General features: G+C 71.2%; 60 protein-coding genes, 1 tRNA gene and 1 riboswitch (2 of these 62 running past the window's edge). Of the genes, 29 read left to right on the top strand and 32 right to left on the bottom strand.

Features of this window, described 5'->3' with window-relative positions:
* From EDF55_RS18055 to EDF55_RS18040, 4 genes are all read left to right on the top strand, one after another.
* On the top strand, positions 1–971 hold the final stretch of the coding sequence (locus tag EDF55_RS18055; protein WP_123656362.1) for a glycoside hydrolase family 38 C-terminal domain-containing protein. The gene continues 2161 nt to the left of window position 1, outside the view; 971 of the gene's 3132 nt are visible here — the last part of the coding sequence; the start codon falls outside the window, past its left edge; its stop codon occupies positions 969–971.
* A 657-nt stretch (positions 972–1628) separates the two neighbouring features.
* Entirely contained in the window at positions 1629–2303 is a 675-nt protein-coding gene (locus tag EDF55_RS18050) for a hypothetical protein (RefSeq protein ID WP_148079035.1), read from the top strand.
* A gap of 45 nt (positions 2304–2348) precedes the next feature.
* Complete coding sequence (locus EDF55_RS18045) at positions 2349–3098, top strand: histidine phosphatase family protein (RefSeq protein WP_123656360.1); 750 nt, start codon at positions 2349–2351, stop codon at positions 3096–3098.
* Complete coding sequence (locus tag EDF55_RS18040; RefSeq protein ID WP_123656359.1) at positions 3088–3954, top strand: NAD(P)H-hydrate dehydratase; 867 nt, start codon at positions 3088–3090, stop codon at positions 3952–3954. The genes EDF55_RS18045 and EDF55_RS18040 overlap by 11 nt, the downstream gene beginning before the upstream one ends.
* A 212-nt stretch (positions 3955–4166) precedes the next feature.
* Here EDF55_RS18040 and EDF55_RS18035 read toward each other — a convergent pair whose 3' ends face one another.
* On the bottom strand, positions 4167–4601 hold the full coding sequence (locus tag EDF55_RS18035; RefSeq protein ID WP_123656358.1) for a YdeI/OmpD-associated family protein: 435 nt from the start codon (positions 4599–4601) through the stop codon (positions 4167–4169).
* 213 nt (positions 4602–4814) lie between these two features.
* Here EDF55_RS18035 and EDF55_RS18030 point away from each other — a divergent pair, with 213 nt between their 5' ends.
* From EDF55_RS18030 to EDF55_RS18015, 4 genes are read left to right on the top strand one after another with little or no spacing between them, the layout of a single operon-like run.
* Complete coding sequence (locus tag EDF55_RS18030) at positions 4815–5960, top strand: ABC transporter substrate-binding protein (protein WP_123656384.1); 1146 nt, start codon at positions 4815–4817, stop codon at positions 5958–5960.
* 5 nt (positions 5961–5965) lie between these two features.
* Entirely contained in the window at positions 5966–7000 is a 1035-nt protein-coding gene (locus EDF55_RS18025; protein WP_123656357.1) for an ABC transporter permease subunit, read from the top strand.
* Positions 6997–7866 carry an ABC transporter permease gene (locus tag EDF55_RS18020; protein WP_123656356.1) on the top strand — a complete coding sequence of 290 codons (870 nt, stop codon included), beginning with the start codon at positions 6997–6999 and terminating at the stop codon, positions 7864–7866. The genes EDF55_RS18025 and EDF55_RS18020 overlap by 4 nt, the downstream gene beginning before the upstream one ends.
* On the top strand, positions 7863–8888 hold the full coding sequence (locus tag EDF55_RS18015; RefSeq protein WP_123656355.1) for an ABC transporter ATP-binding protein: 1026 nt from the start codon (positions 7863–7865) through the stop codon (positions 8886–8888). Before EDF55_RS18020 ends, EDF55_RS18015 begins: the two co-directional genes overlap by 4 nt.
* Positions 8889–8982: 94 nt before the next feature.
* On the opposite strand, the gene EDF55_RS18010 is transcribed toward EDF55_RS18015, so the two are convergent.
* The gene (locus EDF55_RS18010; RefSeq protein ID WP_123656354.1) at positions 8983–9462 is read right to left on the bottom strand and encodes an NUDIX domain-containing protein; all 480 of its coding nucleotides are present in this window, start codon (positions 9460–9462) and stop codon (positions 8983–8985) included.
* Positions 9463–9498: 36 nt separating this feature from the next.
* Here EDF55_RS18010 and EDF55_RS18005 point away from each other — a divergent pair, with 36 nt between their 5' ends.
* Together EDF55_RS18005 and nagB are read left to right on the top strand one after the other, a co-directional pair.
* Positions 9499–10140, top strand: coding sequence for a hypothetical protein (locus EDF55_RS18005; RefSeq protein ID WP_123656353.1), 642 nt, complete (start codon positions 9499–9501; stop codon positions 10138–10140).
* 10 nt (positions 10141–10150) lie between these two features.
* Positions 10151–10936, top strand: coding sequence for a glucosamine-6-phosphate deaminase (gene nagB, locus EDF55_RS18000; protein WP_123656352.1), 786 nt, complete (start codon positions 10151–10153; stop codon positions 10934–10936).
* Positions 10937–10945: 9 nt separating this feature from the next.
* On the opposite strand, the gene EDF55_RS17995 is transcribed toward nagB, so the two are convergent.
* Complete coding sequence (locus tag EDF55_RS17995) at positions 10946–12127, bottom strand: MalY/PatB family protein (RefSeq protein ID WP_123656351.1); 1182 nt, start codon at positions 12125–12127, stop codon at positions 10946–10948.
* Positions 12128–12131: 4 nt separating this feature from the next.
* Entirely contained in the window at positions 12132–12707 is a 576-nt protein-coding gene (locus EDF55_RS17990) for a TetR/AcrR family transcriptional regulator (RefSeq protein ID WP_123656350.1), read from the bottom strand.
* A 64-nt stretch (positions 12708–12771) separates the two neighbouring features.
* Here EDF55_RS17990 and EDF55_RS17985 point away from each other — a divergent pair, with 64 nt between their 5' ends.
* Positions 12772–13668 carry an SDR family NAD(P)-dependent oxidoreductase gene (locus EDF55_RS17985; RefSeq protein ID WP_185017524.1) on the top strand — a complete coding sequence of 299 codons (897 nt, stop codon included), beginning with the start codon at positions 12772–12774 and terminating at the stop codon, positions 13666–13668.
* A gap of 54 nt (positions 13669–13722) precedes the next feature.
* Positions 13723–14742 (top strand): TerC family protein, encoded by a 1020-nt coding sequence (locus tag EDF55_RS17980; protein WP_123656348.1) that lies wholly within the window; start codon positions 13723–13725, stop codon positions 14740–14742.
* 69 nt (positions 14743–14811) lie between these two features.
* Here EDF55_RS17980 and EDF55_RS17975 read toward each other — a convergent pair whose 3' ends face one another.
* The 10 genes from EDF55_RS17975 to clpS form a co-directional block, all read right to left on the bottom strand.
* Entirely contained in the window at positions 14812–15321 is a 510-nt protein-coding gene (locus EDF55_RS17975; RefSeq protein WP_123656347.1) for a GyrI-like domain-containing protein, read from the bottom strand.
* Between the two features lie 26 nt (positions 15322–15347).
* The gene (locus tag EDF55_RS17970; protein ID WP_123656346.1) at positions 15348–16178 is read right to left on the bottom strand and encodes a class II glutamine amidotransferase; all 831 of its coding nucleotides are present in this window, start codon (positions 16176–16178) and stop codon (positions 15348–15350) included.
* Positions 16179–16245: 67 nt separating this feature from the next.
* The gene (gene nagA, locus EDF55_RS17965) at positions 16246–17412 is read right to left on the bottom strand and encodes an N-acetylglucosamine-6-phosphate deacetylase (protein ID WP_123656345.1); all 1167 of its coding nucleotides are present in this window, start codon (positions 17410–17412) and stop codon (positions 16246–16248) included.
* Positions 17409–17816: a YrdB family protein gene (locus EDF55_RS17960; RefSeq protein ID WP_123656344.1), complete on the bottom strand. Its 408-nt coding sequence runs from the start codon at positions 17814–17816 to the stop codon at positions 17409–17411. The genes nagA and EDF55_RS17960 overlap by 4 nt, the downstream gene beginning before the upstream one ends.
* Before the next feature lie 8 nt (positions 17817–17824).
* Positions 17825–18703: a formyltetrahydrofolate deformylase gene (purU, locus tag EDF55_RS17955; protein ID WP_123656343.1), complete on the bottom strand. Its 879-nt coding sequence runs from the start codon at positions 18701–18703 to the stop codon at positions 17825–17827.
* A 284-nt stretch (positions 18704–18987) separates the two neighbouring features.
* Positions 18988–20301, bottom strand: a complete 1314-nt coding sequence (locus EDF55_RS17950; protein ID WP_260236102.1) for an MFS transporter — start codon at positions 20299–20301, stop codon at positions 18988–18990.
* Between the two features lie 135 nt (positions 20302–20436).
* Positions 20437–20880 (bottom strand): MarR family winged helix-turn-helix transcriptional regulator, encoded by a 444-nt coding sequence (locus tag EDF55_RS17945; protein ID WP_123656341.1) that lies wholly within the window; start codon positions 20878–20880, stop codon positions 20437–20439.
* 52 nt (positions 20881–20932) lie between these two features.
* The gene (locus EDF55_RS17940; RefSeq protein WP_185017522.1) at positions 20933–21871 is read right to left on the bottom strand and encodes a GNAT family N-acetyltransferase; all 939 of its coding nucleotides are present in this window, start codon (positions 21869–21871) and stop codon (positions 20933–20935) included.
* On the bottom strand, positions 21868–22344 hold the full coding sequence (locus EDF55_RS17935; RefSeq protein WP_123656339.1) for a DUF2017 family protein: 477 nt from the start codon (positions 22342–22344) through the stop codon (positions 21868–21870). The genes EDF55_RS17940 and EDF55_RS17935 overlap by 4 nt, the downstream gene beginning before the upstream one ends.
* The gene (clpS, locus tag EDF55_RS17930; RefSeq protein WP_123656338.1) at positions 22341–22628 is read right to left on the bottom strand and encodes an ATP-dependent Clp protease adapter ClpS; all 288 of its coding nucleotides are present in this window, start codon (positions 22626–22628) and stop codon (positions 22341–22343) included. The genes EDF55_RS17935 and clpS overlap by 4 nt, the downstream gene beginning before the upstream one ends.
* Positions 22629–22667: 39 nt before the next feature.
* Positions 22668–22751: riboswitch (ZMP/ZTP riboswitch) on the top strand.
* A 29-nt stretch (positions 22752–22780) separates the two neighbouring features.
* On the opposite strand from clpS, the gene glyA reads away from it, so the two are divergent.
* Together glyA and EDF55_RS17920 are read left to right on the top strand one after the other, a co-directional pair.
* Positions 22781–24142, top strand: a complete 1362-nt coding sequence (glyA, locus tag EDF55_RS17925; protein ID WP_260233321.1) for a serine hydroxymethyltransferase — start codon at positions 22781–22783, stop codon at positions 24140–24142.
* A complete protein-coding gene (locus EDF55_RS17920) occupies positions 24139–25062 on the top strand; it encodes a bifunctional 5,10-methylenetetrahydrofolate dehydrogenase/5,10-methenyltetrahydrofolate cyclohydrolase (protein ID WP_123656337.1) in 924 nt (307 codons plus the stop codon). Before glyA ends, EDF55_RS17920 begins: the two co-directional genes overlap by 4 nt.
* A 621-nt stretch (positions 25063–25683) precedes the next feature.
* On the opposite strand, the gene galK is transcribed toward EDF55_RS17920, so the two are convergent.
* A complete protein-coding gene (gene galK, locus EDF55_RS17910) occupies positions 25684–26820 on the bottom strand; it encodes a galactokinase (RefSeq protein WP_123656336.1) in 1137 nt (378 codons plus the stop codon).
* A complete protein-coding gene (gene galT, locus EDF55_RS17905; RefSeq protein ID WP_123656335.1) occupies positions 26817–27914 on the bottom strand; it encodes a galactose-1-phosphate uridylyltransferase in 1098 nt (365 codons plus the stop codon). Before galT ends, galK begins: the two co-directional genes overlap by 4 nt.
* A gap of 64 nt (positions 27915–27978) precedes the next feature.
* On the opposite strand from galT, the gene EDF55_RS17900 reads away from it, so the two are divergent.
* Positions 27979–28818, top strand: coding sequence for a DeoR/GlpR family DNA-binding transcription regulator (locus EDF55_RS17900; RefSeq protein WP_185017520.1), 840 nt, complete (start codon positions 27979–27981; stop codon positions 28816–28818).
* Positions 28815–29747 carry an aldose 1-epimerase family protein gene (locus EDF55_RS17895; RefSeq protein WP_123656334.1) on the top strand — a complete coding sequence of 311 codons (933 nt, stop codon included), beginning with the start codon at positions 28815–28817 and terminating at the stop codon, positions 29745–29747. The genes EDF55_RS17900 and EDF55_RS17895 overlap by 4 nt, the downstream gene beginning before the upstream one ends.
* A 12-nt stretch (positions 29748–29759) precedes the next feature.
* Here EDF55_RS17895 and EDF55_RS17890 read toward each other — a convergent pair whose 3' ends face one another.
* From EDF55_RS17890 to EDF55_RS18955, 3 genes are all read right to left on the bottom strand, one after another.
* Positions 29760–30080 carry a hypothetical protein gene (locus EDF55_RS17890; protein WP_123656333.1) on the bottom strand — a complete coding sequence of 107 codons (321 nt, stop codon included), beginning with the start codon at positions 30078–30080 and terminating at the stop codon, positions 29760–29762.
* Between the two features lie 181 nt (positions 30081–30261).
* Positions 30262–30334 (bottom strand) — tRNA-Lys (locus EDF55_RS17885).
* Positions 30335–30388: 54 nt separating this feature from the next.
* Positions 30389–30550, bottom strand: a complete 162-nt coding sequence (locus tag EDF55_RS18955; RefSeq protein ID WP_165931368.1) for a hypothetical protein — start codon at positions 30548–30550, stop codon at positions 30389–30391.
* Between the two features lie 126 nt (positions 30551–30676).
* On the opposite strand from EDF55_RS18955, the gene EDF55_RS17880 reads away from it, so the two are divergent.
* The 3 genes from EDF55_RS17880 (at position 30677) to EDF55_RS17870 (ending at position 33302) form a co-directional block, all read left to right on the top strand.
* Positions 30677–31306, top strand: a complete 630-nt coding sequence (locus tag EDF55_RS17880) for a DNA-directed RNA polymerase subunit beta (protein WP_123656332.1) — start codon at positions 30677–30679, stop codon at positions 31304–31306.
* 506 nt (positions 31307–31812) lie between these two features.
* Positions 31813–32412, top strand: a complete 600-nt coding sequence (locus EDF55_RS17875; protein WP_123656331.1) for a sigma-70 family RNA polymerase sigma factor — start codon at positions 31813–31815, stop codon at positions 32410–32412.
* Positions 32409–33302, top strand: a complete 894-nt coding sequence (locus EDF55_RS17870) for an anti-sigma factor domain-containing protein (RefSeq protein ID WP_123656330.1) — start codon at positions 32409–32411, stop codon at positions 33300–33302. Before EDF55_RS17875 ends, EDF55_RS17870 begins: the two co-directional genes overlap by 4 nt.
* A gap of 215 nt (positions 33303–33517) precedes the next feature.
* Here the strand turns inward: EDF55_RS17870 and pstB are convergent, their stop codons facing one another.
* From pstB to EDF55_RS17830, 8 genes are all read right to left on the bottom strand, one after another.
* The gene (pstB, locus tag EDF55_RS17865) at positions 33518–34297 is read right to left on the bottom strand and encodes a phosphate ABC transporter ATP-binding protein PstB (protein WP_123656329.1); all 780 of its coding nucleotides are present in this window, start codon (positions 34295–34297) and stop codon (positions 33518–33520) included.
* 31 nt (positions 34298–34328) lie between these two features.
* Complete coding sequence (pstA, locus tag EDF55_RS17860; RefSeq protein ID WP_123656328.1) at positions 34329–35408, bottom strand: phosphate ABC transporter permease PstA; 1080 nt, start codon at positions 35406–35408, stop codon at positions 34329–34331.
* A gap of 14 nt (positions 35409–35422) precedes the next feature.
* Positions 35423–36373: a phosphate ABC transporter permease subunit PstC gene (pstC, locus tag EDF55_RS17855; RefSeq protein WP_123656327.1), complete on the bottom strand. Its 951-nt coding sequence runs from the start codon at positions 36371–36373 to the stop codon at positions 35423–35425.
* Positions 36374–36459: 86 nt separating this feature from the next.
* Complete coding sequence (locus tag EDF55_RS17850) at positions 36460–37569, bottom strand: phosphate ABC transporter substrate-binding protein PstS (RefSeq protein ID WP_123656326.1); 1110 nt, start codon at positions 37567–37569, stop codon at positions 36460–36462.
* A gap of 255 nt (positions 37570–37824) precedes the next feature.
* Positions 37825–38820: an NUDIX domain-containing protein gene (locus EDF55_RS17845; protein ID WP_260236101.1), complete on the bottom strand. Its 996-nt coding sequence runs from the start codon at positions 38818–38820 to the stop codon at positions 37825–37827.
* Positions 38817–40982, bottom strand: coding sequence for an RNA degradosome polyphosphate kinase (locus EDF55_RS17840; RefSeq protein WP_123656324.1), 2166 nt, complete (start codon positions 40980–40982; stop codon positions 38817–38819). Before EDF55_RS17840 ends, EDF55_RS17845 begins: the two co-directional genes overlap by 4 nt.
* 68 nt (positions 40983–41050) lie before the next feature.
* Positions 41051–41860: a mycothiol synthase gene (gene mshD / locus EDF55_RS17835; RefSeq protein WP_123656323.1), complete on the bottom strand. Its 810-nt coding sequence runs from the start codon at positions 41858–41860 to the stop codon at positions 41051–41053.
* On the bottom strand, positions 41861–42544 hold the full coding sequence (locus tag EDF55_RS17830) for a response regulator transcription factor (RefSeq protein ID WP_123656322.1): 684 nt from the start codon (positions 42542–42544) through the stop codon (positions 41861–41863).
* Between the two features lie 82 nt (positions 42545–42626).
* Between EDF55_RS17830 and EDF55_RS17825 the strand changes: the two genes are divergently transcribed.
* From EDF55_RS17825 to EDF55_RS17815, 3 genes are all read left to right on the top strand, one after another.
* Complete coding sequence (locus EDF55_RS17825) at positions 42627–42908, top strand: hypothetical protein (RefSeq protein ID WP_123656321.1); 282 nt, start codon at positions 42627–42629, stop codon at positions 42906–42908.
* 137 nt (positions 42909–43045) lie between these two features.
* Complete coding sequence (locus tag EDF55_RS17820; RefSeq protein ID WP_123656320.1) at positions 43046–43654, top strand: FABP family protein; 609 nt, start codon at positions 43046–43048, stop codon at positions 43652–43654.
* On the top strand, positions 43654–44718 hold the full coding sequence (locus EDF55_RS17815) for a folate-binding protein YgfZ (protein ID WP_123656319.1): 1065 nt from the start codon (positions 43654–43656) through the stop codon (positions 44716–44718). Before EDF55_RS17820 ends, EDF55_RS17815 begins: the two co-directional genes overlap by 1 nt.
* Before the next feature lie 14 nt (positions 44719–44732).
* On the opposite strand, the gene EDF55_RS17810 is transcribed toward EDF55_RS17815, so the two are convergent.
* Complete coding sequence (locus tag EDF55_RS17810; protein ID WP_123656318.1) at positions 44733–45506, bottom strand: class I SAM-dependent methyltransferase; 774 nt, start codon at positions 45504–45506, stop codon at positions 44733–44735.
* A 43-nt stretch (positions 45507–45549) separates the two neighbouring features.
* Between EDF55_RS17810 and EDF55_RS17805 the strand changes: the two genes are divergently transcribed.
* Entirely contained in the window at positions 45550–46296 is a 747-nt protein-coding gene (locus tag EDF55_RS17805; RefSeq protein WP_123656317.1) for a phosphoglyceromutase, read from the top strand.
* Between the two features lie 64 nt (positions 46297–46360).
* Here EDF55_RS17805 and EDF55_RS17800 read toward each other — a convergent pair whose 3' ends face one another.
* Positions 46361–46900, bottom strand: coding sequence for an AAA family ATPase (locus EDF55_RS17800; RefSeq protein WP_123656316.1), 540 nt, complete (start codon positions 46898–46900; stop codon positions 46361–46363).
* 66 nt (positions 46901–46966) lie between these two features.
* Positions 46967–47626: a phosphate signaling complex protein PhoU gene (gene phoU / locus EDF55_RS17795; RefSeq protein WP_123656315.1), complete on the bottom strand. Its 660-nt coding sequence runs from the start codon at positions 47624–47626 to the stop codon at positions 46967–46969.
* A 156-nt stretch (positions 47627–47782) separates the two neighbouring features.
* Between phoU and EDF55_RS17790 the strand changes: the two genes are divergently transcribed.
* The gene (locus EDF55_RS17790) at positions 47783–48949 is read left to right on the top strand and encodes a cell wall metabolism sensor histidine kinase WalK (protein WP_123656314.1); all 1167 of its coding nucleotides are present in this window, start codon (positions 47783–47785) and stop codon (positions 48947–48949) included.
* Complete coding sequence (locus tag EDF55_RS17785) at positions 48946–49626, top strand: response regulator transcription factor (RefSeq protein ID WP_123656313.1); 681 nt, start codon at positions 48946–48948, stop codon at positions 49624–49626. The genes EDF55_RS17790 and EDF55_RS17785 overlap by 4 nt, the downstream gene beginning before the upstream one ends.
* 95 nt (positions 49627–49721) lie before the next feature.
* On the opposite strand, the gene EDF55_RS18950 is transcribed toward EDF55_RS17785, so the two are convergent.
* Positions 49722–50333: a hypothetical protein gene (locus tag EDF55_RS18950; protein ID WP_165931369.1), complete on the bottom strand. Its 612-nt coding sequence runs from the start codon at positions 50331–50333 to the stop codon at positions 49722–49724.
* A gap of 146 nt (positions 50334–50479) precedes the next feature.
* Here EDF55_RS18950 and EDF55_RS17780 point away from each other — a divergent pair, with 146 nt between their 5' ends.
* Genes EDF55_RS17780 through rlmB form a run of 4 tightly spaced genes read left to right on the top strand, consistent with a single transcriptional unit; the run spans position 50480 to position 54666 of the window.
* Positions 50480–50962, top strand: a complete 483-nt coding sequence (locus EDF55_RS17780; RefSeq protein ID WP_017888066.1) for a CarD family transcriptional regulator — start codon at positions 50480–50482, stop codon at positions 50960–50962.
* A gap of 22 nt (positions 50963–50984) precedes the next feature.
* Positions 50985–52190, top strand: a complete 1206-nt coding sequence (gene ispD / locus EDF55_RS17775; protein WP_123656312.1) for a 2-C-methyl-D-erythritol 4-phosphate cytidylyltransferase — start codon at positions 50985–50987, stop codon at positions 52188–52190.
* A gap of 33 nt (positions 52191–52223) precedes the next feature.
* A complete protein-coding gene (gene cysS / locus EDF55_RS17770; RefSeq protein ID WP_123656311.1) occupies positions 52224–53633 on the top strand; it encodes a cysteine--tRNA ligase in 1410 nt (469 codons plus the stop codon).
* Positions 53634–53655: 22 nt separating this feature from the next.
* Positions 53656–54666 carry a 23S rRNA (guanosine(2251)-2'-O)-methyltransferase RlmB gene (gene rlmB, locus EDF55_RS17765; RefSeq protein WP_123656310.1) on the top strand — a complete coding sequence of 337 codons (1011 nt, stop codon included), beginning with the start codon at positions 53656–53658 and terminating at the stop codon, positions 54664–54666.
* Positions 54667–54765: 99 nt separating this feature from the next.
* On the opposite strand, the gene EDF55_RS17760 is transcribed toward rlmB, so the two are convergent.
* Positions 54766–54796: the end of a DUF4032 domain-containing protein gene (locus EDF55_RS17760; protein ID WP_123656309.1), read on the bottom strand. 1280 nt of this gene lie beyond the right edge of the window; only the last 31 of its 1311 coding nucleotides appear in the window; the start codon falls outside the window, past its right edge; the stop codon is at positions 54766–54768.

The following is a 54796-nucleotide window of genomic DNA, read 5'->3' as shown; positions in this document are numbered from 1 at the left end:
TGTCGTTCGTGGAGCAGGCCTCCGGCCGCGACGCGATCGCGCCCGGCGCCGCTGCCGCCGAGTACACCGTCTTCCGGGACACCCCGAACCAGTGGGAGGCGTGGGACATCGACCGCGCCTACCAGCGGAACGGGAACCCGCTGTCGGCGACCTCGGTGACGATCGAGGGTTCTGCGCTCGTCGTCGTCCGTCCGGTCGGATCCTCGACCGTCACGACGCGCTACTCCGCCGTCGAGGGGGAGCCGGAACTCGTCGTCGAGACCGAGGTGGACTGGCACGAACAGCAGAAGCTGCTCAAGCTGGCGTTCCCACTCGACCTCAAGGCCGACCAGGCCTCGAGCGAGATCCAGTTCGGCCACATCGACCGGCCCACCCACCAGAACACCTCGTGGGACTTCGCCCGCTTCGAGACCTCGGCGCACCGCTGGGTGCACGTCGCCGAACCCGGGTTCGGTGTCGCCGTCGCGAACGACTCCACGTACGGCCACGACATCACCCGGTCGACACGCGCCGACGGCGGGACGACGACGCTCGTCCGCGAGTCGCTGCTCCGCGGGCCGACGTTCCCGGACCCGCACGCCGACCAGGGGCACCACGTGTTCCGGACGGTGCTGCGCGTCGGTGCGTCCGTGCTCGACGCGGCCGACTCCGGGTACCGGCTGAACCTGCCGGTGCGCACGGTGGCCGGGTCGACCGAGGTCGCGCCGCTGGTGATCGTCTCGTCGCCGCAGGTGTTCGTCGAGGCCGTGAAGCTCGCCGAGGACCGCTCGGGTGAGGTCGTCGTGCGCCTCTACGAGGGACTCGGCGGTCGCGCGAGCGACGTCGGCGTCGACTTCGGGTTCGACGTGGCGTCGGTCGCGCAGGTGGACCTGCTCGAGCGGCCGCTCGGCGCGTCGTGGGACGCGGGGGAACCCGTCGTCCTGACGCTCCGGCCGTTCGAGATCGTCACGCTGCGGGTGCGGCGGGCATAGACCGCGACGCCGGGCGGGCACGGGTGCGCTCGTCCGGCGTCGTGTTGCGCGGGGTGGCAGCTCCGCGTGCCGCGGTGCGGTGTCGCCTGCAGTGGGTGCGGCGCCGCAGCGATCGCGCGAGGTGGGCTGGGCAGGGTGGGGCTGGGCAGGGTGGCTGGCCCGGGCTCGGTGGGTCGTTTCGCGCGTAGGGGGTCGAATCGCGCGTAGGTGGTCGGAAGTTCTGACCGCCTACGCGCGATTCGTCTTTCCAACACAGGCGGGATGGGAACGAACGGGTAGTCCTCCACAGGGCGCCGGGCTGGAGGCTCGTCCCCAGACATGCTGTTCGGTCGCCGTCCGCGTGGTCGGGTCGGCACGCTCGGAGACATGGAAACGCCACTCCCGATCCACAGAGCGACGCCCGCTCGAGAAGCCGGTCGCACCGGCTCCGCCATGCGTCGCCGGACCACACACCCCGGTCCCGACCGACTCGTCCGGGTCGGACCGAACGCCTTCGTCCGCGCTGTCGACTGGGATGCGGCCGGACCACGTACGCGGTACGTCACCCGCGTGTGGGCGAGACTCGCACGCCTGGGCGAACCGGCGGTCGCGTCCCATGCGTCCGCGGCGGCGCTGCACGGGCTGTCGTCGCTGTGCGGCTGGCCGGAGCAGGTCCACGTGACCGTGCCGAAGTCGCGGTACCGCAGCTCGAGCAACGGCCTTGTCCTGCACACCAGACCGTTGGGCGCCGAAGACGTCGCCCGGGACGGCCCACTCGCTGCGACGAGCATCCCGCGAACGGTGATCGACGTCGCGCTCACCGGGGACGTCCGGGCAGGAGTGGTGCTGGCTGATTCGGCCATCCGGCTCGGGACGCCGATCGCGGCACTCGAAGCAGGGCTCCGGTCATCGCCGGGAACTCGAGGGCGGCGGGCTGCCGAACTCGTCCTCGAGTTGGCCGATGCCCGGTCGGGGTCCGCTGCCGAGTCGTTCGCACGCGTGGTGTTCCGGGAACTCGGCCTGCCGGAAGCCGTTCTGCAGCAGGAGTTCGTCGTCGACGGCCGACGGCTCTTCGTGGACTTCTGGTTCCCGGAGCAGGGGGTGGTCGTCGAGATGGACGGTCGCGCGAAGTACTCGCAGCCCCGCTACCTCGGCGGCCGGTCTCCCACGGACGCGTTCGTCGACGAGAAGCGCCGACAGGAAGCCCTGCTCACCGTGCCGAGCGTCCGAAGGGTGGTCCGGGTGGAGTGGCGCGATCTGCTGGCTCCCGCCCCACTCGCACACCGACTTCGCGCTGCGGGCCTCCCGTGCGCGGTCCGCCCGGGTCCGAGCGCCCGGCTCGCCGTCGCGTGACGGAGCCGACGAACGGGCACAGCGGGCGCGGCATAGCGTGGCGGCATGGCAGTCACCGAGATCTGGCTCGTCCGCCACGGGGAGTCCACCGCGAACGTCGCCGCCGCCCGGGCCCACGAAGCCGGTGCCGACGTGATCGAGGTCGATCACCGCGATGCCGACGTCCCGTTGAGCCCGCTCGGGGAAGCGCAGTCACGCGCGCTCGGGCAGGAGCTCGCGGACCGCGGGGTCGACGACGTGCCCGTCGCCCTGTGGGTGTCCCCCTACCTCCGGGCGCAGCAGACGATCGGCATCGCGCTCGAGGCCGGCGGGCTCGCGGAACCACCGAAGCGTGTCGACGAACGGCTGCGCGACCGAGAGCTCGGCGTGCTCGACCTGCTGACCCTCAGCGGCGTCAAGAACCGCCACCCGGACGAGGAACGCCGGCGGCAGTGGCTCGGCAAGTACTACCACCGGCCGGCGGGCGGTGAGTCCTGGGTCGACGTGATGTTCCGCCTGCGGTCGCTGCTCGCTGACGTCGACCGGCTCGACGGCCCCCAGCGGTTGGTGATCGCGGCGCACGACGCCGTCGTGATGCTGGCGGTCGCGGTGTGCCTCGACCTCGACGAGCCGGCGCTGATGGACTTCGCGGGCACGCACACCGTCGCCAACGCCTCGCTCACGCGACTCAGTCGCGACGCCGTCGGCGCTCCGTGGACGCTCGACGAGTTCTCCGCTGTCGAGCACCTCGAGGACGACGCCGAGGCCGCGGTCACCGAGCACTCCGGACGGAAGGACGACGTCCGTGCCGGCTGAGCCCACCATGATCACGCCGAACCTGCTGCGCGAGTGGGCGCTCCCCGAGGTCGGCGGCAGCAAGTACGGCCGCGGCCAGGTGCTCGTCGTCGGCGGCGCGGCCAAGACCCCTGGAGCGGCGATGCTCTCCGCGACCGCGGCGCTCCGTGTCGGCGGGGGACGGTTGACGCTCGCGGTCGCACGGAGCGTCGCCCTGCACGTTGCGGTCGCGCTGCCGGAGTCCGGCGTCCAGCCGCTCGACGACGACGCCGACGGACACGTCGCGGTCGGCGCGATCCGGTCCGTGATCGACGACCTCGGCAGCGCGGACGCCGTGCTCGTCGGACCCGGGCTCGACGAGCCGGAGGGCAGCCGGGACCTCGTCGCCGGGCTCGCGGACGCGGTGGGCGACGAGACGCTGGTGGTCCTCGACGCGTTCGCGCTCGGGGTCGCTGCCGACCTGGGCGATGAACTCGCGCCGCTCCGCGGTCGGCTCGTGATGACGCCGAACTCCGGGGAGGCCGAACGGCTCCTCGGGCACGAGTGCTCGGACGACCTGACCGACGCCGCGGAGATCTCCGAGCGCTACGGTGCCGTCGTGTCGCTCGGCGGGGTCGTCGCCGCGCCGAACGGGCGGGCGTGGGCGAAGGGCACCGGAGCGGGCGGGCTCGGGACCAGCGGGAGCGGTGACGTGCTCTCGGGTGCGATCACCGGGCTGCTCGCGCGCGGGGCCGACGTCGCACAGGCAGCGGTCTGGGCAACCCAGGTGCACGCCGCCGCGGGGGACCGGCTCGCGGTGCAGGTCGGGCCGATGGGGTACCTGGCGAGCGAGCTCCTCGCGGAGATCCCGAGGGTCCTGGTCGAGGTCGGCGCCTGACCCGCCAGCGCTTTCCTTCCCATCGCGCGCGCGATGGGAAGTGCTTTCGCGCGTAGGGGGTCGGAACTCTCGACTGCCTACGCGCGATTCCACTTCCCACGCGCGAAACGACCCACCACGCGGCGCGCTGCACCACACGACCCACCACGCGGCGCGCGGCACCACACGACCCGCCACGCGGCGCGCGGCACCACAGGACCCACCACGCGCGCTCAGCGCAGGGACGCCACGGCCTTCTCGACGCGACGGAGCCGGGTCTCCGGGGCCTTCGCCTGCAGCACCGGGTCGACCAGCGCCCGCTGCCGGGAGTTCGAGAGCGTGTCGAACGCCGCACGGACGCCCGCCTCGGTCAGCGCTGCCGCCAGGTCCTCCGGCAGGTCGACGGTCCGCGGCATCGTGTCGAGCTCGAGCCTGACCTCGACGATGTCCCCGGCACCGATCCCGGACGCGGCGCGCTGCTCGGCGGACAGCGGGATGAGGAACTGCTCGTTCATGACCCCGACCGTCGACCGGTAGGTGTGCCCGCCGTTCAACGTCACCACGACGGGCGGGCGCTTGCCGGAGCCGAGCGCGTCGATGACCTCGGCGGGGACGGGCAGACCCGTCGCCGTCTTGCGCGCCTGCAGCACCGTCGTCGTGAACTCCACGAGCCGAACGTACAACCGCACCCGACGTTCCGCCAGCGTTCACCGGCGCAGCACGAGCCGGATACCGCCCGCCGCCACGATCGTCCCGTGCCCGGTCCCCGAGAACGGGAACCGCACCACGAACCGCACTCCACCACGAACCGCACCACGAACCGCACCACGAACCGCACCACGAACCGCACACACCGAACGCCACCCGAAAGGCACCTCCCCGTGCAGTACAAGCGCACCCTGGCCGGCCTCGCCCTGGCCGCCGCAGCCGTCGTCACCCTCGCCGGATGTTCCACGGCCAGCTCCGCGTCCGCCGGCTCCGGCAGCGACACCGACTGGAAGACCGCGACGAGCGCCGAGAGCGCCGGCGGCATGGACGCCCTCGTGAAGGCCGCGAAGGCCGAGGGACAGCTCAACGTCATCGCGCTGCCGCCGTCGTGGGCCAACTACGGCAAGATCATCGACGGCTTCACCAAGGAGTACGGCATCAAGGTCAACTCCGCGAACCCGAACGGGTCGAGCGCGGACGAGGTCGCGGCCGTGAAGTCGCAGAAGGGCCAGTCGACCGCCCCCGACGTGCTCGACCTCGGCAACGCGGTGCTGCAGCAGAACCTCGACCTGCTGACGGACTACAAGGTGGCGAACTGGGCAGACATCCCGACGAACCTCAAGGACGCGGACGGCGCGTGGACGCGTGACTACACCGGCCTGATGTCGATCGGGTACGACTCGTCGAAGATCACGAAGGCGCCGAAGGACCTGAACGACCTCCTCGGCTCGGAGTACAAGGGCAAGGTCTCGATCGCGGGCGACCCGACGCAGGCGAACCAGGCCGCGTCCGCGGTGTACCTCGCGGCGCTCGAGAACGGCGGCTCGGCGGACGACATCACCAAGGGCGTCGACTACTTCGGCAAGCTCAAGCAGGCCGGCAACTTCCAGAACGTCCTGCCCACGCAGGCCACGGTGGCCTCGGGTGAGACCCCGGTGGTCATCCAGTGGTCGTACAACAACCTCGCTTGGGGCCCGGCGGCCGGCGCCAGCGGGAACGCGAACTGGAAGACGGTCGTCCCCGAGGGGCAGGCCCTCGGCTCGTACTACTCGCAGGCCGTCAACGCCGACGCACCGCACCCCGCCGCGGCTCGCCTGTGGCAGGAGTACATCGCCGGCGCCGACGCGCAGAACCTGTACCTGCAGGCCGGCGCCTTCCCGTCGACGCTGGCAGCGCTGGAGAAGTCCGGCAAGGTCGACCAGGACGCGCTCGACGCCGCCGGCGGCGCACCGAAGGACTACGTCGAGCTCTCGGACGACCAGGTGACGGCCGCCGCGAAGGTGCTCGCCGCCAAGTGGTCCGCCACGATGGGTTCCTGACCGGCATGACCACCGCATCGGCTCCCGGCGCTCCCGCCGCCGGCGCGACCACCGCAGGCGCGACGCTCGCCGGCGCGACGCGCGCCGGCGCGACGCTCCCCGGCGCGACGCTCGTCACCAGCGAGCAGTCCGCGGAGCGCGTGGCCGGGCAGACCGATGCCACCACCCGTCGCGGCGCCGGACCCCGTGTCCGGCGCCGCGGCGGCGTCGCGTGGCTCGGGCTCACCCCGTTCGCCGCGTACGTGCTCCTGTTCCTCGCGGTCCCCGCCGCGATCGCGGTCGGGAGTGGCTTCTTCGACGCGGCCGGACACCCGACGCTCGCGAACCTCGCGGCCTTCGCGGACCCGAGCGTCCTCCGGGCGTTCGGAGCGTCGTTCGGGCTCTCCGCCGGGTCGGCCGTGATCGGCGCGGTCGTCGGAGCGCTCGTGTGCTGGGCGCTCTCCGCGCTGCGACCCGATGGGTTCGTGCGCTCGATGATCGACTCCGCCGCCAGTGTCCTCGCGCAGTTCGGCGGTGTGATGCTCGCCTTCGCCTTCATCGCCACGATCGGCGCGCAGGGGCTCGTCACCGCCTGGCTCGCCGCGACCTTCCACTGGGACATCAACGCCGGAGGGGCGTTCCTCTACACGGTCCCCGGCCTCGTGATCCCGTACGTCTACTTCCAGGTGCCCCTCATGGTGCTGACGTTCATGCCCGCGTTCGAGGGCGTGAAGACCCAGTGGGGTGAGGCCGCCGCGACCCTCGGCGCGAGTCGTGCGACGTACTGGCGCCGGGTCGCGCTCCCCGTGCTCGCGCCGGCGTTCTGGGGCTCGCTGCTCCTGTTGTTCGCGAACGGGTTCTCGTCCTTCGCGACCGCCGCCGCCCTCATCTCGCAGGGCGGCATCGTCCCGCTGACGATCCGCGCGCAGCTGACCAGCGAGACGATCATCGGACTGCAGAACGTCGCCGGGGTGCTCGCCCTCGGCATGGTCGTCGTGATGGCGGTCGTGATGGGTGCGTACTCACTGCTGCAGCGTCGCGCCGCCAGGTGGCAGCGATGAGCGGGACGGGAGGCTCGACCCGCCACCCGCAGGTCGGCCCACGTCCGGCCCGGCCCACCGCAGCACGCTTCGGCGCCGCCCCGTCCCGGGGCACGGCCGCCGTCGTCCTCGTCGTGGTCGGCGTGGTGTTCGCGGTCCCGATCGCCGCGCTCCTGCAGTTCACGTTCCGCCAGGGGACGTCGGGGACGCTCACCACGGCGCACTACGCGGCGATCGCCGATCCCGTCAACCGGGCGACGTACCAGCCGGTCTTCGACGGTCTCGGCGCCTCGCTCGCGATCGCCCTGATCACCGTGGGGATCGTCCTGCTGGTGCTGCTCCCCGCGCAGGTCATCACGGCGCTGCGGTACCCGAGGCTCCGACGACTCCTGGAGTTCGTCTGCATCGTGCCGATCACCGTCCCCGCCGTGGTGCTCGTCGTCGGCTTGGTCCCCGTGTACCAGGTGGTGTCGCGGCTCCTCGGCTCCGGTGCCTGGACCCTCGCGTTCGCCGTCGGGATCGTGGCGCTCCCCTTCGCCTTCCGGCCCATCGCCGCGGCCATCACCGCGACCGACATGACCACGCTCTCCGAGGCCGCGCGGTCGCTCGGAGCGTCGTGGTGGACGCTCACCTGGCGGGTGCTGCTCCCGAACCTCCGCCGTGGGATCACCGCCGCCTGCTTCCTCACCATCACGGTCGTCCTCGGCGAGTACACCCTCGCCTCGTTCCTCTCCCGCACGACGTTCCAGACGGCACTCGTGCTCGTGCAGCAGACCGACCCCTACGTCGCGGCGGTCTTCTCGCTCGGCGCACTGGCGTTCGGCTTCCTGTTGCTCGTCGCCATCGGCCGGATCGGTACCCGCCGGCACCCCAAGGAGTCCGCATGACCACCACCGTCGAACTCGAGGCCGTCGAGAAGCGCTACGGCACCCACCGCGCCCTGACCGGCCTCTCGCTCCGCATCGAACCCGGCGAGTTCCTCTCGCTCCTCGGCCCGTCCGGCTGCGGCAAGACGACCGCGCTCCGGGCGCTCGCCGGGCTCGAGGCCGTCGACACCGGCGCCATCCGCATCGACGGGGTCGACGTCGCGAGCGTCCCCGCGAACAAGCGGGACATGGGGATGGTGTTCCAGCAGTACTCGCTCTTCCCGCACATGACGGTGCGGCAGAACGTCGCGTTCGGCCTCGAGATGCGCCGCGTGCCGGCAGCCGAACGGAAGACCCGTGTCGTCGACGCGCTCGACCTGGTGCACCTCGCCGACTTCGCCGACCGGTTCCCACACCAGCTCTCCGGTGGCCAGCAGCAGCGCGTCGCCCTCGCCCGGGCGCTCGTGACCCGCCCGCGCGTCCTGCTGCTCGACGAGCCGCTCTCCGCGCTCGACGCGAAGGTGCGGGTGTCCCTCCGCGAGGAGATCCGCCGCATCCAGTCGGACCTCGGCATCACCACGGTGTTCGTCACCCACGACCAGGAGGAAGCGCTCGCCGTCTCCGACCGGATCGCCGTGATGAACGCGGGGAACGTCGAGCAGATCGGGACGCCCGAGGAGCTCTACCGCTCGCCGTCCTCCGCGTTCACGGCGGACTTCGTCGGGCAGTCGAACCGGCTCCGCGGGGACCTGCGTGGCGGGGACGTGTTCGTGTACGGGTTCCGCGTCCCCGCGCTCGACCGTGCGGCGTCGGACGGTCCGGTGCTCGCCTACGTCCGACCCGAGGACGTCGCCTTCGCCGACGACGGGGTCACCGGCACCGTCGTCTCGTCGAGCTTCCTCGGATCGATCCGGCGGAGCACGGTCCGCCTCGACGACGACACGATCGTCACGGTGCAGCACGACGTCGGTGACCGCCGCGTCACCGGCGACGCCGTCGCCGTCCGCCTGCTCGGCGCCCCGGTCGCGGTCGCGGTGCTCTAGCGGGGCCCTGGTCCGGACCGTGCACCGGACGGGAGGCGCGTGGCGGACCCGCACCGAGCCTCCAGGCCGGTGGTCGGTACCGTCCACGGCACCCTCAGCGCTGGAACCGCGCCTCCGGTGCGCCTGCGAGCGCGACCCGAACGCGCTCCCGCATGTTCTCCGACATCGGCGGCAGTGCCGTGAGCGGCGCCCAGAACGCCTCGGTGTTCTCGCCGTCGGCGGGGTGGGGATCGCCGGACTCCCACCGGCACGCGAAGACCAGGTCGAGGTACTGGGCCCGGTCGCCGTTCGCGTACGTCGTCTCGGGCAGGGTCTGCACCCAGACCAGGCGCTCCGCGACGGCGACCACGCCGGCTTCCTCGAGCACCTCGCGCTCGGCGGCGACCGCTGGTTCCTCACCGGGGTCCACGATCCCGGTCACCGGCGTCAGTGCACCGTTGTCCGCACGCCGGACGACGAGCAGCTCCTGCGCATCGCCCTCACCCCGGGTGACGACGGCGGTGACACCGGTCAGCCAGAGCGGCGCCGTCCCGATCCGCTCGCGGAGGGCCAGGACGAAGTCGGGAGTGGGCATGCGGCCACGCTACCGACGGGTCGGTACGCTCGGGGCATGGCACGCGGCGACAGGGCGCTGGAGGTGCGGGCGGACCACGGTGTCTGGGCCGCAGGGTGGCGACTCGCGCTCGCCGGGGTGGTGCGCGCCGTGACGCCCGTGCGGCGTCGGGTCCTCTTCGTGTCGCTCGGGGTCGTCGCGCTCGGGCTCGTCGTCGCCGTCGTCGTCGGACTGGTGCGCGGCAGCACCACGCCGGTGCTCTCGGTCGTGGTGCTCGTCGGGACCGCCGCGCTCCTGGCGTACCTCGTCGTCGCGGTCGAACTCGTGCTCTGGACGATGGCGGACCGACGTCGCATCGCGGCCTCCGACGTCGATCCGGAGCGACTCGGGCGCGTGCAGCAGGCGATCGCCGCCGGGCACTCGTCGAGCGTGGACCCGACCGACCGTCGTGCGCTCGTGCGGTTCGCCCGCGTGCAGCAGAAGGCGCTGCCGGCCACGGTCCTCGTGCACGTCCTCGGCGTCAGCGTGGGGGTGCTGCTCGGGGCGCTCGAGGCGTTCGCCGGCTCGGCCGGCATCGTCGTCGTGGTGCTCGCCGTGCTCATCGTCGCGGTGTCGGCGTGGTCGCTCCGCGGTGCGCTCCGGGCGCTCGGGTCGACGCCGGAGCTCGTCGCCCTGTCGGAGACTGGTCATGACCAGTAGGCTGTGATCCGTGGAGATCATCATCCTGCCCACGCCCGCCGAGGTCGGTCGGGTCGCCGCTGCGAAGATCGCGTCCGTGGTCGCCGTGAAGCCGTCCGCGGTGATCGGCCTCGCGACGGGGTCGAGTCCGCAGGGCATCTACGCGGATCTGCGGCGTCGTGTCGAGGCGGGGGAGATCTCCTTCGCCCAGGCGCGCGGGTTCGCCCTCGACGAGTACGTCGGGATCCCGCTGGAGCACCCCGAGTCCTACGCATCCGTCATCGCACGTGACGTCATCGGGCCGCTCGGGTTCGACGCGTCGCGGGTCCGGGTCCCCGACGGCCGCGCGCAGGACATCGAGTTCGCGGCGAAGGAGTACGACGCGGCGATCCGTGCCGCCGGTGGCATCGACGTGCAGATCCTGGGGATCGGGGCGAACGGGCACATCGGGTTCAACGAGCCGACGTCCTCGTTCGCGTCCCGGACACGGATCAAGACCCTCGCGCCGTCGACGCGTGAGGCGAACGCCCGCTTCTTCGACACCCCGGAGCAGGTCCCGACGCACTGCATGACGCAGGGGCTCGGCACCATCCTCGAAGCCGAGCAGCTCGTCCTCGTGGCGCAGGGCTCGGCGAAGGCGGATGCGGTGGCGGCTGCGGTCGAGGGGCCGTTGTCCTCCTTCGTCCCCGGGAGCGCGTTGCAGCTGCACCAGCACGCGACCGTCGTCGTGGACGAGGAAGCGGCGGCCGGGCTCGAGCTCGCCGACTACTACCGGTACACCTACGCCAACAAGCCGTCCTGGCAGCGCTTCGAGTAGCCCCGCACCTCAGGCGCGCGCGGTGTACGCACCGTGCAACCGGGACAGCCCCTCACGGAGCGTCTCCGCCGAGCATCCGAAGTTGAGCCGCGCGAAGCCACGCCCCTGACGACCGAAGTCCGGCCCGCTGCCCAGTGCGACCAGCGCCTCGTCGACGAGCATCGCCGCGGGGTCGTCGCCCCACGGCAGCGCGCGCAGGTCCACCCACGCCAGGTACGAGGCCTGCGGCTGCCGGAACACCGCGCCGGGCAGGGCGTCGCCGAGCTCCTCCGCGAGGATCCGCCGGTTCGCCGCGAGCTCGGCGAGCAGCGTCGCCAGCCAGGGGCCGCCCTCGCTGAACGCCGCCACGCTCGCGGTGTACCCGAGGATCCCGGTGCGTTCGACGACCTCCCGGGGCATCCCGTCGAACCATCCGCGGGCGCGGTCGGACGCGCCGATCATCAGCGCGCACTTGGTGCCGGCGAGGTTCCACGCCTTGCTCGCGCTCGTCAGGGCGACCCCGACCGCTGCGGCCTCGGCGCAGGAGTCGAGGAAGGGCGTGAAGACCGCGTCGGAGTGCACGAGCGGTGCGTGGATCTCGTCCGCGATCACCACGGCGTCCCACTCCGCGGCGAGGCGGGCGAGCGCGGAGAGCGCCGCGCGGTCGTGCACGAGTCCGAGGGGGTTGTGCGGGTTGCAGAGCAGGACGGTCCGTGCCCCGTCGGCGAAGGCCCGGGCGATGCCCTCGAGGTCCATCCGCCACCCGGCCGTCGTGTCGAACGGGTCCGCTTCGCCGGACGGGGCGATGAGCGGCACCTCGGTCACGGAGCCACCGGCCTCGGTCACGTACTCCCAGAACGGTGGGTAGACGGGCGGCATGATGACGACCTGGTCGCCGGGTTCGATCACCCGGCGGAGCGTCTCGACCGCCGCGACCGACACGTCCGTGGTGGTGCGGACGAGGTCGGGGTCCACCTGCCAGCCCCATCGGTCGAGGGCGAAGTCCGCGAAGGCCTCCGGCAGCGCTCGACCGTGCCCGACGTACCCGGTGTCGCCCGCGGTGACGGCGGTGACGAGGGCGTCGCGCACCGGTTCGGCGAGCATGCTGTCCATCTCCGCGACGAACATCGGCAGCACCTCCGGCGGGTACGCCGTGTACTTCTCGCTGGTGCGGCTGCGGTGTGCATCGAAGAGGGAGACCATGACGCTCATGGCCTCATCCTCGCAGTGGTCGGAGCCCTCCGAGCAAGATCTCGACGTACCGCTCAGGATCGGTCACGGGGACACCTCCGGCCGTCGCGGCGGAGCGCATCCCGCAGACCAGCCGTCGGAGGTCGTCCGGCGTGACGTCCGCTCGTACCACCCCGGCGTCCGCGGCACGATCGAGCAGGGCACCGACGGTGTCCACGAGGTCCCCGGCGAGCTCCATCGTGTCCGAGCAGGAGAACCCGCCGCCGGTGAGGAGGTCGCCGAGCGCCGGGTCGTCCACGAGGCCACGGAACGCCTCCGTCACGACACCGCGGAACGCCGCGTCGGGATCGGGGAGGGCGACGGCGACCCGGACACGGTCGAGCATCGCCTCGAACGCGTCGATCGCGAGCGCTTCGAGCAGGTGCTGCTGGGTCGGGAAGTGCCGGTAGGCGGTGCCGACCCCGACGCCGGCCTCGCGCGCGACCGTGTTGAGCTGGGCGGGCTCGCCCCGGTCGAGGTGCTCGCGCGCGACGCCGAGCAGCGCGGAACGGTTCCGGAGCGCGTCCGAGCGCAGCGAGTCCGGTCGGGCGAGGTCGGTCATGCGGAGAGTCTATCCGGTTGTGCTAGCGTTCCGGATAAATCATCCGTTTGAGCCTGGAGTCGTCATGCAACCCTTCCCGTGGGAACTCGACCAGATGCCCGACCAGCACGGCAGGACCGTCGTGGTCACCGGCGCGACCGGCGGTCTGGGACTCGTCGTCGCGACACGGCTCGCCGCAGCCGGCGCCCGCGTCGTCGCCGGGGTCCGTGACCTCGACAAGGCGGCTCGCGTCCTCCCCGTGGGCGACGGCCTGGAGGCCCGGCTCGTCGACACCGCGTCCGTCGCCTCCGTCACGGCCTTCGCGCAGGGCCTCGCTGACGACGGCGTCGTCGTCGACGCGCTCGTGAACAACGCCGGCGTCTCCGCCGCCCGCTTCGCGCTCGGCGTCGACGGCGTCGAGCGCACGTGGGCGACGAACGTGGTCGGCCCCGCCGTGCTCGCCGACGCGATGCTGCCGGTGCTCGGGGGGCCAGCACCGCGTGTGGTCCTCGTCGGGTCGAACCTGTCGCAGCGGACGTCGCGTGTGCCCGACCTCGACGCCGTCAACCGTGCGGCGGGCTACCGGCAGTTCGCCACGTACACCGACTCGAAGACCGCGGCGGCCGCCCTCGCGGTGGACCTCGGGCTCCGACTGCGTGCATCCGGCTCGCCGGTCCGCTCGGCCATCGCGCATCCGGGGATCGCCGCGACGGGGATGAACGGGCAGGCCGAGACGGCCCTGGCGCGGGTCGCCGGTCGGATCGCGCGGCTCGCTGCCCGGACCGCCGAGGACGGCGCCCGGTCGACCCTCTGGGCCGCGACCGCCGACGACGTGCCCGAGGGCGTGTTCGTCGGTCCGGCGCTCCGGCGCGGCGACCGTCGCCTGCACCCCGCCCTGGTCGCCGGCGCGGCGGCGGACCCGGCGTTCCGCGCCCGGGTCCGTGCCTTCGTCTCCGAGATCCGGGTGCACCCCGGGGTCTAGCCGGCAAGCGGTCCGGTGGTCGCCAGGGCCTGAGCGGTGCCTCAGACTGGAGGCATGCCCGAGCTTCCCGTCGTGTTCGAAGTCGGCTCGATCATCGCCCTCGTCGCGATCCTGCTGGCCGACCTCATCATCGTCGCGCGTCGTCCGCACGTGCCGACGCTCCGCGAATCCGCGATCTGGGTCGGCGTCTACGTCGGCCTCGCGCTCGTCTTCGCGCTCGCGATGCTGGCGTTCGCCGGCGGTGAGCCGGCCGGTCAGTTCCTCGCCGGGTGGCTGACGGAGTACAGCCTCAGCATCGACAACCTCTTCGTGTTCGTGATCATCATGGCGCGGTTCGCCGTCCCGAAGAAGATCCAGCAAGAGGTGCTGATGCTGGGCATCATCATCGCCCTCGTGCTCCGCGGCGTCTTCATCCTCGTCGGCGCCCAGCTCATCGAGGACTTCTCCTGGATCTTCTACATCTTCGGCGCCTGGCTCGTCTGGACCGCGGTCCAGCAGCTCCGCAACGACCACGACGACGACCAGGAGGACAGCCTCATCGTGCGGGTGCTGCGCCGACGGGTGCGTCTCACCGACACGTTCGACGGCATGAAGCTGCGCACCACGCACGACGGTGTGAAGCACTTCACGCCGCTGCTCATCGTCCTGATCGCGATCGGCACGACGGACCTGCTCTTCGCGCTCGACTCCATCCCCGCGATCTTCGGCATCACGGAGAGTGCGTTCATCGTGTTCACCGCGAACGTGTTCGCCCTGATGGGCCTGCGGCAGCTCTACTTCCTGCTCGGCGGACTCCTCGAGCGGCTCGTCTACCTCAAGTACGGGATCGCGTTCATCCTCGCCTTCATCGGCGTGAAGCTCGTGCTGCACGCACTCCACGGCAACGAGCTGCCGTTCCTCAACGGCGGGGACCACATCGCCTGGGCGCCGGAGATCCCGACCTGGGTGTCCCTCGTGGTGATCGTCGTGGCGATGGCGGTGTCGACGCTCGCGAGCGTCGTGCGCCTGCGCCGTGACGACGCGGCGGCGCACGGCGACACGGCCGCCGAGCAGCCCGCCCGCAGCGCTGACTGAGACACCCACCGCACGGCGCGATCCTCGCTCGGCTGTCCCGCAGGACGGATGGCGGAACGGCCACGGCGGTCAGTCGGCGGTCTTGAACGCCAGGCGAGTACGCCACTTCGTGAGGTCCGGCTCCTCGGCGGGGTCCGAGAGGTACTCCTCGAGGCGGCACGCCCAGTGCTCACCGTCGGAGCCGAGGGTCCGGTCCCACACCACGCCGGCACCGTCCGCCCACGCCAGCAGGGCGCTCGTCGCGTCGAGCAACCCGTCGGGGTGTCCGACGTGGACCATGGTCGCGTAGGTCCCCGCCGGGAGGACACCGGGCACCACGTCTCCCGGCGTCCCCGTCGGTACGTCGAGCGTCTCCGCCACCGGGAACCCGACCTCGACGGTGAGGACTCCGGACATGTCGATGACGCGGTACCGCCAGAACGGCGGGCCCGAGGATGCTCGTCCGTGCTCCGCCAGGAAGCCCGCCACACGCCCGATGAGCGGTGGGAGATCGTCGGCGATCGACGCCATCGTCACCTCGGCACTGATCACCGCGCAGTTGGTCGCGGCGCGCTGCTCGAACGTCGGCGCGGTCGACATGGTGGGCTCCTCGTCCGGTGGTGTGGTCAGCGCGGTGGGGTCGGAACGAACGGGCGCTCGTCGGTGTGCTCGCCGATCGTGACCGCAGAGCCGGCGGGGACTTCTCGCCAGAGCCCGGGGAGGGCGACCAGCGGCTCCGAGACCACGACGCGCGCGTTCTCCGGGAGATGGGACAGTCGTTCGACCTCCGGGTACAGCTGCCGGACCGATCCCACGTCGGAACTGACGAACAGCGTGTTGGCCGGCCCGGCACTCGCGTACCGGACGGCCGTCAGGGTCCGGCCGTCGGTGAGTCCGATCGTCATCTGGAGCGCACCGTCGATCCCGGCGGCGGCGGCGACCGACTCGACGAACCCGGCCATCCGCTCGAGGGCACCGATCGGGTCCTCCTCGAGCCCGAACGTCAGCGCGAGGAAGAACATCAGCTCGGAGTCCGTGGAACCGAGGATGCACGGGAACAGGTCCGCCCTGACGGCCATGAGCAGCTCCCGTCGGAGCACGGCGAATTCCTTGATGAACCCGTTGTGGACGAACAACCAGCGGCCGTACCGGAAGGGGTGGCTGTTCGTCTCCTGCACCGGTGTCCCCGTCGCGGCCCGGACGTGCGCGAGGAACAGCCCGCTGGCGACCTCGGACGCGAGTTCCCGGAGGTTCTCGTCACCCCAGGCCGGCGCCGCGCTCCGGAACAGGGTCGGCTGCTCCCGGCGTCCGTACCAGCCGAGGCCGGTCCCGTCGCCGTTCGGCGCGGGTGTCTCGGGCGAGTGGAAGCGGCTCTGCTCGATGAGCGACCGTTCCGTGTCGTAGAGCAGCTCACGCGGCTCGATCGGATCTCCGACGTACCCCAGCCACCGACACATGAGGGCCTCCTCGGCACCATCGCCCGTGGCGCCAGTCAAGCACCATCGTCGATGCCGTGTGTCGACCTCAGGAAACCGCGTGACCGCCGGCCCAGACCCGCTGCACCCGGAGCGACGGCGACAGCGCGACGAGGTCGGCCGCGAACCCCGGGGCGAGACGCCCGAGCCGGTCCCCGAGCCCCAGCGCGGCGGCGGGAACGCTCGTCAGCGCCGCCACGGCCTCCGGGAGCGTCCGCCCGGCCCGCTCGACCGCGTTCCGCAGTGCGACGTCCTGCGTGAGTGTCGACCCCGCGATCGTGTCCGTCCCGGCGACGTGCGCGACCCCGTCGGTCACGGTCACGTCGAGCGACCCCAGCCGGTACGAGCCGTCGGCAGCACCGGCCGCCCCCATCGCGTCGGTGATCAGCGCGACCCGGCCAGGGGCTGCGCGGAACAGCGTGTCCGCGACGACGGGGTGCACGTGGACGCCGTCGAGGATGAGTTCGAGCGTCACGCGGTCGTCGGCCACGGCCGCACCGATCGGCCCGGGTGCGCGGTGGTGGAGGCCGGGCATCGCGTTGAACGCGTGGGTGAGGATCGTGGCGCCGGCGTCGAAGGCCGCGCGTGCCTGGTCGAACGTGCCGACGGTGTGGCCGACGGCGACCCGGACCCCGGCGTCCACGAACCGGCGGACCGCGTCGAGTGCGCCGGGCAGCTCGGGCGCGAGGGTGACCTGGCGGAGAACGCCGACGCCGGCCTCGAGCAGGGCATCGACCGACGCCGGGGTGGGTGCGACGAGGTAGTGCTCGTTGTGGGCACCCTTGTTGTCCGGGGACAGGAACGGCCCCTCGAGGTGCACGCCGAGCACGAGCGGGTCGGTGGCCATCACGCCGCGGATCCGCTCGAGGGACGCGGCCAGCGTGGGCACGGGGTTCGCGACGAGCGACAGGACCGAGCGGGTCGTGCCGTGCGCCCGGTGCATCGCGAGGGACCCGGCGAAGGAGTCGTCCTCGTGGGACTCGGTCGCGCCGCCGTGCCCGTGCAGGTCCACGAACCCGGGGGTCAGCGTCGCGTCGCCGAGGTCGAGCACCTCGTCCGCCGTCGGGACGTCGGGACCGGAGCCGACCGCGGCGATCGTGTCGCCGGCGAGCAGGACCCAGCCGTCGGCGGTGGAACCGGCCGCGTCGACGAGGTGGGCGGCGCGGACCAGCGTGCGCCGGGCCTCCCGTCCGGTGTCACCGAGCCGTGCGCTCATCGGGACTCGCGTCGGAACGCGACCACGCCGGAGAGCGCCGCGACCAGGATGAAGACCAGGCCGACCACGGGGTGCCCGATCGAGATCCACGCGCCGCCGGCAGCGACGATCAGGGCGACCTCGACGATGGTCTTGCCGACGACGTCGGTCTCGATCGGTGACTTGCCGGACCGGAAGAGGTACCAGACCAGCGCGGCGAACGCCGGGGCGCCGACCATGAACAGGATGCCCGGCATCGGGAACGGCCACGCGAGGTAGCCCCAGAACGCCAGGGACAGCAGACCGAACACCGCGACGACGACCCGGAGGACCTTCCAGCCGTCGAACTCTCGCCGCGGCTTGCCGATCGCACTCGGGTCGGGGGTGTCTCCCCAGTCCATCGGGGATCGCGGGGCGTTGCTCATGGTGCTGCCTACTTGAAGATGATCGTGCGTGCGCCGTCGAGGAGGACCCGGTCCTCCGCGATCCAGCGCACCGCCTGGGTGAGGGTGCGGGACTCCTCGTCCTGCCCGATGGAGACCAGCTCGGACGGGTCCTTGGTGTGGTCGACGCGGACGACGTTCTGCTCGATGATCGGGCCCTCGTCGAGGTCGCTCGTGACGAAGTGCGCCGTCGCACCGATGAGCTTCACGCCGCGGGCGTGCGCCTGACGGTAGGGGTTCGCACCCTTGAAGCCCGGCAGGAACGAGTGGTGGATGTTGACCGCCCGGCCCTGCAGTGCGGCGCAGAGCTCGGGGGAGAGGATCTGCATGTAGCGGGCGAGGGCGACGAGCTCGATGTCGTGCTCCTCCACCGCGTCGAGGATGCGCCGCTCCATCGCCGCCTTGCTGTCGGCGTCCGTCACGGGGCGGTGCTCGAACGGGACGGAGTAGAACGACGCCAGCTCGGACAGCTCGGTGTGGTTCGAGAGCACCAGTGGCACGTCGATCGGGAGCTGCCCGCTGCGCTGCCGGTAGAGCAGGTCGTTGAGGCAGTGTCCCGCCTTCGACACGAGCACCAGCGTGCGGAGCGGCCGGCCGACGACGTCGAGCTGGACGCGCATGCCGTAGCGCTCGACCACGGGTGCGAGGGCCGCTTCGAACGTCGCGCGGTCCACCGGCGCCATGACCTGCAGGCGCATGAAGAACGTGTCCGTGTCGTGGCTCGAGAACTGCTGCGACTCGGTGATGTTGCCCTGGGCCTGGACGACGGCTCCGGAGACGGCGTGCACGATCCCGGGCTGGTCGTCGCAGACCAGGGTCAGGGTCCAGTGCGTGGGCGGCGTCGCAGTCGCGTCGGTCGGGTCGGTCACGGCTTCAGGCTACCGGCCGGGAGGCCCGGTTCGGCCCCGTCACGCGGCTGCGGTCGCGGGGTGGTCGCGGGCCGCGAGGGTGCGTGCGTCCGCGGGCCGTGTGCCTGCGAACCCTGCGGTGCGGGGTGGGTTCGCACAACCGAATGCAATCGGCACCGCGCGATCGCGTGGTTCGGACCGCTTTTGGTTGCGCGGTGCGCCTCCGCGGCGCGCCGCCGCGGCGCCGCGGCGCCGCGGCGCCGCGGCGCCGCGGCGCCGCGCGCCGCCGCGGAGCGCGCGCCGCGTCAGCGCGCCGGGGTGGCCCGCAGCGCTCGGTCGGAGATCGTCAGGGCACTGAGCAGCACCGCGATGCCGACGATCACCCAGCCGAGGACGTGGAGGTCCGCCGTGGTGGGCGCCTGGCCGAAGACCCCGCCGATGAGCGACGACGCGGCGATCGCCCCGATGTACACGCTCGTTCGCGAGAGCCCCGCTGCGGTGCCGATCGACTCCGGCGGCACGATCCGGTACAGCGCCGCCTGGTTCGACACGGACGCCAGCGCCTGGGGGATGCCGAACAGTGCCGGCGCGAGGGCGAGGAGCACGAGCGGCGACCCCGTGTGCAGCCCGAGGAGCAGCAGCCCGCCGACGATCGGCACGGTCGCGGCGACGATGAGCGGGCCGCGGACGGTGGTCTTCCGGGCGATGAAGAACGACACCACGCCCGCGATGATCGCGGCGGGGAGCTGGATGTACCCGGCCTGGTCGCTGGAGTACCCCGCGACGTCCTGCACCCACTGCGAGAACCCGTACGTCATCGTGTACGCGAGCATGTAGACGAGGAACAGGCGGGCGTAGGTGCGGGTGAGCGCACCGTTGCGGGCGAGCATCCGGACGTCGATGAACGGCTTCGTGGCGCGGAGTTCCCACAGCACGAGGGCGACGAGCAGCACGATCGCGACGCCGAGCAGCCACCAGAGGCCCGCCGAGATGTCGAGCAGGAACACCAGGAGCGCCGAGACGGTCCCGGTCATCAGGACCATGCCGAACGGGTCGAGCGCGGTGAGCACCGGCACGTCGGCGTCGTAGCGCGGGCGGAGCCGGTCGGACGGCAGCCACAGCCCGGCGACGACGAGGCCGAACGCGGCGAGCGGGACGTTCACGAGGAAGATCGCGTGCCACCCGAACCCGGCGATGAGCGCACCACCGAGGGGCGGCCCGGCAGCGGCGGACACCAGCGACGTGATCGACAGGGCGCCGAGGACGAGGGGCGGCGTCGGCTTCCCGATGCGCGCCGAGTGCTGCCGCAGGGTGGTCAGCGCGGCGGGGTAGGCCGACGACGTGCCGATGCCGATCAGCACCCGGGCGAACACCGCGCCGCCGAAGCCGGTGAGGAACTCGGGCACCACACCGGCGACACCGACGATGACCAGCCCTGCCATGAAGACCTTCTTCGGGCCGAACCGGTCGGCGAGCTTGCCCATCGTCGGCTGCGCGATCGCACTCGCGAGGTAGAGCGCGGCGACGAGCCAGATCGCCTGGGACGCGCCGATGCCGAGGTCACGGGAGATCGGCGCGAGCGCGACCGACACCATCGTCGTGTTGATCGGGTTGAGCAGCGGCCCGACGAGGACCGGGATGAGGAGCTTCGGGCCGAACCCGCTGCCGGTGCTGCCGGGAGTGCTGCCGCCGGACTGGACGGGGACGGATGCGGTGGACGTGGACGTGGCGGGGTGCTTCTTCCTGGTGGTGGGTCAGCGCTCGATGAGCGGGCCGAGGATGCCGATGGCCCGGGCGACCGTCACGCGGTCGTCTTCCGGGAGGGCCTGGAGTCGTTCCGCGAGCACGCGGGTCCGTGCGACCCAGGAGTCCTCACGCGCCGCGGCACCGGCGGGGGTCGCGCGGACGAGTGCCCGTCGCCCGTCGGCGGGGTCCGGTCGGCGTTCCACGAGTTCGAGGTCGACGAGCGCCTGCACGGTCGCGCCCATCGACTGCGGACGCACCCCCTCGGCACGTGCGAGGTCGGCGATCGTGGTCTCGCCGTCGCGGAGCAGCCGCCCGAGGGCAGCGGACTGGGACGCGGTGACGTCGTCGGTCTTGCCGGCCAGCAGCGCTCGCCGCATCCGGCCGTGCATCGCCAGGACTTCGCCGGCGAGCTCGGCCGCGGTGACGTCCGTGGTGTCGGTGCTCGCGCTCATGCCCTCGATGCTACGACTTCGGAAGGGCACCTTGCAAGGCTGCCTTGCAAGTTCAGCTGTCGAAGACGATCCGCCGCTTCGTCACGGTGAAGCCCGCGCGCTCGAAGGCCCGCCGCATCGGGGTGTTCGCGGCGTCCGTCGTCGCGACGACCCGCGGCTCCCCGGCGGCGTCGTGCACCCGGAGTCCCTCGGCGAGCAGCGCGTCGACCACCCCGCGGCCCCGGTGCTGGGGCAGCACGCCGATGTAGCTGATCGCCGCGTCGTAGGCGGTCCGGGTCGCGAGCACGAAGCCGACGGTCAGCCCGTCCGGATCGACCGCGATCCGCCAGTCGTCACGGGAACCGGGGAGCGACCGGTAGAACGCGAGGTCGTCCGCCGCCGTCCCGCTGGGGCCGAGCTGCGCGACGGTCGCCTGCGTGTGCGCGTCGAGGCTGCCGACCGTGACCCGGCGGAACAGGTCCAGGAACTCGTCGTCCGTACCGCCGCGGAAGGTCAGCCCCGAGGACGCGGCGGGCGACGGCACGTCGGACGCCGGGGTCCACGCGACGCTCACCCGCTCGGTCAGCCGGGTGAGGCCGGCCGCGCGGGCGGCGTCCGCGCGCCAGCCCACGGCCGCGACCGCCCGCGGATCCGACTCCCAGTCCACGGCGACGTCGACGATCCACTCGGGGAGCGTGCCGAACGACTCGGCGCCGGCAGTGATCAGGCCGGAGGCGATCGCCACGCGCTCTTCGGGGTCCGACACCGCGACCACCACGTCGTCCAGGGTCGACGGGATCGAAGCGTCGGCGCCGCCCCACCAGAGCGCCCGCCCCACGGGCTGCCCGTCGCGCGCCGCGAGCCACGACCACTCCGGACGGTAGTTGTGCGCCGCCGACTCCTGCCGGTACCGGTCCGCACCGATCCACGCGACGGGTTCGTCCGTGGTGAAGGCGAGCACGGCCTCCAGTCCGTCGCCAGGAGCCGAGCACGCCGAGAAGGTGACCGTCACGCCGGGCCGGTCATCGTCGTGACCAGGTGTTCCTGCAGGTACCCGAGCCAGTCGTAGACGTCCCGGAGGCCGACGCCGTCGGCGGCGAGCCGGGTCGCCTCCTCGGTCTCCGCGTCCACGATGCCCAGCCGGTCCGCGATCGTCAGCCGCAGGTCGGTGAGGCACCGGAGCCACGACTGTTCGTCGGCGGCGGTGAACGCGCCGTCGCGTTCGCCCGTCAGCCAGGCGTGCACGGTGTCCGCGTTCGTCGACTTCGCCGTGCGGAGGTCGTCGCGCGTGTAGCGGCGGAACTCGGAGCTGGCCTGACGGTCGCCGGGGTAGGCGTCCGGGAACATCCGGAGCGTCACGGGGTCGGAGTCCAGGTCCCCGTCGAGGATCTGGCGGAGCTGATCGGTGAGGTTCGTGAGCATCGAGCGCTCGCCGGAGGCCAGCCCGAGGTGGATGCCGTCGGCGCGACGGACGAAGGGGATCACGCTTCGGTGGCCCGGTCGACGGTGGCCTGCAGCCCGTAACCGTGCATCGCCTCGACGTGCCGCTCCATCTCCTCGCGGTACCCGGTCGCGACGATCGCGCGCCCTTCGGAGTCCACCTGGTGCATCAGCCGTTCCGCCTTGTCCCGCGGGAACCCGAAGTAGCTCTGGAACACGTAGGTCACGTAGGACATCAGGTTCACCGGGTCGTCCCACACGACGGTGACCCACGGAACGTCCGCGCGCACGTCGGTGCGCTCGTCGAGTTCGGGGTGCAGCATCGTCATGCATCCAGGGTGACACAGCGACGGCGGCTCGGTACCATCATCAGGTCGCGACTGGCGTTGGATGGGTCACCATCGGGGAGCGACACCTGACACGGTGCGCGGCCGTACGCCTGGGCTGCGCCGACCGACCGTCCGAGCACCGTAGGAGTCCCGTGTCCATCACCGATCTGCCCCCATTCGTCGCGTCCGAGCCGGCCGATCCCGCGCCCGCTGCGACCGACCAGGCCGCCACCCAGGCCGCTGACCGTGCCGCTGCCCGCGCCGCGTTCAACGCCCCCCTCAGCGAGGTCGACCCCGAGATCGCCGCGGTCCTCCAGCAGGAGCTCGGCCGCCAGCGCGACTTCCTCGAGATGATCGCCTCCGAGAACTTCGTGCCCCGCGCAGTCCTCGAGTCGCAGGGCTCCGTCCTGACGAACAAGTACGCCGAGGGTTACCCGGGCAAGCGCTACTACGGCGGCTGCGAGTACGTCGACATCGCCGAGTCGCTGGCCATCGAGCGCGCCAAGAAGCTCTTCGGCGCCTCGTACGCCAACGTCCAGCCGCACTCGGGCGCCACCGCCAACGCCGCCGTCCTGCACGCCATCGCGTCCGCGGGCGACACCATCCTCGGCCTCGAGCTCGCCCACGGCGGTCACCTGACCCACGGCATGAAGCTCAACTTCTCCGGCCGGATCTACAACGCCGTGTCGTACGGCGTCGACCCCACCACGTTCGAGGTCGACTACGACGACATCCGCGCGAAGGCCGTCGAGCACCAGCCCAAGGTGATCATCGCCGGCTGGTCCGCCTACCCCCGTCAGCTCGACTTCGCGAAGTTCCGCGAGATCGCGGACGAGGTCGGCGCGAAGCTCTGGGTCGACATGGCGCACTTCGCCGGCCTCGTCGCCGCCGGGCTGCACCCGTCGCCCGTCCCGCACGCGCACGTCGTCTCCTCGACGGTGCACAAGACCCTCGCCGGTCCGCGCTCGGGTCTGATCCTCTCCAACGACGAGACCCTGTTCAAGAAGCTCAACTCCGCGGTCTTCCCGGGGCAGCAGGGCGGCCCGCTCATGCACGTGATCGCGGCGAAGGCCACCGCGTTCCTGCTCGCCGGCACCCCGGAGTTCAAGGACCGCCAGGAGCGCACGATCCGTGGCGCGCAGCTGCTCGCCGCGCGCCTGACACAGCCGGATGCGCGCGGTGCCGGCGTCGACGTCCTGACCGGTGGCACCGACGTGCACCTGGTGCTCGTCGACCTCCGCACGTCAGAAGTGGACGGCAAGCAGGCAGAGGACCTCCTCCACCAGGTCGGCATCACCGTGAACCGCAACTCCGTGCCGTTCGACCCGCGTCCGCCGATGGTCACCTCCGGTGTCCGCATCGGCACGTCGGCGCTCGCGACGCGTGGCTTCGGCGACGCCGAGTTCACCGAGGTCGCGGACATCATCGCGCTGACCCTCATGCCGAACCCGGACATCGACGCGCTCTCGGCCCGGGTCACGGCCCTGACCGACGCGTTCCCGCTGTACGCGTGAGCGACGTCCTTCCGCGTGCTCTCTGGGTCGGTGAGGGCTCTGCCGTCCGCATCGACGGCACCGCCCTCGCCGCCCGCACGCTCGACGAGCTCCGCGTCCGCATCGACCGCCTGCACGAGCACGGGATCCGTCCCGGGCTCGGCACGATCCTCGTCGGGGAGAACCCCGGGTCGCTGTCGTACGTCGCGGGCAAGCACCGCGACTCGGCGTCGATCGGGCTCGACTCGCACCGCATCGACCTGCCGGCGACCGCGTCGGCCGCCGACATCCGAGCAGCGATCCTGCAGATGAACGACGACCCCCGGGTCACCGCGTTCATCGTGCAGCTCCCGCTGCCGGACGGCATCGACCCGACCCCCATGCTCGAGCTGATGGACCCGTCGAAGGACGCCGACGGCCTGCACCCGATCAACCTCGGTGAGCTCGTGCTCGCCGTCCCCGGTGGCGCCGGCACGATCGACGCGCCGCTGCCGTGCACCCCGCGCGGCATCGTCGCGATGCTCGAGGCGTACGACATCCCGATCCGCGGTCGGCACGTCACGATCATCGGCCAGGGCCTGACGGTCGGGCGTCCGCTCGGCCTGCTGCTCACCCGCCTCGAAGCCACCGCCACCCTGACGCACTCCCTGACGGCGGACGTCGCGGCGGAGTGCCGTCGCGCGGACATCATCGTCGCGGCGGCCGGCGTTGCCGGGCTCGTCAAGCCGGACTGGGTCGCGCCCGGTGCTGCCGTGATCGACGTGGGCATCACCCGCGTGGTGGACCCGGAGACGGGGAAGGCGCGGCTCCGCGGCGACGTCGATCCGGAGGTCGCGTCCGTCGCGGGCTTCATGTCGCCGGTGCCCGGCGGCGTCGGGCCGATGACGCGCGCGATGCTCATGAAGAACGTGGTGGAGGCAGCGGAGCGCCACCTGAAGTAGGTGCGCTTGCGGGGCGCGGTCCGGGCGGGCGGGCGGCGGCGGTCGGCGGCGGTCGCCGGCGGCGGCGGCGGCGGACGGGTGCGGCGGTGGCGGTGGCGCGACGGAAGCGACAGCACGTACAGGTCTGCGCGGCGCATCTGCCGTACCGCTGTCGCTTTCGTCGCGTGCCCGAGGATGCATGCGCATCGAGCGACAATGCGCCGCCGAAAGCGTCGCGCAAACGGCCGCGTCGTGTCGCTTCCGTCGCGTGCCCGTCACCCGCCCGGCCTGGAGGCTCGCCCCACCCCCGCCACGCCAGCTCCCGCCCGCGGGCGCCGGCGTCGCGGGCACCACGTGTGTCGCGGACGCCGGCTGCGGTCCGCCAGGCCGAACCGCGCTGCCGGATCGGAACCGGTACGCGAAAGCGACAGTGGTCGGCGGGTGCCCCGCCGACCACTGTCGCTTTGGCGAACCAGTTCAGCGGCCGAGTGGCCATGCTGCGCAGCCGTGCCGTGCCGCGCCGCCGCGCCGCGCCGCCGCGCCGCCGCGCCGCCGCGCCGCGCCGCCGCGCCGCCGCGCCGCGCCGCCGCGCCGCCGCGCCGCGCCGCGCCGCCGCGCCGCGCCGCGCCGCGCCGCGCCGCGTCAGGCGTCGCGCCGTGCGCCCTGCGCAGCGTGCACGGTGAACACGGCGGGCTCCCGGTACCCGGCGTCAGCGAACGCGGCCGTGACGGCAGCGCCGATCGCCTCCCGCTGGGAGGCGTCGACCAGCGCGATCGCCGCGCCGCCGAACCCGCCACCGGTCATGCGTGCCCCGACGGCACCGTTCGCCATGGCCGTGGCCACCGCGAGGTCGAGCTCCGGCACGGAGATCTCGAAGTCATCGCGCATCGACTCGTGCGAGGCGACGAGCAGGTCACCGATCGCCCGCGGTCCCTGCTCGCGGAGCGTCCGCACGGTGTCGAGGACACGCTGGTCCTCGGTCACGATGTGGCGCACGCGGCGGAAGGTCTCGTCGTCCAGCAGCTCCGCAGCACGGGGGAGGTCGTCCACGGTCACGTCGCGCAGCGCCTCGACGCCGAGCACCCGTGCCCCGCGCTCGCAGGAGTCCCGCCGCGCCTTGTACCCGCCCGTGGCGTGAGCGTGCTCGACGCGGGTGTCCATCACCAGGACTTCGAGCCCGTTCGCTTCGAGGGCCATGTCCACTACGGCGGTGTCGAGCGTGCGGCAGTCGAGGAACACCACGGCGTCCCGTTCCCCGAGGAGCGACGCCGACTGGTCCATGATCCCGGTGGGGGCACCGACCGCGTGGTTCTCGGAGTACTGCCCGACCCGGGCGAGCTGCTTGCGGTCGAGCCCGAGCTCCCACAGGTCGTTGAAGGCCAGCGCGACGCCGCATTCGATCGCGGCACTCGACGACAGCCCGGCACCGACGGGGACGTCCGACTCGATGAAGAGGTCGAAGCCGGTCTTGCCGGTCAGGTCGGCGCCCTGCTCGCGGAGCGCCCATGCGATCCCGAACACGTACGCGGACCAGCCGTCCATCGCGGCGGGGTCGAGGTCGTCCAGGGACAGGGAGACGACGGAATCCGGGTCGAACGCCGACGCGACGCGCAGCACCCGGTCGTCCCGCGGTGCGATCGACGCGGTGGTGCGTCGGTCGATCGCGAACGGCAGGACGTAGCCCTCGTTGTAGTCGGTGTGCTCACCGATCAGGTTCACGCGGCCGGGCGCGGAGTACCGCACCGTCGGCTCGTACCCGAACACCTGCTGGAACGTCATGCGCGCTCGATCCCTCCTCGGATGAACTCGGCCGCCTTCTCGGGCACGAGGTCCCCGATCCAGGCGCCCATGGCGGCTTCACTGCCGGCCAGGAACTTCAACTTGTCCGCCGCCCGACGCGGCGAGGTGATCTGCAGCATCAACCGCACGGTGTCGCGTGCGGTGTGCACGGGCGCCTGGTGCCACGCGGCGATGTAGGGCGTCGGGTCCCCGTAGAGCTGGTCCATGCCGCGGGTGAGGCGGAGGTGCATGTGCGCGAGCTCGTCCTTCTCGGCGTCGGTCAGCCCGGCGAAGTCCGGCACGTGACGGTGCGGCAGCATGTGGATCTCGATCGGCCAGCGCGCGGCGAACGGCACGAACGCGGTGAAGTGCTCGCCGGCGAGGACCACCCGCTCCGAGGCACGCTCGTTCGCCAGGTGCTGCTCGAACAGGTCGGGCCCGAAACGCTCGATCGAGTCGAGCAGCCGCTGCGTGCGCGGCGTGACGTAGGGGTAGGCGTAGATCTGCCCGTGCGGGTGGTGCAGCGTCACGCCGATCGCTTCGCCGCGGTTCTCGAACGGGAACACCTGCTGGATGCCGGGCATCGCGGAGAGCGCCGCGGTGCGGTCCGCCCAGGCTTCGACGACGGTGCGCGCCCGCGACTCGGAGATCGACGCGAACGAGCCGGAGGTCTCCGGTGAGAAGCACACGACTTCGCACCGGCCGACCGAGCGGAACGTCCGGTTGAGCCCGACGTCCGTCAGGTCGCCGAGCGAACCCGGAGCGTCGTCCGCCTGCAGGGCGGGGCCGAAGGACGGCGACCGGTTCTCGAACACGGCGACGTCGTACCGGCTCGGGATCTCCGACGGGTTCGCGTCGGACTGCGGCGCGAGCGGGTCCTGGTCGGCCGGGGGCAGGAAGACACGGTTCTGGCGGCTGCTCGCGATCGACACCCACTCGCCCGTGAGGACGTCCTGTCGCATCCGGGCCGTCTCGGGCCGGGGGTCGAGCATGCGCTCGTCGATGCGACGCTCGGCGGGCAGCTGCGTGTCCGCATCGTCGAAGTAGATGAGGTCGCGGCCGTCCGCGAGCTTCGTCGCGCGCTTGGTGATCACCGATCCATCGTAGCGGGCGAACGAAGCATTGCGAAAGTGATCGGAAGCAGACGAAACTACTCGGGTGAGCGATGACGACCTCTTCCTCGCCGGCACGATGCCGGCGCCGCTGCGGCAGGACCGCATCGTCACGATCGTCGACGGCGCCCCCGGCATGGTCCGCACCGCCGCCTTGGCAGCCGCACTCGGCACGAGCGAGGTGACGGTCCGACAGGACCTCGCGGTCCTCGACCGGGAGGCACGGCTCAGGCGGGTGCACGGCGGTGCCGTCCGGCTCGGTGCGGGTTCGCCCGAGCGGCCCTTCGAGGAGACCGCCGTCGAGCAGCAGGTGGCGAAGGCCGCCATCGGCCGCGCCGCCGCCGCGCTCGTCCGCTCCGGACAGTGTGTGGTCCTCGACGTGGGCACGACACCCGCCGCGGTCGCCGAGGCGCTCGTCGCCCGGGACGACCTGGTCGGCGTCACCGTCGTCACGAACTCGCTCACCACGGCCCTCGCGCTCGAACGGGCCGTGCCCCGCTTCACCGTGATCGTCACCGGCGGCACGCTCCGGCCGCTGCAGCACTCCCTCGTCGCGCCGTTCAACGGCGCTGTCCTGCCCATGATCGCCGCCGACGTGGTGTTCCTCGGCGGCACGGGCGTCGACGTCGAGCACGGCCTGACGAACGTCAACCTGCCCGAGACCGAGGCGAAGCGGATGCTCCGGGCCGCTGCCGGGCGTACCGTCGTGGTGGCGGACGGCTCGAAGTTCGGGCGCGCCCACATCGGGGTCGTCAGCGGCCTCGAGGACATCGACGTCATCGTGACCGCGGAAGCGCCACCCGAGCTCGTCGAGCTGGTGCGCGCCGCCGGGGTCGAGGTCGTCGTGGCCGACGGCACCACATCGGGAAGGAACCACAGCGCATGACCGCAGCACCCACCGGGGGCCAGTACCACCTCCGTCACGCCGGCCCGGACGGGGTCGTCGAGGCGATCGTCACCGAGGTCGCCGCGGGCATCCGCGAACTCCGCGTCGCCGGCTTCGACCTGACCGAGCCCTTCCCGGCGTCGGAGGCCCCTGCGGGCGCGAACGGCATCGTGCTCGTCCCGTGGCCGAACCGCGTCGCCGGGGGAGCCTGGGAGCACGAGGGCAAGCGGCAGCAGCTCGACATCTCGGAGCCGAAGTACGGCAACGCCTCGCACGGGTTGCTCCGGTTCTCGCCGTACCGCGTCGTGACCCAGACGGAGACGAGCGTGCTGCAGGAAGCCACGATCCACCCGCAGCACGGCTGGCCGTTCACCCTCGAGACCCGGGTGCACCACGAGCTGGTGGACGACGGGATCCGCATCACCCACGAGATCACGAACCGTTCGGGCGTCAGCGCCCCGTTCGCGGTCGGAGCCCATCCCTACCTCCGCGCCGGCGACACCCCCGCTGAGGACCTCGTCGTGACGCTCGACGCCGCCACGGCGTTCACCGTCGACGACAAGAAGATCCCGAACGGCACCGAGCCCGTCGACGGCACGGACCTCGATCTGCGGGCCGGGCGACGGGCGGGCGACTCGGACCTCGACACCGCGTACACGGACGTCGCGGCGGACGCCGAGGGCATCCGCCGGACGACGATGCACGGACCGGAGGGCGATGGTGTCCAGCTCTGGCAGGACGCCTCGTTCCCCTACGTCCAGGTGTTCACGTCACGGGAGTTCCCCCGTGGCGACGGCAAGGGGCTGGCGGTCGCGGTCGAACCGATGACCGCGCCGGCCGACGCCCTCAACTCGGGCGAGGGTCTCCGCTGGCTGGAGCCCGACGAGACCTGGACGGGCTCGTGGGGGATCCGCCGTGTCTGGTCCTGAGCCGGCCGGTCGTCAGCCGCGGCGCATGCGCAGGGCTTCGACCGCGAGCGACTCGGAGTCGTAGCGGCCGATCTCCTGGGCCCAGGCCGGGTCGTCCCCGCGGAGGGCGATGAACTGCTTGCGCTGTCGGCACACGTAGCCGAGCACGCTCGAGCCGGTGGCGACCTCGGCGAAGTCCTTGCGGATGTGACGGGTCGTGACCTGCGCGTTTCGGCGGAGCGTGTCCAGCAGCAGCTGGTCGCTCATGGTGGTGCCGGTCGCTGCGGCGAGCTCCACGATGCGGCGCGCGTCACCGGTGGTGCTGGTCTGCGTGGCGTCGATGTGCTCGATCACGGTGTACCCCGTTCGTTGTCGTTCCAGGTGGTGCTCGTGACCCACGAGGAGTGGATCCGGGAACGACACTATCGGCGGCACCCCAACAGTCCGCTGAACGGGACCTGAACTGTGCAGTGCGCTTGCCATGAGCAGCCTGAGGAGCACTTGTACCCCGAGGTGGCGACGACGGCGACGAAGGTGGGCCCCGTGGGGCTCGAACCCACGACCCTCGGATTAAAAGTCCGGTGCTCTACCAACTGAGCTAGAGGCCCTCACCCGCAAGGTTAGCGGGCGAGGGCCTCCAGGTCAGACCGAGGTGCGGTGCGTCAGCTCCGGCGACCGGTCAGTGTCCGCAGCAGCCAGGCGATGATCGCGATGACGAGCAGCACGACACCGACCCAGAGCAGGAACTTCAGGCTCGCTGCGAACCCGCCGACGAACAGCAGGATGACGGCGATCACGGCCAGGATGATGAGCAGGGCGTTCATGAGGGTCCTCTCTTTCACGTCCGGGAGGAGTGCCTCCCTCGCCGGAGAACGGTACCCGACGGGGGCGGCCCGTGTTCGGGGCACAGGAACGGCGGGCGTGTCACCGGCGACGCCTACACTGCTGCGGTGCCTCGCGATCACCACCGTCCAGTCCACTTCACCGACGCCGAGTTCGCCGCCATCAAGGGCGGCGAGGACCCCGCGCTCGTGAACCGTGTCGCGCACGAGACCGCGAACGCGCTGCTCCACCGCGTGCGGCAGGACCCGGACCCGGCGGTCGTCGAGCGTCTGGTCACCTACACGGACGTGCACGGCATCGAGGCGGTCGCCGAGCTGTGGGCACGCGTCGGGGCGCACACGCTCCCGGGTGCGCTGTGGCGGATCTACCTGATGCGCACGGTGATCCGGCAGAACCCGGACGAGATCGCGTACCTCTTCACCCGCGGCACGGAGCGCATCGGCACGATCGACCAGGCCGTCGCCGGCGCCGAGCAGCCGACCGGCCCTGCGGAGATCCTGACGCTCGCGGACAGCATCCTGCACGGCCTCTACACGGGTGACTTCGCCGTGGCGCTCGACCGCGGTGCGGCGTTCTGCCGGCTCGCGGCGGCGGGGGCGACGAGCGTCGCGGACGACTCCGACCTCACCGCCGAGGAACGGGCCAGCGTGCTGACGGTCCGGGCGTTCCGCCTGGCCGAGCTCGCCGAGGACCTGTCCGCAGCTGCTGCGCTCTGGCGACGCGACGCCCTGGACTGATCCCGAGCCGGACGCGGGTGGCGCGTCGGAGCCGGACCGAGCCTCCCGGCCGGAACGCCGGAACGCCGGAACGCCGGAAGAGGGCAGAGAAAAACCGGGCCGCAGAAGCGCCTCTCGGCGCGAGGCCGCTCGAAGCGGCGAATTTTGGAGCCCGGGGCTTGCTGCGGCCCGGCGAGATCGATTCTACGAGACGCGAGCCGTGCGCGCGCCCCTGTTCACTCTCGGTGGACACCGGACCGCCGGGCGCGGCGGCGAGACGGCGCTGTAGGACCCGCGACGAGAAATCCGGGAGCCCGGGCAATCCGACCGGGCGAGGGTGCCGAATCATCAGCGTGTGACGAAGATCCCATGGGTCGTCACACGGCGAAGGTCCTCCCGTGCGACTCGACCCGGCTCACCCGGCCGGAGTAATTCCCTGCGAGTCGCGCGGGAGACCCCGTCCCAGTTCCCGGCAGCGCCTGACGCGTATGTCGGACCCCCGAGAACCGGAAGGAGGAAAGTCTGCAATGCTTGCACTTGTGGAACGCGACACGGACGGCTGGAGCTCTGCTGAGCCAGCACCCGCATCGCCGGATTCCCTCCTCCTCCGCGTCGCCCAGGGCGACCAGCAGGCCTTCTCGGAGCTCTACGACGAACTCTCCGGTCGTGTCCTCGGACTCATCACGCGGCTCCTGAAGGACCGCGCCCAGTCCGAAGAGGTGGCGCAAGAGGTCTTCCTCGAGGTCTGGCAGCAGGCCGCCAAGTTCGACACCGCTCGCGGCAGCGCCGCCAGCTGGGTGCTGACGATGGCCCACCGCCGTGCGGTTGACCGGGTCCGCGCCGCGCAGTCCTCCCGCGACCGGGACACGAAGATCGGCATCCGCGACTTCGAGTCCGGCTTCGACCAGGTCTCCGAGTCCGTGGAGATCCGGATCGAACACGAACGCGTCAGCCGGGCCCTCGGGCGGCTGACGGAGTTCCAGCGCCAGGCAGTGCAGCTGGCCTACTACGGCGGTTACTCGCACAGCGAGATGGCCGAACAGCTCGGGGTGCCGATCGGCACCGTGAAGACCCGTCTCCGTGACGGGATGATCCGACTCCGCGACGAGATGGGGGTGACGTCATGACCACCGACCGGCACGACGACCCTGCACTCATGACCGGGTCCCACGCACTCGATGCCCTCAGCGACGCCGAGCGTCGCGAGGTCGAAGCGGTACTCGCTGCGTCCCCGGAGCTTCTCGCCGAGGCCGACTCGCTCGCCGAGACCGCACGGGCACTCGCCTACGCGGTCGAACCGATCGAACCCCCCGCGTCGATGAAGGCAGCCCTGATGGCCGCCATCCAGACGACCCCGCAGGTCGCCGCGGACCCGGCACCGGTCGCAGCACCGGCTCCGTCGTCCGCACCTGCTGCGGCCCGGCACGCGGCCGGCTCCGACTCCGGACCGGAGGGGCCCAACGCCTCCGTCACGTCGGTCACCTCCGGTGGTGGTGCGGCCAGTGCCGCTGCTCGCCGTCGCTGGTTCCAGCGTCCGGCGGCGATGGTCAGCGCGGCGGCTGCTTGCGGCGTGATCATCCTCGGCGTCGGTCTCGGCGTCGGCGGTGTCATCGGCAGCGGTGACGCTGGCCCGGGCCCCAGCACCTCGCAGGCAGCGTCCGGCCTCGACCAGATCTACGCGTCCGCCGACTTCAAGCGGTCCACGTCGCCGGTCACCGGTGGCGGAACAGCCACCGTGGTGTGGTCGGACCAGCTCGGCAAGTCCGCCGTCATCCTCGACGGGGTCAAGGCTGCGCCGAAGGACAAGACGTACGAGCTCTGGTACATCGGCTCCGAGGAGTCCGGCGGCACGATCGAGTCCGCGGGTCTCATGAACGACGTGGACGGCGGTGTGCGCTCGGCGGTGCTGAGCGGCGCGAAGTCGAGCGGTGCGACGATCGGCATCACGGTCGAGCCCGCCGGCGGCTCGAAGCAGCCGACGACGACCCCGATCGTCGCGGTCCCCACTTCCGCGTAGCGCGGCGCCGGCGGGTTGCTCCGGCAGCGCGCTCGACGCCGTCGCTCGACTCCATCGCTCGACTCCGAACGACGAAGTCGCTGTCGTACGACAGCGACTTCGTCGTTCCTTGCGTCCGCGGGCCCCGCGCCGCCGCAGACGACGACAACGCCGATGTCGTCCGACATCGGCGTTGTCGTTCCGGGTCAGCGGGCACCCGCCCCCCGCCCGCGGGATCAGCCGAAGCGGCCCGAGACGTAGTCCTCGGTGGCCTGCACGGACGGGTTCGAGAACATCGTCGCGGTGTCGTCGAACTCGATGAGCTTCCCGGGCGCCCCCGTACCGGCGATGTTGAAGAACGCCGTCTTGTCGCTGACGCGGGACGCCTGCTGCATGTTGTGCGTCACGATCACGATCGTGAAGTCCTTCTTGAGCTCCTCGATGAGGTCCTCGATCGCCAGGGTCGAGATCGGGTCGAGCGCCGAGCAGGGTTCGTCCATCAGGAGCACGTCGGGCTGCACGGCGATCGCGCGCGCGATGCACAGCCGCTGCTGCTGCCCGCCGGAGAGCCCCATGCCGGGCTTGTCGAGGCGGTCCTTGACCTCGTTCCAGAGGTTCGCGCCCTGCAGAGAACACTCGACGATGTCGTCGGCCTCGGAGCGGGAGATGCGCTTGTTGTTGAGCTTCACGCCCGCGAGCACGTTGTCCTTGATGGACATCGTCGGGAACGGGTTCGGCCGCTGGAAGACCATGCCGACCTGGCGGCGGACGATGACCGGGTCGACGCCCGGCGCGTACAGGTCGTCGCCGTCGACCTTGACCGACCCCTCGACGTAGGCGCCGGGGATGACCTCGTGCATGCGGTTCAGCGTGCGGAGGAAGGTCGACTTGCCGCAGCCGGACGGGCCGATGAACGCGGTCACGGTGCGGGGCTCGATCGTCATGTCGACGCCCTCGACCGCCTTGAACTTCGAGTAGTAGACGTTGAGGCCGTCGACCTCGATGCGCTTGGACACGGTGTTCCTTTTCCTGGGGGACGAACGCGCGCTAGCGCGACAGCTTGGGGGCGAAGAGACGGGTGATGAACCGCGCGAGCAGGTTCAAGACCATCACGATGAGGATGAGCACGAGTGCGGCGGTCCAGGCCCGGTCGACGAACGGTACCGGGTTGGCGCCCTGCTGCGAGTACTGCGTGTAGGCGAACACGGGCAGGGTCATCATCGGGTTGCCGAACAGGTCGTAGTTCATGCTCGTGGTGAACCCGGCGGTGACCAGCAGGGGAGCGGTCTCGCCGATGACGCGGGCGATGGCGAGCATGACACCCGTCGTGATGCCGGCCAGGGACGTGGGGAGGACGACCTTGATGATGGTGAGCCACTTCGGCACCCCGAGGGCGTAGGACGCTTCGCGGAGTTCCATCGGGACGATCTTCAGCACCTCTTCGGTGGAGCGCACGACGATCGGGATCATCAGCACCGCGAGGGCGACCGAGCCGACCAGCCCGAAGCGGGCGCCCGGGCCGAGGAACAGCGCGAAGAGCGAGTACGCGAAGAGCCCGGCGACGATCGAGGGGATGCCCGTCATCACGTCGACGAAGAAGGTGATCCCGCGTGCCAGGACCCCGCGGCCGTACTCGACGAGGTAGATCGAGGTGAGCAGGCCGATCGGGACGCTGATCAGCGCCGCGAAGAGCGTGATCTCGAGTGTGCCGATGAGGGCGTGGAGCGCACCGCCGCCGACCGAGATGACCCCGCGCATCGAGTACGTGAAGAACGCGGCGTCGAACCGGGCGAGCCCGTCCGCGAGCACCGTGTAGAGCAGCGACACCAGCGGCAGCACCGCGATGACGAAGGCGGTGACGACGAGCGAGGTGACCAGGCGGTCGACGGCCTTGCGTCCGCCCTCGACGATCCGGGAGACGACCACGATGAGGACGTCGAAGAGGACCGTGCCGAGGAACAGTGCGGCGACGACGTTGAAGTCCTTGACCGAGCCGCCGGCGTTGAGCAGGGCGAAGACCAGGGCCAGGGCGACCCAGCTGCCGACGAGGAGCAGCCACGGCACGGACTTGTGCAGCTTGCCGTTGGCGAAGACGTTGCCGCCGGAGGACCGGAGTGCGAGGGACATCGGGGTGCGACCTCTCAGCTGACGCGCCGGCGGACGATGTACCGCGCGAGCATGTTGATGACCAGGGTGATGACGAAGAGGATCAGGCCCGAGGCGATGAGCGCGTTCAGGGCCGTCCCGGACGCCTCGGCGAACTGCAGTGCGATGTTCGCGGCGATCGTCGAGGGGTTGAGCGAGCCGATCAGGTTGAAGGTGACCTTCGTGGACACCGACAGGACCAGGGCGATCGCCATCGTCTCGCCGAGCGCACGACCGAGGCCGAGCATGATCGCGGACACGATGCCGGACTTCGCGAACGGCAGGACCGACAGCCGGATCATCTCCCAGCGCGTGGCACCGAGGGCGAGCGCGGCCTCTTCGTTGAGGGTCGGCGCCTGCAGGAAGATCTCGCGCATCACGGCGGTCATGATCGGGATCGCCATGACCGCGAGCACGATCGCCGCGGTGAGGATCGTGCGGCCGGTGCCGGAGATCTGTCCGGAGAACAACGGGATCCACCCGAGGTACTCGTTGAGGAACGCGTAGAACGGCTGCACGAAGCGGGCCAGGACGACGATGCCCCAGAGCCCGTAGACGACGGAGGGGACCGCAGCGAGCAGGTCGATCACGTAGCCGAGCACCGGCGCGATGCGGCGCGGTGCGAAGTGCGAGATGAACAGCGCGATCCCGAGGGACAGCGGGACGGCGAAGACCAGCGCGAGGAACGCGGACCAGACGGTGCCGAAGACGAGCGGCCCGACGTAGTCCCAGAAGTTGGCGGCCTGGTTCGGGAGCTCGCCGGCCTTCGCGGTGAAGGCGGGGATGCTCTGCCAGACGAGGAACGCCGCGACGAGGGCGAGCACCACCAGGATGAGGCCGCCGGAGAGGACCGAGGCGGCGGAGAAGACCCGGTCGCCGACGCGCACGACGGCCTTCGGCTTCGACGGGGTGAGCGATGACCCTTGCTGGAGGGGTGCGGTCGTCATGGGAGGTGGGACTCCTGTCGGGAGACGGGGAAGTGCCCGGATGCCGGTCGGGGGTGACTGACCGGCATCCGGGCTCTCAGGAGGTGTTACTTGATGGACGCGACCGCGGTGGCGGCCTTCTTCGCGAGGTCGCTCGAGAGGGCGGCCGACTTGGCCTCCGTCGCGGCGGCCTTCTGCGCGTCGTCCGAGACCACGTAGGTCAGGTACGACTTGACGAGGTCGGCCTTGTCCGAGTCCTTGTACTCCTGGCACGCGATGGCGTAGGAGACGAGGACCAGGGGCCATGCGCCCTTGGCGGTGTCCTTGCGGTCGATGTCGATCGCGAGGTCGTTGTCCTCGCGGCCGGCGGCGACGTCGGAGTCGGCGACGACCTGCGCGGCACCGTCGGCGGAGATCTTGGTGGCGGTGTCGCCGACCATGAGCTTGGCCTTGTCGAGGTCACCGGCGCCGGAGTCGTCGATGTAGGTGATGGCGTTCGAGGCGCCCTGCATGGCCGAGGCCACACCCGAGGTGCCCTTCGCGCTGTCGCCGACCTGGTACGGGTAGGTCTGGCTCGGCGCTTCGGTCCACACGTCGCCGGCGTTCGCCGAGACGTACTCGGAGAAGTTCTGGGTGGTGCCCGAGTCGTCGGAGCGGTGCACGACGGTGATGTTCGCGTCCGGCAGGTCGGCGTCCTTGTTGAGGTCCGCGATCTGCGAGTCGTTCCACTTGGTGATCTTGCCGGAGAAGATGCCCGCGATGGTCTTCGCGTCGAGCGTCAGGTCCTTCACGCCGTCGACCTTGTAGGCGATCGCGATCGGGGAGATGTAGACCGGGATGTCGATGGCCTTCGAGTCCGCGGCGCAGAGGCCGAAGGAGCCGGAGAGCTCGGCGTCGGACAGCGCGGCGTCGGAGCCGGCGAAGTCCGCGGCGCCCGAGATGAAGTTCTTGCGGCCGGCGCCGGAGCCGTCGGGCGAGTAGTTCACCGTGACGTTCGAGGCCTGGTCCTGGAAGCCGGCGGCCCACGTGGCCTCGGCGGTCTGCTGGGCGGAGGAGCCCGAACCGGTGAGCGTGCCGGAGAGCTTCGAGTAGTCGACACCCGAGGCCGAGGCCGACGTGGTGCTGCCCGCGCCGCCTTCGTTCGCCGCGCACGAGGAGAGCACGACCGCGCCGGCGATCGCGATTGCCGCGACCGTGCCGATTCGCTTGATGTTCACAGGGGTCCCTTCGGGGGTGGAGTGCAGGTGGGACCCTTGGTGGTCCCGCGGGCCGGTGCCGACCCGCGAGCGACTGTAGGGACGCGAAGTGACCGGGATCACGCGCCCCGGTGAACGGCAGGTGAACGAGGGGTTGTCCCGGCAGCGGCACGGTCGGCCGGGAGGCTCGGCTCGCCGCGCGCGCGCCGAAGGACCCCGCCAGGTGGCGGGGTCCGGGGCCGTGCGCGCTCCGCGGAGACCGGGTTGCGCTGCGCGCTACGCGGAGACCGGGTTGCGGTGCGTCTCCACCGCGACGAGCTTGCCGTCGGCGATGTGCAGCACGGCGAAGTCCCCGACCGAGAGCATCGCGGCACGACGGAGGTCGAAGCGCGCGGCGTCGCCGGCGGCGTCGGTGTCCGCGGCGCCGTACGTGCCGGGGTCGGTGTCGCCGGCGGTCTCGGTCGCGATGCGGGCGATGATCTCCGGCAGCACCGGGCCGTGCGAGCACAGCACGGCGGTCTTGCCCTTCGCGAGGCGCTTCCGCACGACGCCCTTGACGTCGGCCGAGCCCTGGTCGTGGGCGTCCTGGCTGATGTCCGGTGTGCTCGAGACGCCGATCTTGGTCTTGTCGGAGAGCGGCTCGACGGTCGCCAGGCACCGCGCCGCCGTGCTGCTGACGATCTTGCGCGGACCGAACGCGGCGACCGGGGACGCGACGGCCTTCGCCTGGGTCCGGCCGACGGGCAGCAGCGGGCGGGTGGCGTCCGGGCCGTGCCAGTCCGAGCCGGGGGTGGTCTTGGCGTGCCGCAGGGCGATGAGCGCGAACGTGTCGTGTGCGCCCCGGGCGGCGCGGTCGGCGAAGCGGTCCAGGATCTCGACGTCCCGGAGGTAGGTCAGTCGGGCGCGGGCGTCGTCGATGGTGACCCACTCGATCGCGGCGACCTCGGCGTTGGGCTTGAACTTCCCGGCGCGCTGGTGTTCCTTCGCGCTGACCCGTGCGGCCCAGTAGTGCACGACCTTGTCGCGGCCGTTCGGCAGCACGTACTCCGCGGTGCCGAGCGGTGCGCCGAGGTGGACGCGGTAGCCCGTCTCCTCGTCGATCTCCCGGACCGCGGCGGTCGGCACGGCTTCGCCCGGGTCGACCTTGCCCTTCGGGAAGGAGACGTCCTTGTGGTGCTCGCGGTGGATCAGGAGCACGAGCGGGACACCGTCCTGCTCACGCCAGACTACCGCTCCCGCCGCGAGGACGGGACCCGTTGGTCCCCCGCTCACCGAGTGGAGCGCTTCCGGGACGAGATGTTCCGCATGAGGACATTCTGCACGTCGTCGAGGGGTCGGCCGTCGTCGTCGGTCGAATGACGCGTCCATTCGCCGTCGGACTCGAGGTGCCACGAGCTGGTCGACTCGGCCATCGCGAGGTCGAACATCTCGGTGACCTCGTTCATGTGGGCCGGTTCGGACAGGCGGACCAGGGCCTCGACGCGACGGTCGAGGTTGCGGTGCATCATGTCGGCGCTGCCGATGAAGATGAACGGGTCGCCGTCGTTGTGGAACGCGAACGCCCGCGAGTGCTCGAGGTAGCGCCCGACGACGCTGCGCACCCGGATCGTCTCGCTGACGCCTTCGAGGCCCGGCTTCAGCGAGCAGATGCCACGCACCCAGATGTCGATCGGCACCCCGGCCTGGCTGGCGAGGTAGAGCGCGTCGATGATCTGTTCGTCGACCATCGAGTTCACCTTGATCCGGATGCCGGAGGGCTTGCCGGCGCGGGCGTTGTCCGCCTCGACCTGGATCCGCTTGAGCAGCCCCTTCCGCAGGTGCAGCGGGGCGACGAGCAGGCGCTTGAACTTCTTCTCGATCGCGTACCCGGAGAGCTCGTTGAACAGGCGCGTGAGGTCCTTGCCGACGACGTCGTCCGCGGTGAACAGCCCCATGTCCTCGTAGATGCGCGAGGTCTTCGGGTTGTAGTTGCCCGTGCCGATGTGGCTGTAGTGCTTGAGCGTCCCGCCTTCCTGCCGGATGACGAGCACGAGCTTGGAGTGCGTCTTCAGCCCGACGAGGCCGTAGACCACGTGCACGCCGGCCTTCTCGAGCTTGCGGGCCCAGGTGATGTTGTTCTGCTCGTCGAAGCGCGCCTTGATCTCGACCAGCGCGAGGACCTGCTTGCCCGCGGCGGCCGCGTCGATCAGGGCTTCGACGATGGGGGAGTCGCCGGAGGTGCGGTACAGCGTCTGCTTGATCGCGAGCACGTGCGGGTCGGCGGCGGCCTGCTCGAGGAAGGCCTGCACGCTGGTGGCGAAGGACTCGTACGGGTGGTGCACGAGGACGTCCTTCGCGGCGATCGCGCGGAAGAGGTCGGGCTTGGTGTTCGGCTCGCCCGGCTGGAACTGCACCGGGGTGGTCGGCACGTGCTTGGGGTAGTGCAGGTCCGGCCGGCTGATCTTGGAGATCTCGAACAGGCAGCCGAGGTCGAGCGGCGACGGCAGCCGGTAGACCTCTTGCTCGGTGATGTCGAGTTCGCGGACGAGCAGGTCGAGCGTCACCGGGTCCATGTCCTCGGTGATCTCGAGCCGGATCGGCGGACCGAAGCGACGGCGCAGGAGTTCACGCTCGAGGGCCTGGATGAGGTTCTCGGCCTCGTCTTCCTCGATCTCGACGTCTTCGTTGCGGGTGACCCGGAACACGTGGTGCTCCAGCACTTCCATCCCCGGGAAGAGGTCGTCGAGGTGGTTCGCGATGAGGTCTTCGAGCGGGATGAAGCGCATCCGCCCGGAGTTGTCGTCGGGCAGCTTGATCAGCCGGGAGAAGTTCTGCGGCACCTTGAGGCGCGCGAACTCCTGCCGCTGCGACTTCGGGTTGCGCACGCGCACCGCGAGGTTGAGCGACAGCCCCGAGATGTACGGGAACGGGTGCGCCGGGTCCACCGCGAGGGGCATCAGCACCGGGAAGATCTGCTCGGCGAAGTACTCACGCATCCGGAGCCGGTCGGCCTCGGCCAGGTCGGACCAGTGCTCGATGTGGATTCCCGCGGCGTCCATGTCGGGCTTGAGCGACCCGATGAACGCCTGCGCGTGCCGGTCCTGCAGCTCGTGGGCCTTCTTCGCGATGTCCCGGAGCACGTCGCTCGGCGCACGACCGACGTTCGTGGGGACCGCGATCCCGGTGTCGATGCGGCGCTTCAGCCCGGCGACCCGGACCATGAAGAACTCGTCGAGGTTGGACGCGAAGATCGCCAGGAAGTTGGCGCGTTCGAGCAGGGGGACGCTCCGGTCCTCGCCCAGCTCGAGCACGCGCTGGTTGAACCGCAGCCAGCTGATCTCGCGGTCGAAGTACCGGTCCGTCGGCAGCGACTCGTGCTCGACCTCCACGACCTCGTCGAAGTCGTCGAGGTCGTGCGAGACGGATTCGCCGTCGAGCTGCGGTTCGGTGTCCATGTGCTCATCCTGCCACCCGGGTGCTGCTGCCGCGGGGGCTGTGGACAACGGTGGACAGCGGTCGGGCGTCAGGGTGCGGCGTACTGCACGTCGATCGCGTGCTGGGTGAACCCGGACCGGCGGTAGAGCGCCAGCGCGGGTTCGTTGTCGCCTTCGACGTAGAGCGCAGCGGTCGTGACGCCCCGCTCCTGCAGGCGCGCGAACCCGGCGCGCATCAGGACGCCACCGATGCCGTGGCCCTGCAGGTCCGGGCGCACGGCGACGGCGTAGAACTCGCCGATCCCGTCCTCGACCTTGAGCCAGCACGACCCGGCGAGTGCCCCGGAGGCGTCACGGAGCAGCAGCAGGTCGTCGGCGTCGAACCACGACTCCGTCTCCCTGGCGCGGAGGTCGTCGAGCGTCATCGACCCCTGCTCCGGGTGCGACGCGAACGCCGCGGCGTTGAGCGCGAGCCAGTCGGCCTCGGGCGCGGTGGCCGGACCCGTTCCGCTCGTGAACGCGGCGAGCACGGACCCCGACGGGAGGCTCGGGTGGGGCACCGTCATCGGCACCGGAGCGCGCAGCTGCAGCAGCGTCCTCGTGGCAGCCCATCCGTAGCGCGTCGCGATCGCCCGCGCCGCCGGGCTGTCCCCGTGTGCCCAGGCCAGCCGCGGCGCGGCCCCGCCGCCCAGCGCGAGCGCGCGGTCGACGAGCCGGGTCCCGACGCCCTGACCACGGGCCTCCCGGCGGACCACGAGCTCCAGCTCGCCGTCCCGGACCACCGCGACCCCGTCCGGTTCCTCCAGCACGAGGGCGCGGCCCGCGCGCACGTCGACCAGGGTCTGGTCGGAGAAGGGCGGAGCCTCTCCCGGGACGACGAAGCGGCTGAGGTCGGGCACCTACTGCCCCATGAGTCGTTCGGCCTCGTCGTCGTAGACGTTGAAGCGGTAGCCGACGTTCCGGACCGTGCCGATGAGCGACTCGAGGTCGCCGAGCTTGGCGCGGAGCCGTCGGACGTGCACGTCCACGGTGCGGGTGCCACCGAAGTAGTCGTAGCCCCAGACCTCGGACAGCAGCTGCTCGCGCGTGAACACCCGCGACGGGTGCGTGGCGAAGAAGCGGAGGAGTTCGAACTCCTTGAAGGTGAGGTCGAGCGGTTTGCCGCGGACCTTCGCCGAGTAGCTGGCCTCGTCGATGACGACGCCGGACGCCTGGATCTTCGACCCGGTCTGGTTCTTGGCCGCGCGCCCTGCGCTGAGGCGGATGCGGGCGTCGACCTCGGCCGGGCCGGCGCTCTCGAGCACCACGTCGTCGATGTTCCACTCGCTGTTGACGGCGGTCAGGCCGCCCTCGGTGACGACGAGCACGATGGGGGTCGTCGAACCGGACGTGGCGAGGATCTTGCACAGGGCCTTCGCACTGACCAGGTCGGTGCGGGCGTCCACGAACATCAGGTCGCTCTGCGGTGCGTTCACCAGCTGTGCGGCTTCGGCCGGCACGTGGCGGATCCGGTGGCTCAGGAGGCCCAGGCTCGGCAGGACGTCGCCGGGCGCAGCCGAAGTGAGTACCAGGAGCTGTGCCACAGGACCTCCAGTGGGAAGACGTCGTGGAGACATCCTAGTGATGCCCGACAAGTGTCCCCGACGCGCCTGCAATGATGGGGTGGTGACCGAGCCCGTCCCGCCCGCAGACCAGCGCCGCCTGAAGCTGACGTCGGTGCTGCCCGTCTGGCTGCTCTCGATCCTCGGCGCCGTGCTCGTCCTGACCCTCACCGAGAAGGACTCCTTCGCGTGGCTGCTCCTGGTGTTCGTGGCGTCCGTGCTCGTCAGCTTCGTGCTGCAGCTCATCACCGCGACGAAGGACGGCCTGGTCGAACGGATCAGCATCGCCTCGTCCGGGTCCTTCGTCGTCGTGCTCGTCACCGCCGTGGTGCTCCTGGCGCGTTGAGCCGCTCCGCGTAGACTCGGCGGCATGGATTCGCTGCTAGCGCTCGAGCTGTTCTACGTCGGTCTCCTCGGCCTGGCCTCGCTCGCGATCGCGTTCGTCTCGGTGACGGTCGTCGTGAAGCTGTTCAAGGGTCAGCGTTGATCGAACTGCCGGAGGGCCTCGCCCCCGAACTCGTCCCCCTGTCCTGGCTCGTCGGCGTCTGGGAAGGCACCGGCGTCGTCGAGTACCCCGTCGGCGAAGGTGACGAGCCCGACGTCCGGAACTACGAGTTCGGCCAGCGCGTGAGCTTCAGCCACGACGGCCTGCCGTACCTCAACTACTCCTCGACGACGTGGCTCCTCGACGAAGCGCACACGCCGCTGGCTGCGGAGATGGGCTACTGGCGCCTGGACCGGCCGTCCGAGCCCGGTGACCGCGGGCCGGCGATGCTCCTCGGCGAGGGCACCGTGCCGTTCACCACCACCCAGAGCGTCGAGGCGCTGCGCAACACGAACGACGGCTTCGACGTCGAAGCCGCGATCATCCACCCGACCGGCGTCAACGAGCTCTACGTCGGGCAGGTCCGGAAGGGCCGCATCGACCTCGCCACCGACGCCGTGATGCGCTCCGTCAACGCGAAGGACTACTCCGCGGCGACCCGGCTGTACGGCCTCGTCGAGGGCAAGCTCTTCTGGGCGTGGGACATCGCCGCGCTGGGCCGGGAACTCACCTCCCACGCCTCGGGGCAGCTCGCGAAGGTCGACTGATGTCGGCGTTCTCGGCGCGCGACGGGTTCGTGGCGTCGGACCTCGGTCCGGCGGCGCACTTCGGCAACCCGCTCGGTGAGCAGCGCGCACTCGCGGACGGCCGTGCCGTCGTGGAGCTCGGCCTCGGCGTCGTGACCGTCACCGGTCCGGACCGGCTGTCCTGGCTCAACTCGATCACGTCGCAGCTGCTCCTCGGACTGGCGCCTGGTGTCAGCACCGAGACGCTCGTCCTCGACCAGTCCGGTCGCGTCGAGCACGCCGCACGGGTCGTCGACGACGGCACCACCACCTGGCTGCTGACGGAACCGGCCGACGCCGCCCCGCTCGCTGCCTGGCTCTCCTCGATGCGCTTCATGCTCCGCGTCGAGATCGACGACCGCTCGGCCGCGTTCGCCACCATCGGCTCGTTCGGGGACGCTCGTGTCGACGACGCCGTCGTCGAGTGGGTCGACCCGTGGTCGTCCGTCACGCCCGGTGGGTGGGGCTACGCCAGCCTGGAGGCACATCCCGGCTCCGACTGGACCCTGCGGATCGCGGTGCTCGAGTCCACTGCCGCGGTCACCCTGGCCGCGTCCGACCGGCCCGCAGCGGGGCTCCTCGCGTTCGACGCCCTGCGGATCGCCGCGTGGCGTCCGGTCCTCACCGACATCGACGAGCGGACGATCCCGCACGAGCTCGACTGGCTCCGCTCCGCCGTGCACCTGAGCAAGGGGTGCTACCGCGGGCAGGAGACCGTCGCCAAGGTCCACAACCTCGGGCACCCGCCCCGCCGCGTCGTGATGCTGCACCTCGACGGGTCCGACGCGGTGCTCCCGGCTCCCGGCACCGCCGTGACGCTCGACGGCAAGGACGTCGGGCGGCTCGCCGCGTCGGCGATCCACCACGAGCTCGGGCCGATCGGGCTCGCGGTCGTGAAGCGCTCCCTCGACCCCTCGGCCGTGCTGACCCTCGCGGTGGACGACGTCGTCGTGACGGCGGCGCAGGAGACCATCGTCCCGCCGGAGGCCGGCGCGACCGCGAACGTCCCCCGACTCCCGCGCCTCGGAGCCGTCAAGCGCTCCTAGCCCGACCGGCGGCGTCAGCCCGGGGCGACGGCGGACCAGGGGACGCTGAGCTCGCCGAGGCGCCACCGCGTCGTGCCGTGCAGCACCGGCCAGCCCCGCTCCCGCATGCCCGCGACCGCCGCGAGCCACCGTTGCCGGGGCCCGTACGTGCCGAGCGGTGCCGCGATCGCCCACGCCAGGTCGAGGTCGCACAGGAAGTCGTGCACGCGCTCACCGGGGACGTTCCGGTGGATGAGGGCCTTCGGCAGCCGCTCCGCCACGATGCTCGGCACGTCGAGGCCGGCGAGTCGCAGCGACACCGTGAACGTGTGGGGCTCCCGGTCGTCGAGCGTGACCCACGACGCGACACGTCCGACCTCGTTGCACGTGCCCTCGACGAGCGCACCGCCGGGCTGCAGACGGTCCTGCATGATCCGCCAGGACCCGACCACCTGGGACTCGTCGTACTGGCGCAGCACGTTGAACGCCCGGATCACCGCGGGACGACGACCACCGGGCGTCGGGGTCTCGAAGCCGCCGAGCCGGAACGTGACGCCGTCCCGGGTGCCGGCGTTCGCCAGGGCCACGCGCGAGGGCTCGATCTCGATCCCGGTGACCTCGACGTCGGGTCGGACGCGGGCGAGCCGGTCCCGGAGCTCGAGCGTCGTCGTCGGGCTGGCGCCGTACCCGACGTCCGCGACGAGCGGGTCATCGGTCCGGCGGAGTGCCGGGAGCGAGGCGATCCACCGGTCCACACGACGGAGCCGGTTGTACCCGGTCGTGCCGCGCGTGACGTTCCCGATGGGCATCCCCCAAGGGTAAAGGGCGCACGACGCTCGGTAGACTTCGGCCATGACCTCCACGCTCGTCCTGCTCCGTCACGGCAACAGTGACTGGAACCAGAAGAACCTGTTCACCGGTTGGGTCGACGTCCGGCTCTCCGAGCTGGGCGAGAAGGAGGCGAAGCGCGCCGGCGAGCTCATCGCCGAGTCCGGCATCGTCCCCGACGTCCTGTACACCTCGCTCCTGAGCCGTGCGATCCAGACCGCCGACATCGCCCTGCTCGAGGCCGACCTCGCATGGCTGCCGGTGAAGCGCGACTGGCGCCTCAACGAGCGTCACTACGGCGACCTGCAGGGCAAGGACAAGGCCCAGACGCTCGAGCAGTACGGCGAAGAGCAGTTCATGGAGTGGCGTCGCTCGTTCGACGTCCCGCCGCCCCCCATCGCGGACGACGCCGAGTGGTCGCAGCACGGTGACCGCCGCTACGCCGACCTCGGCGACGCGCTGCCCCGCACCGAGTCGCTCAAGCTCGTGATCGAGCGCCTGCTGCCCTACTGGGAGTCCGACATCACGAAGGACCTCGCCGCGGGCAAGACCGTCCTCGTCACGGCACACGGCAACTCGCTCCGTGCGCTCGTGAAGCACCTCGACGGGATCTCCGACGACGACATCGCCGGGCTCAACATCCCCACGGGCATCCCGCTCGTGTACGAGCTCGACGACGACTTCCGTCCGACCGGCCCGTCGCGCTACCTCGACCCCGAGGCCGCCGCTGCCGGTGCCGCCGCCGTCGCCGCGCAGGGCGCCAAGAAGTAGCAGCTGGAACGTCCGAACGCCCCGCCCGGGTCACCGGGCGGGGCGTTCTGTGTCGCAGCGGTGCTCAGACGAAGTGGGACGCGATCTCCTGCACGAGCCGGCCGACGTCGTAGGACCGCGTCGTGTCCACCCGGACGACGGGCCCCAGGCCGATCGGCCCCGCGGTGGGGCCGTGCTCGTCCCAGAACGCCAGGATGTCCGTCAGGTCGCCGTGCACCTCGTGGCGCACGGGCGAACCCGGGTCGTACCGGTCCGTCAGCCGCTCCACGGCGGTGGCGTGGTCGACGTCGCACCACACCTCGACGGCGCGCGGCGACCCGGCGGAGGCGAGCCCGGCCTCCAGGAAGGCGCGGTCACGGGACGGCAGCCAGACGGCGTCGAGGACGACCCCGTGCTCCACCGCTCCGGCCATCGCCCACATCGTGGTCATCGCGATGGCGCCGAGCGGACGCGAGGCGATCATCGGGCCGGCGATGTCCGCCAGCGGTTCCTTGATGCGGTCCTTCGAGAGGAACGGGCAGCCGAGCACCTCGGCGAGGGCGGCACCGACCGTGCTCTTGCCGGAACCGGGCATGCCGTTGACGATGATCGCGACCTGGGCCATGCACCGATCCTCGCAGAAACGACGACAGCGGCCGGACCCCGAGGGGCCGGCCGCTGTCGGGACGTGTCAGACGCTGGCGTTCGCGCCGGCCCAGTCACCCGTCGCCAGGTACTGCACCTTCTTCGCGATCGACACCGCGTGGTCCGCGAACCGCTCGTGGTACCGGGACGCGAGCGTGGCGTCCACAGTGTCGACCGGGGCACCCTTCCAGGTCTCACCGAGCACGAAGTCGAAGACGCTGGCGTGCAGCTCGTCCACGGCGTCGTCCTCGTCCCGGATCTCCTCGGCGAGCTGGATGTCCTCCGTCGCGAGCAGGCGCGTGAGCTTCTGCGCCATCGCGACGTCGTGCTCACCCATCTTCTTGAAGGTGCCGCGGAGGCCCTTCGGGACGACCTTCTCCGGGAACCGCTGGCGGGCGAGCTGCGCGATGTGCTCGGCCATGTCGCCCATCCGCTCGAGCGACGAGCTCACGCGGAGCGCGGTCACGACGACACGGAGGTCGCGGGCGACCGGTGCCTGCCGCGCGAGGATGTCGATCGCGATCTCGTCCAGGCTCTGTGCGGCCTCGTCGATCTTCGCGTCGTCGGCGATCACCTCGTCGGCGAGGGCGACGTCCGACTCGGTGAACGCCTCGGTCGCCCGGGTGATCGCGGACTCGACGAGCCCGGCGATCTCGGTCAGACGCTCCTGGACGTCCTGGAGTTCCTGCTGGAACACTTCGCGCATGGGGGATGGCCTCTCTCTGCGTACCGGGAGAGTGTCGAGTGCCCAGGTGAACGAACGGTGACCTGGGACTGAACGCTTCGCGATGGTCTGCGGCAGTGCTCGGGAACCGGGGTGAACGGTGCCGGAACCCCGCGTGTCCACTCCTACACTGACGGCATGGACAACGCGTGGCTCGTGCCACTGTCGATGCTCCTCGGCGGGGTCTTCGGCGCGGGTGTCGTCGGGCTCATCATCACGGCCGAGCGCACGGCACGGGCAGCTGACGTCGCCGAGCGCACCCTGCCGGACGGCGTCGCGGCGGTCATCGCCACGATGCACAACCCCGCCGTGGTCGTCGACCCCTCGAACACCGTCGTCGCCGCGTCACCGCAGGCGCTCACGGTCGGGCTGGTCATCCGGCGCCGGCTCGTGCACCAGGAGCTCCTCGACCTGGTCGACCGGGTGCGTGCCAGCGGAGAGATGGGCGCGGAGGACCTCGAGCTGCCGCGCGGACGTCGCGGGGAGCTCGTCGGGTACCTCAGCTTCCGGGCCGCCCAGCTCGGGAACCGGTACGTGCTCCTGACCGCCGACGACCTCACCGAGTCCCGGCGGATCGACGAGGTCCGCCGTGACTTCGTCGCCAACATCTCCCACGAGCTGAAGACTCCGATCGGCGCCATCGGCCTGCTGTCGGAGACCCTCGTCGCCGCGGCGGACGACCCCGACCACGTGCGGAAGTTCGCCGGGCAGCTCATCACCGAGTCCGAGCGGCTCGGCGCCCTGACGAAGGACATCATCGAGCTCTCCCGGCTGCAGTCCGTGGACACGCTCGACTCCAGCGAGGAGATCTCGATCGACAAGGTGGTGCAGGCCGCCGCCGACGCGAACGAGGTCGTCGCACGCGCGCGGGACATCGAGCTCGTCCGCGCGAAGAAGTCGAAGCTCCGGGTGATGGGCGATCCCGGGCTCCTGCAGGTCGCGGTGTCGAACCTCATCGCGAACGCCGTCAAGTACTCCCCGGACCACACCCGTGTCGGTGTCGGCGTCCGGAGCGCCAAGGGGTTCGTCGAGATCGCGGTGACCGACCAGGGCGTCGGGATCCCGGAGGCGGACCTCGACCGGGTGTTCGAACGGTTCTACCGCGTCGACCCCGCACGGTCGCGAGCCACCGGCGGCACCGGCCTCGGGCTCGCGATCGTGAAGCACGTCGTCGGGAACCACGGCGGTGACGTGCGCGTCTGGTCGCAGCCCGGCAAGGGCTCGACCTTCACGATCCGCCTGCCCGAGGCGGACACCGAACTGACCACAGCACTCGAAGAGCAACGGGAAGAGCAGCCAACGTGACCAAGATCCTCATCGTCGACGACGAGCCGGCCCTGAGTGAGCCCCTGGAGTTCCTCCTGCAGCGGGAGGGCTACGAGACCGCCGTCGCTGCCGACGGCGTCACGGCGCTGTCGAAGTTCGACGCCGAGAACCCCGACCTCGTCCTCCTCGACCTGATGCTGCCGGGGCTCTCCGGCACCGAGGTCTGTCGGCAGATCCGCACGCGGTCGAACGCGCCGATCATCATGCTGACGGCGAAGGACTCCGAGGTGGACATCGTGGTCGGGCTCGAGCTCGGCGCGGACGACTACGTGACGAAGCCGTACTCGACCCGGGAGCTCCTCGCCCGGATGCGCGCGGTGCTGCGTCGTCGCACCGAGGACGACCCGGCGGACAGCGGCGTGCTGCAGGTCGGCGGGATCAAGATGGACGTCGAGCGCCACACGGTGTCCGTCGACGGGTCCGAGACGCCGATGCCGCTCAAGGAGTTCGAGCTCCTCGAGCTGCTGCTCCGGAATGCCGGTCGTGTGCTCACCCGCGGGCAGCTCATCGACCGGGTGTGGGGGTCGGACTACTTCGGCGACACCAAGACGCTCGACGTGCACATCAAGCGGATCCGTTCGAAGATCGAGCGGGTGCCGTCGGCACCGGAGGTCCTGGTCACGGTGCGCGGTCTCGGGTACCGGATCGAGGCATGAGCCGCGTCCACGGCTGAACCGACCGGAGGCCCGGTGCGAGTCCCTGGGACTCGCACCGGGCCTCCGGTCGGTTGCGTCTGGTGCGCCTGCCGTGCCTAGCCGGCGGGGGTGGCGGTCGCGCTGTCCGTCGGCGTGGCCGACGGGGTCTCGACGGGGAGCGTCACCGTCGGGGTGGGGGTCGGCGCGAGGGTCTGGTACTCCTCCTGCGCGCTGGTGAGGACCGGCACGCTCGCGGAGACGCCCTCGGCGCCCGGGTAGGAGAAGTAGACCTTGACGAGCGAGCCCGGCGCGATGTCCGCCCCGGCGAACACGACCTCGTCGGAGGTGCCGGCGCTGGTGCCCTGGGTCTCGGCGCCGCTCTGGACGCTCGACTCCGCGCTGCTCGAGTCGCTCGGCGAGTTCGCACCGAGGTCCACGTGGGTGTTCGCGGGGACGCGCACGGTGTCGGAGGCGTCGCCGACCTCGATCGTGACGGTCCGGCCGGTGCCGCTGTTGTTGATCAGCGTGCCGACGAAGCGTGCGTCGTCGTCCTTGCCGTCCGAGATGATCAGCGCGTTGCGGACGTCGATCTTGCCCGTCGTGACGTTCACACCGTCGGTGATCTGCTTGATCTCCTTGGTCTGCGCCGGCGAGATGAACTCGCAGCCGGTTGCACCGAGCGCGATGGTTGCCGCAACGGCGACGGACACGAGTACCCGAGCTCGCAAGAGAATCCTCCGAAGATCACGATGCGCCGGCCGTCTGGTCCAGCACGCCCCCATCTTAGCGATCACCTGGGAGGGCTCGTGGTCAGGGTCCCCTTACCCGAATTCCGCTTGTGGTAAACTGAGTGTTGCGGAACGGAGCTTGATACATGCAATTCGAGGTCGGCGAGACCGTCGTCTACCCCCATCACGGGGCGGCAACCATCTCTGAAGTCAAGACGCGAGTCATCAAGGGCGAGGAAAAGGTCTACCTGAAGCTGCGTGTCACGCAGGGTGACCTGACGATCGAGGTACCGGCGGACAACGTCGACCTGGTCGGCGTCCGCGATGTGATCGGCAAGGAAGGCCTCGACAAGGTCTTCGAAGTGCTGCGTGCACCGTTCACCGAAGAGCCCACGAACTGGTCTCGCCGTTACAAGGCGAACCTCGAGAAGCTCGCTTCGGGAGACGTCATCAAGGTGTCGGAGGTCGTTCGCGACCTGTGGCGCCGCGACCAGGACCGCGGTCTCTCGGCGGGTGAGAAGCGGATGCTCGCGAAGGCCCGCCAGATCCTGATCTCCGAGCTGGCGCTCGCGGAGAAGACCGACGAGGACAAGGCATCCACCGTCCTCGACGAAGTCCTCGCATCCTGATCGTGCCCAGCCAGATCCGGGCGTGAGCACCAGCCACACGACGACCCCACAGACCCCAGCGGTCCGTGGGGTCGTCGTCGTTGCAGCGGGGTCGGGCACCCGGCTCGGGATGGGCACGGCGAAGGCGTTCGTCCCCGTCGCCGGGCAGGTGATGCTCGCGCGGGCGCTGGCGCCGCTGTTCACGCTGGCGTCGCCGACGTACGTCGTCGTGGTGGCACCGGCTGCGCTGCTCGCATCGTGCCGAGAACTCGTCGGCGCCGTTGCCGGGGTCGCGGTCGGGTACACGGCGGTCGTCGCCGGCGGGGACGACCGTCACGCCTCGGTGCAGGCCGGCCTCGCGGCGCTGCCCGACTCCGTCGAGACGGTGCTCGTCCACGATGCCGCCCGGTGCCTGACGCCCGCGTCGCAGTTCGCCGCGGTGTTCGACGCCGTGGAGTCCGCAGGCGTCGGTGTCGTCCCGGCGCTCCCGGTCACCGACACGGTGAAGCAGGTGTCCGGCGACGCGGTCGTCGGCACCGTCGACCGGACTGCGCTGGTCGGGGTGCAGACGCCGCAGGGCTTCCCGCTCGCAGCGCTCCGGGACGCGTACGCGGTGTCGACGCAGTCCGAGACCGACGACGCCGGGGTGTTCCAGGCTGCCGGTGGCACCGTCCGGGTCGTCCCGGGGGACGCCGACGCGTTCAAGATCACGACGGCATGGGACCTGCAGCGGGCGTCGTCCATCGTGGCGTCACGTGCCGGTGCCGGTGTCGCGGTGCCCGGGGTGCGGGTCGGGCTGGGCGTCGACGTGCACGCGTTCGATGCCGCATCGCCGTGCCGCGTCGGGCTGCTCGACTTCCCGGGGGAACCCGGTCTCGCCGGACACAGCGACGGTGACGCGGTCGCGCACGCGGTCTGCGACGCCCTGCTCTCCGCCGGCGGGCTCGGCGACATCGGCGGGCGCTTCGGCACCGCCGACCCGACGTACGCCGGGGCGACCGGGGACGTCTTCATCCGCGGCGCCGTCCGAGCCCTCGCCGACGCGGGACTGACACCGTCGTCCGTCACCGTCCAGGTGATCGGGAACCGTCCGCGCATCGGTGCCCGTCGCCTCGAGATGCAGGACGCGCTGTCCGCCGTCGTCGGGGCCCCGGTCGCGGTGTCCGGCACGACGACCGACGGGCTCGGCTTCACCGGCCGTGGCGAGGGGCTCGCGGCGATCGCGACGGCACTCGTCCACACCTCCTGAAACGCGTGCACGTCCCCGTCTAGGCTTGGGCGCGTGACCGTTCGCCTCTACGACTCCCGTGCCGCAGACGTCGTCGACCTCGTCCCCCTGGTCGACGGACACGTGAGCATGTACGTGTGCGGTCCCACGGTGCAGTCCTCGCCGCACATCGGGCACCTCCGTTCCGCCCTGGTGTACGACATCTGGCGCCGCTGGCTGACCCACCGTGGGTACCACGTCACGCTGGTCCGGAACGTGACGGACATCGACGACAAGGTGCTCGACCTCGCCGCGGGCACCGACGAGCCCTGGTGGGCCCGGGCGTACCGCGTCGAGCTGGAGTTCAGCGCCGGGTACGCCGCGCTCGGCATCCTGCCGCCGACGTACGAACCCCGCGCCACCGCGAGCATCCCGCAGATGCAGGACATCATCGCCCGGCTCATCGAGCGCGGCCACGCCTACCCGGCCGCCGACGACTCCGGGGACGTCTACTTCGACACCGGCAGCTGGGCGTCCTACGGCGACCTGACCCGGCAGCGTCGTGAGGACATGGTCGAGGCCGCCGACGCCGACCCCCGCGGCAAGCGCGACGCCCGCGACTTCGCGCTGTGGAAGGGCGCCAAGGCCGGCGAACCGTCGACCGCGTCGTGGGACTCCCCCTGGGGAGCCGGGCGTCCGGGGTGGCACATCGAGTGCTCCGCGATGTCCCGGCGGTACCTCGGGCCAGCGTTCGACATCCACGGCGGCGGCCTCGACCTCCGGTTCCCGCACCACGAGAACGAGCTCGCCCAGTCCACCGCCGCCGGCGACCCCTTCGCGACGTACTGGCTGCACAACGGACTCGTGACCGTCGGCGGGCAGAAGATGTCGAAGTCGCTCGGCAACTCGATCTTCGCAGCAGACTTCCTCGGATCGGCGTCCCCGGTCGTCGTCCGCTACTTCCTCGGCGCCGCGCACTACCGCTCGACGATCGACCACCACGAGGGCTCGCTCGGTGAGGCCGAGGCGGCGCTCGACCGGATCGCCGGCTTCCTGGGGCGGGCGGTCTCGCGGCTCGAAGGGGTGTCCCTCGCGGACGCTCCCGGCGTCCCCGACGCGTTCGCCGCGGCGATGGACGACGACCTCTCGGTGCCCCAGGCGCTCGCGGTGCTGCACGAGACCGTGCGCGCCGGGAACGCCGCCCTGGACGCGGACGATGCGGAAGCGCTCGGGACCGCGTACCATCAGGTGGCCGCGATGGTGGAGGTGCTCGGCATCGACCCGCGAGCGTCTCACTGGTCAGGTGCCGGTCAGGACGCCTCTGCCGCACCGCTCGCCGCCCTCGTCGAACGCCTCGTGCAGGAGCGTTCGGACGCCAGGGCTTCGCGCGACTTCACCACGGCCGACCGCGTGCGCGACGACCTCGCCGCAGCGGGCATCACGATCGAGGACACCTCGTCCGGAACACGTTGGAGCATCGCGTAGCGCGGCGCTGAAGGAGTACATCATGAAGAACGTCTCGGGGAACCGGAAGGGCCGTCCCGGCGCTGTCCGTTCCGGACGCAAGGGCAACAAGCAGGTCGGCTCTGGCGGGCAGGGTGCGCAGGCACTCGAGGGGCGCAAGCCCACGCCGAAGGCCGAGGACCGCCCGTACCACCCCGCCGGCAAGCGCAAGGCCGCGAAGGAGCGCTTCGACGCCGCCCGCAGCCGCCACGGCGCGTCGAGCAGCCCGCAGAACCGCACGGGCCGCCCGCCGCAGCGCAAGACCGACGACTCCGAGCTGGTCACCGGCCGCAACTCGGTGCTCGAAGCGCTGCGCACGAAGACCCCGTCGACGACGCTCTACGTCGCCGCCCGGATCGAGGTCGACGACCGCGTCAAGGAGATCCTGACGCTCGCCAACCACCGCGGCGTGCCGATCATGGAGATCATGCGCCCGGAGCTCGACCGCATCACCGGGCACGACAGCGTGCACCAGGGCGTCGCGCTCAAGGTCCCCGCGTACGAGTACGCCGTCGCCGAAGACCTCGTCGAGCGCGCGTTCTCCCGCGACCAGGTGCCGCTCATCGTGGCCCTCGACGGCATCACCGACCCGCGCAACCTCGGTGCGATCATCCGGTCCACGGCGGCGTTCGGCGGCCACGGCGTCATCGTGCCGCAGCGTCGTTCGGTCGGTGTGACCGCGTCGGCGTGGAAGACCTCCGCCGGTGCCGCCGCCCGCACCCCGGTCGCGATGGCGCCGAACCTGACGCAGACCCTGAAGTCGCTGAAGTCGATGGGCCTCTTCGTGCTCGGCCTCGACGGCGACGGGGACGTGCAGCTCGACGCGCTCGAGCTCGCCGACCGTCCGATCGTGATCGTCGTCGGCTCGGAGGGCAAGGGCCTGTCCCGCCTGGTCACCGAGACCTGCGACGCGATCGTGTCGATCCCGATCTCCTCGGCGACGGAGTCCCTGAACGCGGGCATCGCCGCGAGCGTCACCCTGTGGGAGGTCGCCCGGCGCCGTCGCGCCGAGTAGCCCTCCGCCGAGATCGCACTTCGTGTCGTCAGCCCGTTCGGGAAGGCGACACGGAGTGCGATCTCACGTGTGGGGGGTCGGGCGTGGGGCGACGAGCGGTCAGACGTTCGCGCGCCAGTCCTCGGCCTCG

It is taken from the genome of Curtobacterium sp. ZW137 (genome assembly GCF_003762905.1).
Taxonomy (GTDB): Bacteria; Actinomycetota; Actinomycetes; order Actinomycetales; family Microbacteriaceae; genus Curtobacterium.
This window is presented reverse-complemented; position numbering and strand designations above follow the sequence as displayed.

What these genes read in the sequence shown, in the direction of transcription:
- EDF55_RS17975 (WP_123656347.1), bottom strand. Translation starts at nt 15,321, where the DNA reads ATGTCGACCGCGCCGACGTTCGAGCAGCGCGCCGCGACCAACTGCGCG.
- EDF55_RS17815 (WP_123656319.1), top strand. Translation starts at nt 43,654, where the DNA reads ATGTCGGCGTTCTCGGCGCGCGACGGGTTCGTGGCGTCGGACCTCGGT.
- rlmB (WP_123656310.1), top strand. Translation starts at nt 53,656, where the DNA reads ATGAAGAACGTCTCGGGGAACCGGAAGGGCCGTCCCGGCGCTGTCCGT.
- EDF55_RS17985 (WP_185017524.1), top strand. Translation starts at nt 12,772, where the DNA reads ATGCAACCCTTCCCGTGGGAACTCGACCAGATGCCCGACCAGCACGGC.
- EDF55_RS17970 (WP_123656346.1), bottom strand. Translation starts at nt 16,178, where the DNA reads ATGTGTCGGTGGCTGGGGTACGTCGGAGATCCGATCGAGCCGCGTGAG.
- EDF55_RS17790 (WP_123656314.1), top strand. Translation starts at nt 47,783, where the DNA reads ATGGACAACGCGTGGCTCGTGCCACTGTCGATGCTCCTCGGCGGGGTC.
- EDF55_RS17800 (WP_123656316.1), bottom strand. Translation starts at nt 46,900, where the DNA reads ATGGCCCAGGTCGCGATCATCGTCAACGGCATGCCCGGTTCCGGCAAG.
- nagA (WP_123656345.1), bottom strand. Translation starts at nt 17,412, where the DNA reads ATGAGCGCACGGCTCGGTGACACCGGACGGGAGGCCCGGCGCACGCTG.
- EDF55_RS18010 (WP_123656354.1), bottom strand. Translation starts at nt 9,462, where the DNA reads ATGCCCACTCCCGACTTCGTCCTGGCCCTCCGCGAGCGGATCGGGACG.
- EDF55_RS17780 (WP_017888066.1), top strand. Translation starts at nt 50,480, where the DNA reads ATGCAATTCGAGGTCGGCGAGACCGTCGTCTACCCCCATCACGGGGCG.
- clpS (WP_123656338.1), bottom strand. Translation starts at nt 22,628, where the DNA reads ATGACGATGCTGCACCCCGAACTCGACGAGCGCACCGACGTGCGCGCG.
- EDF55_RS17840 (WP_123656324.1), bottom strand. Translation starts at nt 40,982, where the DNA reads ATGGACACCGAACCGCAGCTCGACGGCGAATCCGTCTCGCACGACCTC.
- EDF55_RS18045 (WP_123656360.1), top strand. Translation starts at nt 2,349, where the DNA reads ATGGCAGTCACCGAGATCTGGCTCGTCCGCCACGGGGAGTCCACCGCG.
- EDF55_RS17960 (WP_123656344.1), bottom strand. Translation starts at nt 17,816, where the DNA reads ATGAGCAACGCCCCGCGATCCCCGATGGACTGGGGAGACACCCCCGAC.
- EDF55_RS18020 (WP_123656356.1), top strand. Translation starts at nt 6,997, where the DNA reads ATGAGCGGGACGGGAGGCTCGACCCGCCACCCGCAGGTCGGCCCACGT.
- EDF55_RS17875 (WP_123656331.1), top strand. Translation starts at nt 31,813, where the DNA reads ATGCTTGCACTTGTGGAACGCGACACGGACGGCTGGAGCTCTGCTGAG.
- EDF55_RS17995 (WP_123656351.1), bottom strand. Translation starts at nt 12,127, where the DNA reads ATGAGCGTCATGGTCTCCCTCTTCGATGCACACCGCAGCCGCACCAGC.
- EDF55_RS18955 (WP_165931368.1), bottom strand. Translation starts at nt 30,550, where the DNA reads ATGAACGCCCTGCTCATCATCCTGGCCGTGATCGCCGTCATCCTGCTG.
- EDF55_RS18005 (WP_123656353.1), top strand. Translation starts at nt 9,499, where the DNA reads ATGGCACGCGGCGACAGGGCGCTGGAGGTGCGGGCGGACCACGGTGTC.
- EDF55_RS17945 (WP_123656341.1), bottom strand. Translation starts at nt 20,880, where the DNA reads ATGAGCGCGAGCACCGACACCACGGACGTCACCGCGGCCGAGCTCGCC.
- EDF55_RS18015 (WP_123656355.1), top strand. Translation starts at nt 7,863, where the DNA reads ATGACCACCACCGTCGAACTCGAGGCCGTCGAGAAGCGCTACGGCACC.
- EDF55_RS17810 (WP_123656318.1), bottom strand. Translation starts at nt 45,506, where the DNA reads ATGCCCATCGGGAACGTCACGCGCGGCACGACCGGGTACAACCGGCTC.
- pstC (WP_123656327.1), bottom strand. Translation starts at nt 36,373, where the DNA reads ATGACGACCGCACCCCTCCAGCAAGGGTCATCGCTCACCCCGTCGAAG.
- EDF55_RS17895 (WP_123656334.1), top strand. Translation starts at nt 28,815, where the DNA reads ATGACCGCAGCACCCACCGGGGGCCAGTACCACCTCCGTCACGCCGGC.
- EDF55_RS17805 (WP_123656317.1), top strand. Translation starts at nt 45,550, where the DNA reads ATGACCTCCACGCTCGTCCTGCTCCGTCACGGCAACAGTGACTGGAAC.
- phoU (WP_123656315.1), bottom strand. Translation starts at nt 47,626, where the DNA reads ATGCGCGAAGTGTTCCAGCAGGAACTCCAGGACGTCCAGGAGCGTCTG.
- EDF55_RS18025 (WP_123656357.1), top strand. Translation starts at nt 5,966, where the DNA reads ATGACCACCGCATCGGCTCCCGGCGCTCCCGCCGCCGGCGCGACCACC.
- EDF55_RS17990 (WP_123656350.1), bottom strand. Translation starts at nt 12,707, where the DNA reads ATGACCGACCTCGCCCGACCGGACTCGCTGCGCTCGGACGCGCTCCGG.
- EDF55_RS17980 (WP_123656348.1), top strand. Translation starts at nt 13,723, where the DNA reads ATGCCCGAGCTTCCCGTCGTGTTCGAAGTCGGCTCGATCATCGCCCTC.
- galK (WP_123656336.1), bottom strand. Translation starts at nt 26,820, where the DNA reads ATGACGTTCCAGCAGGTGTTCGGGTACGAGCCGACGGTGCGGTACTCC.
- pstA (WP_123656328.1), bottom strand. Translation starts at nt 35,408, where the DNA reads ATGTCCCTCGCACTCCGGTCCTCCGGCGGCAACGTCTTCGCCAACGGC.
- EDF55_RS17870 (WP_123656330.1), top strand. Translation starts at nt 32,409, where the DNA reads ATGACCACCGACCGGCACGACGACCCTGCACTCATGACCGGGTCCCAC.